Source organism: Arthrobacter sp. MDT1-48-3 (assembly GCF_054511015.1).
This window is the reverse complement of record NZ_JBTNDL010000002.1, coordinates 1-56,967: the sequence shown is the minus strand read 5'-3', so window position 1 is coordinate 56,967 and position 56,967 is coordinate 1. Positions and strand designations below refer to the sequence as shown.

The 56,967-nt window shown below is 70.6% G+C and carries 51 protein-coding genes, 2 tRNA genes, 1 pseudogene and 1 riboswitch (1 of these 55 only partly in view); of the genes and pseudogenes, 40 read left to right on the top strand and 14 right to left on the bottom strand.

The features are described 5' to 3' along the window. The 4 genes from ACX80L_RS05230 to ACX80L_RS05215 form a co-directional block, all read left to right on the top strand. A protein-coding gene (locus ACX80L_RS05230) for an NAD(P)/FAD-dependent oxidoreductase (RefSeq protein WP_459288148.1) crosses the window boundary here: on the top strand, positions 1-908 show its 3' portion. Its footprint begins 190 nt before the window's first position; the window shows 908 of its 1,098 coding nt (coding positions 191-1,098); its start codon lies off the left edge, out of view; it ends in the stop codon at positions 906-908. A gap of 175 nt (positions 909-1,083) precedes the next feature. Continuing rightward, positions 1,084-2,073: a cation diffusion facilitator family transporter gene (locus tag ACX80L_RS05225; protein ID WP_208740732.1), complete on the top strand. Its 990-nt coding sequence runs from the start codon at positions 1,084-1,086 to the stop codon at positions 2,071-2,073. 9 nt (positions 2,074-2,082) lie between these two features. Next, the gene (locus ACX80L_RS05220; RefSeq protein WP_133082134.1) at positions 2,083-2,565 is read left to right on the top strand and encodes a cation:proton antiporter regulatory subunit; all 483 of its coding nucleotides are present in this window, start codon (positions 2,083-2,085) and stop codon (positions 2,563-2,565) included. 7 nt (positions 2,566-2,572) lie between these two features. Continuing rightward, positions 2,573-3,763 carry a cation:proton antiporter gene (locus tag ACX80L_RS05215; RefSeq protein WP_459288145.1) on the top strand — a complete coding sequence of 397 codons (1,191 nt, stop codon included), beginning with the start codon at positions 2,573-2,575 and terminating at the stop codon, positions 3,761-3,763. Between the two features lie 9 nt (positions 3,764-3,772). On the opposite strand, the gene ACX80L_RS05210 is transcribed toward ACX80L_RS05215, so the two are convergent. Together ACX80L_RS05210 and hutH are read right to left on the bottom strand one after the other, a co-directional pair. Continuing rightward, positions 3,773-4,618 (bottom strand): siderophore-interacting protein, encoded by an 846-nt coding sequence (locus tag ACX80L_RS05210; protein WP_459288143.1) that lies wholly within the window; start codon positions 4,616-4,618, stop codon positions 3,773-3,775. Positions 4,619-4,667: 49 nt separating this feature from the next. Next, a complete protein-coding gene (gene hutH / locus ACX80L_RS05205; RefSeq protein WP_459288141.1) occupies positions 4,668-6,251 on the bottom strand; it encodes a histidine ammonia-lyase in 1,584 nt (527 codons plus the stop codon). A gap of 100 nt (positions 6,252-6,351) precedes the next feature. Here hutH and ACX80L_RS05200 point away from each other — a divergent pair, with 100 nt between their 5' ends. The 7 genes from ACX80L_RS05200 (at position 6,352) to ACX80L_RS05170 (ending at position 13,943) form a co-directional block, all read left to right on the top strand. Continuing rightward, the gene (locus ACX80L_RS05200; protein WP_459288139.1) at positions 6,352-7,035 is read left to right on the top strand and encodes an IclR family transcriptional regulator; all 684 of its coding nucleotides are present in this window, start codon (positions 6,352-6,354) and stop codon (positions 7,033-7,035) included. Beyond that, a complete protein-coding gene (gene hutU / locus ACX80L_RS05195) occupies positions 7,032-8,711 on the top strand; it encodes a urocanate hydratase (protein ID WP_459288137.1) in 1,680 nt (559 codons plus the stop codon). Before ACX80L_RS05200 ends, hutU begins: the two co-directional genes overlap by 4 nt. A 33-nt stretch (positions 8,712-8,744) precedes the next feature. Further along, positions 8,745-9,962, top strand: coding sequence for an allantoate amidohydrolase (locus tag ACX80L_RS05190; protein WP_133082140.1), 1,218 nt, complete (start codon positions 8,745-8,747; stop codon positions 9,960-9,962). Between the two features lie 116 nt (positions 9,963-10,078). Further along, positions 10,079-11,443 (top strand): formimidoylglutamate deiminase, encoded by a 1,365-nt coding sequence (locus ACX80L_RS05185; RefSeq protein ID WP_459288135.1) that lies wholly within the window; start codon positions 10,079-10,081, stop codon positions 11,441-11,443. After that, positions 11,443-12,645: an imidazolonepropionase gene (hutI, locus tag ACX80L_RS05180; protein ID WP_459288133.1), complete on the top strand. Its 1,203-nt coding sequence runs from the start codon at positions 11,443-11,445 to the stop codon at positions 12,643-12,645. Before ACX80L_RS05185 ends, hutI begins: the two co-directional genes overlap by 1 nt. Before the next feature lie 60 nt (positions 12,646-12,705). Next, complete coding sequence (locus tag ACX80L_RS05175; protein ID WP_459288131.1) at positions 12,706-13,515, top strand: CPBP family intramembrane glutamic endopeptidase; 810 nt, start codon at positions 12,706-12,708, stop codon at positions 13,513-13,515. A 140-nt stretch (positions 13,516-13,655) separates the two neighbouring features. After that, positions 13,656-13,943, top strand: a complete 288-nt coding sequence (locus ACX80L_RS05170; protein ID WP_133082143.1) for a DUF1540 domain-containing protein — start codon at positions 13,656-13,658, stop codon at positions 13,941-13,943. A 77-nt stretch (positions 13,944-14,020) separates the two neighbouring features. On the opposite strand, the gene ACX80L_RS05165 is transcribed toward ACX80L_RS05170, so the two are convergent. Next, positions 14,021-14,662 carry a VOC family protein gene (locus tag ACX80L_RS05165; protein ID WP_133082144.1) on the bottom strand — a complete coding sequence of 214 codons (642 nt, stop codon included), beginning with the start codon at positions 14,660-14,662 and terminating at the stop codon, positions 14,021-14,023. 143 nt (positions 14,663-14,805) lie between these two features. Next, positions 14,806-14,922: riboswitch (SAM riboswitch) on the top strand. An 81-nt stretch (positions 14,923-15,003) separates the two neighbouring features. Between ACX80L_RS05165 and ACX80L_RS05160 the strand changes: the two genes are divergently transcribed. From ACX80L_RS05160 to ACX80L_RS05150, 3 genes are all read left to right on the top strand, one after another. Then, positions 15,004-16,323 (top strand): bifunctional o-acetylhomoserine/o-acetylserine sulfhydrylase, encoded by a 1,320-nt coding sequence (locus tag ACX80L_RS05160; RefSeq protein WP_459288129.1) that lies wholly within the window; start codon positions 15,004-15,006, stop codon positions 16,321-16,323. Between the two features lie 6 nt (positions 16,324-16,329). After that, positions 16,330-17,472, top strand: coding sequence for a homoserine O-acetyltransferase MetX (gene metX / locus ACX80L_RS05155; protein ID WP_459288127.1), 1,143 nt, complete (start codon positions 16,330-16,332; stop codon positions 17,470-17,472). A 124-nt stretch (positions 17,473-17,596) separates the two neighbouring features. After that, positions 17,597-17,839: a hypothetical protein gene (locus ACX80L_RS05150; protein WP_133082146.1), complete on the top strand. Its 243-nt coding sequence runs from the start codon at positions 17,597-17,599 to the stop codon at positions 17,837-17,839. Positions 17,840-17,884: 45 nt separating this feature from the next. Here ACX80L_RS05150 and ACX80L_RS05145 read toward each other — a convergent pair whose 3' ends face one another. Further along, positions 17,885-18,718, bottom strand: a complete 834-nt coding sequence (locus ACX80L_RS05145) for an SGNH/GDSL hydrolase family protein (protein WP_459288791.1) — start codon at positions 18,716-18,718, stop codon at positions 17,885-17,887. 134 nt (positions 18,719-18,852) lie between these two features. Between ACX80L_RS05145 and ACX80L_RS05140 the strand changes: the two genes are divergently transcribed. Beyond that, positions 18,853-19,533: an alpha/beta hydrolase gene (locus tag ACX80L_RS05140; RefSeq protein ID WP_459288125.1), complete on the top strand. Its 681-nt coding sequence runs from the start codon at positions 18,853-18,855 to the stop codon at positions 19,531-19,533. 38 nt (positions 19,534-19,571) lie between these two features. On the opposite strand, the gene ACX80L_RS05135 is transcribed toward ACX80L_RS05140, so the two are convergent. Beyond that, on the bottom strand, positions 19,572-19,802 hold the full coding sequence (locus ACX80L_RS05135; RefSeq protein ID WP_133082148.1) for an RNA-binding S4 domain-containing protein: 231 nt from the start codon (positions 19,800-19,802) through the stop codon (positions 19,572-19,574). A 39-nt stretch (positions 19,803-19,841) separates the two neighbouring features. Here ACX80L_RS05135 and ACX80L_RS05130 point away from each other — a divergent pair, with 39 nt between their 5' ends. The 3 genes from ACX80L_RS05130 (at position 19,842) to ACX80L_RS05120 (ending at position 23,294) form a co-directional block, all read left to right on the top strand. After that, positions 19,842-20,804 (top strand): DMT family transporter, encoded by a 963-nt coding sequence (locus tag ACX80L_RS05130; RefSeq protein ID WP_208740741.1) that lies wholly within the window; start codon positions 19,842-19,844, stop codon positions 20,802-20,804. 190 nt (positions 20,805-20,994) lie between these two features. After that, positions 20,995-22,383 (top strand): glycine--tRNA ligase, encoded by a 1,389-nt coding sequence (locus tag ACX80L_RS05125; RefSeq protein WP_459288123.1) that lies wholly within the window; start codon positions 20,995-20,997, stop codon positions 22,381-22,383. Then, positions 22,383-23,294: a GNAT family N-acetyltransferase gene (locus tag ACX80L_RS05120; protein ID WP_459288121.1), complete on the top strand. Its 912-nt coding sequence runs from the start codon at positions 22,383-22,385 to the stop codon at positions 23,292-23,294. The genes ACX80L_RS05125 and ACX80L_RS05120 overlap by 1 nt, the downstream gene beginning before the upstream one ends. Positions 23,295-23,399: 105 nt before the next feature. Here ACX80L_RS05120 and ACX80L_RS05115 read toward each other — a convergent pair whose 3' ends face one another. Together ACX80L_RS05115 and ACX80L_RS05110 are read right to left on the bottom strand one after the other, a co-directional pair. Continuing rightward, the gene (locus ACX80L_RS05115; RefSeq protein WP_459288119.1) at positions 23,400-24,215 is read right to left on the bottom strand and encodes a lysophospholipid acyltransferase family protein; all 816 of its coding nucleotides are present in this window, start codon (positions 24,213-24,215) and stop codon (positions 23,400-23,402) included. A 226-nt stretch (positions 24,216-24,441) separates the two neighbouring features. Then, the gene (locus ACX80L_RS05110; protein WP_133082153.1) at positions 24,442-25,173 is read right to left on the bottom strand and encodes an alpha/beta fold hydrolase; all 732 of its coding nucleotides are present in this window, start codon (positions 25,171-25,173) and stop codon (positions 24,442-24,444) included. Between the two features lie 153 nt (positions 25,174-25,326). Here ACX80L_RS05110 and ACX80L_RS05105 point away from each other — a divergent pair, with 153 nt between their 5' ends. From ACX80L_RS05105 to ACX80L_RS05080, 6 genes are all read left to right on the top strand, one after another. Further along, entirely contained in the window at positions 25,327-26,697 is a 1,371-nt protein-coding gene (locus ACX80L_RS05105; protein WP_459288116.1) for a YibE/F family protein, read from the top strand. Positions 26,698-26,783: 86 nt separating this feature from the next. Continuing rightward, positions 26,784-28,025: a tRNA dihydrouridine synthase DusB gene (gene dusB, locus ACX80L_RS05100; RefSeq protein WP_432206126.1), complete on the top strand. Its 1,242-nt coding sequence runs from the start codon at positions 26,784-26,786 to the stop codon at positions 28,023-28,025. Positions 28,026-28,107: 82 nt separating this feature from the next. Beyond that, positions 28,108-29,388 carry a deoxyguanosinetriphosphate triphosphohydrolase gene (locus ACX80L_RS05095; RefSeq protein ID WP_133082154.1) on the top strand — a complete coding sequence of 427 codons (1,281 nt, stop codon included), beginning with the start codon at positions 28,108-28,110 and terminating at the stop codon, positions 29,386-29,388. Between the two features lie 102 nt (positions 29,389-29,490). After that, positions 29,491-31,464, top strand: a complete 1,974-nt coding sequence (gene dnaG / locus ACX80L_RS05090; RefSeq protein ID WP_459269234.1) for a DNA primase — start codon at positions 29,491-29,493, stop codon at positions 31,462-31,464. 54 nt (positions 31,465-31,518) lie between these two features. Further along, positions 31,519-31,591 (top strand) — tRNA-Asn (locus tag ACX80L_RS05085). 158 nt (positions 31,592-31,749) lie between these two features. Further along, complete coding sequence (locus ACX80L_RS05080) at positions 31,750-33,252, top strand: DUF2867 domain-containing protein (protein WP_133082156.1); 1,503 nt, start codon at positions 31,750-31,752, stop codon at positions 33,250-33,252. A 108-nt stretch (positions 33,253-33,360) separates the two neighbouring features. On the opposite strand, the gene ACX80L_RS05075 is transcribed toward ACX80L_RS05080, so the two are convergent. Next, positions 33,361-34,590 carry a multidrug effflux MFS transporter gene (locus ACX80L_RS05075; protein WP_133082157.1) on the bottom strand — a complete coding sequence of 410 codons (1,230 nt, stop codon included), beginning with the start codon at positions 34,588-34,590 and terminating at the stop codon, positions 33,361-33,363. 294 nt (positions 34,591-34,884) lie between these two features. Here ACX80L_RS05075 and ACX80L_RS05070 point away from each other — a divergent pair, with 294 nt between their 5' ends. The 7 genes from ACX80L_RS05070 to ACX80L_RS05040 all read left to right on the top strand — a co-directional run bounded on the left by ACX80L_RS05070 (position 34,885) and on the right by ACX80L_RS05040 (position 41,685). Further along, the gene (locus ACX80L_RS05070; RefSeq protein WP_208740752.1) at positions 34,885-36,318 is read left to right on the top strand and encodes a sugar porter family MFS transporter; all 1,434 of its coding nucleotides are present in this window, start codon (positions 34,885-34,887) and stop codon (positions 36,316-36,318) included. Between the two features lie 140 nt (positions 36,319-36,458). Beyond that, on the top strand, positions 36,459-37,268 hold the full coding sequence (locus ACX80L_RS05065) for a phage holin family protein (protein ID WP_133082159.1): 810 nt from the start codon (positions 36,459-36,461) through the stop codon (positions 37,266-37,268). 112 nt (positions 37,269-37,380) lie between these two features. Next, positions 37,381-38,004: a CDP-alcohol phosphatidyltransferase family protein gene (locus ACX80L_RS05060; protein ID WP_459288789.1), complete on the top strand. Its 624-nt coding sequence runs from the start codon at positions 37,381-37,383 to the stop codon at positions 38,002-38,004. Positions 38,005-38,009: 5 nt separating this feature from the next. Further along, positions 38,010-38,867, top strand: coding sequence for a DMT family transporter (locus ACX80L_RS05055; RefSeq protein WP_459288787.1), 858 nt, complete (start codon positions 38,010-38,012; stop codon positions 38,865-38,867). Positions 38,868-38,915: 48 nt separating this feature from the next. Then, a complete protein-coding gene (locus ACX80L_RS05050) occupies positions 38,916-40,154 on the top strand; it encodes a glycosyltransferase (RefSeq protein ID WP_459288114.1) in 1,239 nt (412 codons plus the stop codon). 64 nt (positions 40,155-40,218) lie between these two features. Then, a tRNA-Ile gene (locus ACX80L_RS05045) sits at positions 40,219-40,292 on the top strand. 202 nt (positions 40,293-40,494) lie between these two features. After that, positions 40,495-41,685, top strand: a complete 1,191-nt coding sequence (locus tag ACX80L_RS05040; RefSeq protein ID WP_208740760.1) for an acyl-CoA dehydrogenase family protein — start codon at positions 40,495-40,497, stop codon at positions 41,683-41,685. Positions 41,686-41,826: 141 nt separating this feature from the next. Here the strand turns inward: ACX80L_RS05040 and ACX80L_RS05035 are convergent. Further along, positions 41,827-42,339 (bottom strand): annotated as a pseudogene (locus tag ACX80L_RS05035) (peptidoglycan DD-metalloendopeptidase family protein); the annotation flags it as partial. A gap of 391 nt (positions 42,340-42,730) precedes the next feature. Between ACX80L_RS05035 and rpsB the strand changes: the two are divergent. From rpsB to ACX80L_RS05005, 6 genes are all read left to right on the top strand, one after another. Continuing rightward, positions 42,731-43,675, top strand: a complete 945-nt coding sequence (rpsB, locus tag ACX80L_RS05030) for a 30S ribosomal protein S2 (RefSeq protein ID WP_133082163.1) — start codon at positions 42,731-42,733, stop codon at positions 43,673-43,675. Positions 43,676-43,810: 135 nt separating this feature from the next. Further along, positions 43,811-44,647, top strand: coding sequence for a translation elongation factor Ts (gene tsf, locus ACX80L_RS05025; RefSeq protein WP_133082164.1), 837 nt, complete (start codon positions 43,811-43,813; stop codon positions 44,645-44,647). Between the two features lie 167 nt (positions 44,648-44,814). Next, positions 44,815-45,555, top strand: a complete 741-nt coding sequence (pyrH, locus tag ACX80L_RS05020) for a UMP kinase (RefSeq protein ID WP_133082165.1) — start codon at positions 44,815-44,817, stop codon at positions 45,553-45,555. Positions 45,556-45,674: 119 nt separating this feature from the next. Then, positions 45,675-46,232, top strand: coding sequence for a ribosome recycling factor (gene frr, locus ACX80L_RS05015; RefSeq protein ID WP_133082166.1), 558 nt, complete (start codon positions 45,675-45,677; stop codon positions 46,230-46,232). Next, on the top strand, positions 46,232-47,266 hold the full coding sequence (locus tag ACX80L_RS05010; protein WP_459269236.1) for a phosphatidate cytidylyltransferase: 1,035 nt from the start codon (positions 46,232-46,234) through the stop codon (positions 47,264-47,266). The genes frr and ACX80L_RS05010 overlap by 1 nt, the downstream gene beginning before the upstream one ends. Positions 47,267-47,361: 95 nt before the next feature. Continuing rightward, positions 47,362-47,937 carry a DivIVA domain-containing protein gene (locus ACX80L_RS05005; RefSeq protein ID WP_133082168.1) on the top strand — a complete coding sequence of 192 codons (576 nt, stop codon included), beginning with the start codon at positions 47,362-47,364 and terminating at the stop codon, positions 47,935-47,937. Positions 47,938-48,004: 67 nt separating this feature from the next. Here the strand turns inward: ACX80L_RS05005 and ACX80L_RS05000 are convergent, their stop codons facing one another. From ACX80L_RS05000 to ACX80L_RS04985, 4 genes are read right to left on the bottom strand one after another with little or no spacing between them, the layout of a single operon-like run. Next, a complete protein-coding gene (locus ACX80L_RS05000) occupies positions 48,005-49,471 on the bottom strand; it encodes a sodium/solute symporter (protein WP_459288785.1) in 1,467 nt (488 codons plus the stop codon). 25 nt (positions 49,472-49,496) lie between these two features. Next, entirely contained in the window at positions 49,497-49,883 is a 387-nt protein-coding gene (locus ACX80L_RS04995; protein WP_459288111.1) for a DUF485 domain-containing protein, read from the bottom strand. A gap of 54 nt (positions 49,884-49,937) precedes the next feature. Then, a complete protein-coding gene (locus tag ACX80L_RS04990; protein ID WP_208740766.1) occupies positions 49,938-50,657 on the bottom strand; it encodes a LytR/AlgR family response regulator transcription factor in 720 nt (239 codons plus the stop codon). Positions 50,658-50,676: 19 nt separating this feature from the next. Beyond that, entirely contained in the window at positions 50,677-51,864 is a 1,188-nt protein-coding gene (locus tag ACX80L_RS04985) for a histidine kinase (protein WP_133082171.1), read from the bottom strand. A gap of 224 nt (positions 51,865-52,088) precedes the next feature. Here ACX80L_RS04985 and ACX80L_RS04980 point away from each other — a divergent pair, with 224 nt between their 5' ends. Together ACX80L_RS04980 and ACX80L_RS04975 are read left to right on the top strand one after the other, a co-directional pair. Further along, complete coding sequence (locus ACX80L_RS04980) at positions 52,089-52,472, top strand: DUF485 domain-containing protein (protein ID WP_133082172.1); 384 nt, start codon at positions 52,089-52,091, stop codon at positions 52,470-52,472. Next, on the top strand, positions 52,469-54,106 hold the full coding sequence (locus tag ACX80L_RS04975) for a solute symporter family protein (protein ID WP_459269240.1): 1,638 nt from the start codon (positions 52,469-52,471) through the stop codon (positions 54,104-54,106). The genes ACX80L_RS04980 and ACX80L_RS04975 overlap by 4 nt, the downstream gene beginning before the upstream one ends. Before the next feature lie 73 nt (positions 54,107-54,179). Here ACX80L_RS04975 and ACX80L_RS04970 read toward each other — a convergent pair whose 3' ends face one another. After that, positions 54,180-54,761 (bottom strand): TetR/AcrR family transcriptional regulator, encoded by a 582-nt coding sequence (locus ACX80L_RS04970; RefSeq protein ID WP_133082174.1) that lies wholly within the window; start codon positions 54,759-54,761, stop codon positions 54,180-54,182. A 108-nt stretch (positions 54,762-54,869) separates the two neighbouring features. On the opposite strand from ACX80L_RS04970, the gene ACX80L_RS04965 reads away from it, so the two are divergent. Beyond that, on the top strand, positions 54,870-56,903 hold the full coding sequence (locus tag ACX80L_RS04965) for a glycoside hydrolase family 3 protein (protein WP_459288108.1): 2,034 nt from the start codon (positions 54,870-54,872) through the stop codon (positions 56,901-56,903). The last annotated feature ends 64 nt before the right edge of the window (positions 56,904-56,967 follow it).

Genomic DNA, 56,967 nt, shown 5'->3' with positions numbered 1-56,967 from the left:
CCCGCCGCACGCTGGACCTGCTGGCCGGCGTGCAGTCCTCCACGGGACTGCCGCTGACCGTCCCGCGGTCCTTCCTTCTCGTTGGATCCGAAGCCGACGTCGCGGCGAAGGTGAACGCATCGATGCGCGGGGTGTCCCACGCGGAAGCGCTCGCGCTGTGCCCCCAGCTCCGTCCTGCGTCGTTCGAGGCCGCCGCGGTCGACACGGACTGCGTCGGCACCGACACCGACCTCCTGCTCGAGTACCACCGGCGGAGCGCCGGCGACGACGGCGTCATCATCCTGACCGGGGCACCCGTGACCTCCGCACGCTACGACGGTGGCGGCTGGAGCGTCCGTGCGGGATACCGGGCCATCCGTGCCGGCGTCGTGGTCGATGCGGCGGGAGCATGGGCCGACGGCGTAGCGGAGCTGTGCGGGGTCGCACCGCAGGGCCTCGTGCCGCTGCGTCGCACCGCCGCGATCGTGGCGGCGGAGAACGCACCGCGGGTCGGAACGCCGATGGTCGCCGCCGCCGACGACTCCTTCTACTACCGGCCCGACGCCGACGGCGTGCTCATCTCGCCCAGCGAGGCGGAACCCGCCGAGCCGGGCGACGCACAACCCCGTCCGGGGGACGTCGAACGGCTCGTCGCGTACCTCGATCGGGTGACGACCCTCGGCATCACGTCGATCCGGCGGTCCTGGACGGGCCTGCGGACACAGCGCGACAGCGGTCTGCCGGTCGTGGGCTTCGATCCCGCCCACCCCGCGTTCTTCTGGCTCGCGGGGCAGGGCGGCTACGGCTTCCAGACGTCGTCGGGCATCGCGGAACTCGCGGCCGTCCTGCTCACCGGAGCCGATCCCGAGGATCTCGGCGCCGATCCCGGACGGGTCGCGGCCGCCGCGGCAGCCCTCCGCCCCGCCTGAGCCCGACGACGGGATCGCCGTCGCCCGCAACGGTCCGTCACCGTGCGGGACGCCCGCCCCTCGCGCGGGGAGAACTCGTAGAGTTGGAGCCGGAGGCTCCGCGGCGCACGTGCCGCGCGGCCTGGTCATCGTCGGAGAGCCGCCCGGAGCCGGGCAGAGGGAACGGAACCCAACCATGTCAGCAGGTGGAGGCAAGAAGGCGATCATCGCGGCCCTCGCAGCGAACCTCACGATCGCCGCGCTCAAATTCGTGGCCTACGCGCTCACGCGCTCGTCGTCCATGCTCGCCGAGGGGATCCACTCGGTGGCGGACTCGGGCAACCAGGTCCTCCTGCTCGTGGGAGGCAAGCGTGCCAAGCGCCAGGCCAGCCCGGAGCACCCCTTCGGCTACGGCCGGGAGCGGTACATCTACGCCTTCATCGTGTCGATCGTCCTGTTCAGCGTCGGCGGTCTCTTCGCCCTCTACGAGGCGTACCACAAGTACCAGGACCCCCATCCCATCGAGGGATCGTTCTGGTGGGTCCCGCTCGCCGTCCTGATCGGGGCCATCATCGCCGAGTCCTTCTCGTTCCGCACCGCCATCAGGGAGTCCAACCACACGCGGGGGAGCATGAGCTGGGTGCGCTTCGTCCGCACCGCCAAGTCGCCCGAGCTGCCGGTCATCCTCCTCGAGGACTTCGGCGCGCTCCTGGGTCTCCTGTTCGCCCTGATCGGCGTCTCCATGACGCTGCTCACCGACAACGGTGTGTGGGACGCGGCAGGGACCGCCATGATCGGCCTCCTCCTCGTCGCGATCGCCGCCGTCCTCGCGGTCGAGACCAAGAGCCTGCTCCTCGGCGAGAGCGCCTCCGCAGACGCCGTCGCGAAGATCGAGGCAGCCATCAGCGACGACGGCACCACACGCATCATCCATCTCAAGACCCTCCACCTGGGTCCCGACGAGCTGCTCGTCGCCGCCAAGATCTCGGTCGAGAGCCAGGACACCGGATCGCAGATCGCCGGTGCGATCAACGACGCGGAGCAGCGCATCCGGGCAGCTGTCCCGATCGCCACCGCCATCTACCTCGAACCCGATCTGTACGCTCCCCGCGCCACTGCCACGCCCTCAGCGAACGGGAGCTCCGCAGCGCCCCGACCGGACAGCGGGTCGTCCGGGCAGGTCTAGGATGGGCGCATGAACGTCATCGAAACGCGCCTCCCGGGCATCGGAGTGCGGCGAGAGATCGTCACGGGCTCCGGCCGGAGGGTGGGGATCGTCGCCCAGCGCGACGGCGACCTCGACCTCATCATCTCCAAGGCCGGCGACCCCGACGCGTGCGTCGCCTCCATCCCGCTGACCCCGGACGAGGCGGCGACCATCGGCAACCTCCTCGGTTCGCGCCAGCTCGTCGCGCAGCTGACGGAGGAGCACCGCGACCTTCCCGGCGTCTCCACGCGCCAGTTCCTGATCGAGCGCGGCTCACCGTTCGACGGCCGCCCCCTCGGGGACACCCGCATGCGGTCACGGTCCGGTGCGTCGCTCGTCGCCGTGCTGCGCTCCGGCCAGGTACAGGCCTCACCCACGCCCGATTTCACGCTCGCCGCCGGCGACCTGCTGGTGGTGGTGGGCACGTCCGAGGGCCTCGACGCCGCAGCGGACATCCTGCGCAACGGCTGAGCCGCCTGTGCACACGACCGCCCTCACCCTGATCGAACTCGGCGCAATCCTCCTGTTCCTCGGGATCCTCGGGCGGCTCGCCGGCCGGATCGGGCTCTCGCCGATCCCGCTCTATCTCATCGGAGGCCTGTTCTTCGGGCAGGGCGGGTTCATCGAACTCGACGGAGTGATCGAGTTCAGCGAGGTCGCCAGCGAGATCGGCGTGGTGCTGCTCCTGCTGATGCTCGGCCTCGAGTACACGGCGAAGGAGCTGGTGACAGGCCTCCGCCAGTCCTGGCTGGCCGGCATCGTGGACTTCGCCCTGAATTTCACGCCGGGCGCGCTCGTCGCCGTCGTCCTGGGCTGGGGTCCCGTCGCCGCGCTCGTGATGGGCGGGGTCACCTACATCTCGTCCTCGGGCATCGCCGCGAAGGTCATCAGCGACCTCGGCAGGCTCGGCAACCGGGAGACGCCCACCGTCCTCGCGATCCTCGTCTTCGAGGACCTCGCCATGGCCATCTACCTCCCCGTCCTGACGGCCGTCCTCGCCGGCCTCAGCTTCGCCGGCGGCCTGGGCACCGTGGGCATCTCGCTGCTCGTGGTCACGCTCGTGCTGGTCATCGCCCTGCGGTGGGGCAACGTCGTCTCGGCCGTCGTGGACAGCACCGACCGGGAGGTGTTCCTCCTGACCCTCATCGGCGCCGCGCTCCTCGTCGCGGGCCTCGCCTCCGCCCTCCAGGTCTCCGCGGCCGTCGGCGCGTTCCTGCTCGGCATCGCCATCTCGGGCGCGACGGCGGAGAACGCCGCGCGCATCCTCGAACCCCTGCGGGACCTGTTCGCCGCCATCTTCTTCGTGGTGTTCGGGCTCAACACGGATCCGTCGTCGATCCCTCCGGTCCTCGCCTTCGCGCTGCTCCTGGCCCTCGTCACGTCGGTCACGAAGATCGCGACCGGCTGGTGGGCCGCGGGACGGCAGGGCATCGGCAGGCTCGGGCGCGCACGCGCCGGCGCAGCGCTCGTGGCGCGCGGCGAGTTCTCCATCGTCATCGCGGGACTCGCGGTGGCGTCCGGGGCCGTCCTTCCCGATCTCGCCGCCCTGGCCACGACCTACGTGCTGCTCATGGCCGTCCTCGGACCCGTCCTGGCACGCCTCGCGGAACCCGCCATGGACCTGCTGGACCGGCGCCCGAGGAGGCGCCCGCAGGAGATGACGGCCTAGGGCGCCGTCCTAGTCGTCGAGTATCTTGCCGATCGGCTCCCGCTTCTCCGCCTGGAAGGTGTCCTCCTCGCGGCCGTAGGCCCAGTACCCGGACAGGGAGACCTGCGAGCGCGCCAGGCCCTTCTCCTTGAACAGGACGTCGCGGAGGGCCTTCATGGCGCCACGCTCGCCGTGCACGAAGGCGTCGACGGTGCCCTCGAGCCACGGCCCGGCGGCGACGGCGTCCGCCAGCAGCGTCGTCGTGCCGGCCGGCCGGCCGGCCCGCTGGAGCCAGTGCAGCTCGAGGCCCGCGGGCGCGGCGAGGGGGAGGATGTCGGCGGCGCTGTCCACCTCGAGATAGGCGTGCCCCAGGGCGTCCGGGTGGAGCGCCTCGATGCCGGCGGCGATCGCCGGAAGGGCGGAGTCGTCCCCGACGAAGAGGTGCCAGTCGGCGTCCTGGTCCGGCGACCACTTGCCGGACGGGCCCATCAGCACGAGGGCGTCCCCCGGGGAGGCCTTCGCCGCCCACGGACCGGCGACGCCCTCGTCGCCGTGGACCACGAAGTCGATGGCGAGCCGCTGCCCGGCGGGGTCGAGCCAGCGGATGGTGTAGGTCCGCTTCACCGGGCGGTCCTCGGCCGGCAGCGCGTCCTTCAGTGCCGCGAGGTCGTAGGGCGGTACCAGCCCGAGTTCCGGCTTCGCGAAGAGCAGCTTGGCGTACTTGTCCGTGGCGTCGCACTCCTGCAGGTCGGCGAAGCCCGGTCCGCCCGCCACCACCCGCACGAGGTGCGGACTCAGCCTCCGGGTCTCCAGGACCGTGAGGACGGCCTGTGGGCGAGGGGGCTTGCGGAACGGTTCGGACACGGGCGAGGACATGGAGCGGCGCTTCTTTCCGGGGAGAGTGGTTAGCCCACCCTAACAAGCTTCACGGGAGGGGTGCTGGGAGCACGGCCGTCGCGGCCGCGAGCAGCGCGCCGTCGTCCACGAGCAGGCGGGCCGCCTCGATCTCCGGAGCGAGGTAGCGGTCCGTGCCGGGACCCTCGACATCGGCGCGCAGCCGGGCCCGCACGGCGGAGATCGGAGCGGAACTGCGCAGGCCACCCTCGGCGCCCGCCCCGCCGTCGCGCATGTCCAGGGCCCGTGCGGCCGTGAGGATCTCGATGGCGAGCACCCGGGTCAGTCCGTCGATCGCCCTGCGCAGCTTCAGGCCCGCGGCCCAGCCCATCGACACGTGGTCCTCCTGCATCGCGGACGAGGGGATGGAATCGACGGAGGCCGGGACGGCGAGCCGCTTCAGCTCGGACACGATACCCGCCTGCGTGTACTGCGCGATCATGTGGCCCGAGTCCACGCCGGGGTCGTGGGCGAGGAACGCATTGAGCCCGTGGCTCCGGGACTTGTCGAGAAACCGGTCCGTGCGTCGTTCGCTCATGGAGGCGACGTCGGCGACGGCGATCGCCAGGAAGTCCAGGACATAGCCCACGGGTGCGCCGTGGAAGTTCCCGTTCGACTCGATGCGCCCGTCCGGGGTGATCACCGGGTTGTCGATGGCGGAGCCCAGTTCGATCGCGGCGACGGATTCGGCGTGGGCCAGGGTGTCGCGCGCGGCGCCGTGCACCTGGGGAGCGCACCGGAGGGAGTAGGCGTCCTGGACGCGCGTGAAGCGGTGCCGCCCGGTCTCCGAGGTCAGCTGCTCGGCGATGAGCGGGGATCCCTCGAGGAGGGCTCGGATGGACGCGGCGGAGGCCACCTGGCCCGGGTGCGGGCGCAGCGCGTGGAGGTCCTCGGCGAAGACCGCATCGGTCCCCAGGAGCCCCTCCACGCTCATCGCCGCGGCGAGGTCCGCGGTCGTGAGGAGGCGGTGCAGGTCGGCCGCGGCGAGGACCAGCATCCCGAGCATGCCGTCCGTCCCGTTGATGAGGGCCAGGCCCTCCTTCTCGCGCAGTTCCACCGGGGCGATGCCTGCAGCGGCGAGGGCCTCGGCGGCGGGGACGAGCTCCCCGGACCGGGTCCGCACGTCGCCCTCACCCATGAGCGCCAGGGCGACGTGGGAGAGCGGGGCGAGATCCCCCGAGCAGCCGAGGGAGCCGTACTCCCCGATGACCGGCGTGATCCCGGCGTTCAGCAGGGCGGCGTAGGTGGACGCCACGACCGGACGCACGCCCGTGCGTCCGGTGGCGAGGGTCGAGAGCCGGCCGAGCATGAGCCCGCGCACCACTTCGCGGTCCACCTCCGCGCCCGAGGACGCCGCGTGGCTGCGGATGAGGCTGCGCTGGAGCTGGCTCCGCTGGTCGAGCGGGATGTGCTTGGTCGCGAGCGCGCCGAATCCGGTGGAGACTCCGTAGTGCGGTGTGCCGTCGTCCACGAGGGACTCGATGACGGCGCGGGACGCGGCCATCGCGGACAGGGCGTCCGCCGCGAGCTCCACCTCTGCGCCACGACGCGCCACTGCGACGACGTCGGCGGGGGACAGCGGGCCGGTCCCGACGATCACGGAGGGGTGCGACATGGTGCCTCGGTTCCTGCGGCTCGCGCCGCTCTTGCCATTGAATGAAAAGGACGTTTCAATAAGTGAAATATACGGCAGGGCTGAATGCAAGGAGGCGACCATGGCAGAATCCTCGACCCGCACCGTCGAGCGGGCGCTCGTGCTCCTCGGGGCCGTCTGCGACGCCGGGTCGCTGACGCTCGCGGACGCCGCGCGGGAGACGGACCTGTCGGCGTCGACGGCCCTGCGCCTGCTGCGCACACTCGAGGGGACGGGATTCGTGCGCCGTGACGCGCTCGGCGCCTACCGGCCCGGACTCCGCGTGGTGCAGCTGGGAGCGCAGGCCCTGGGCCACGAGTCGCTCGTCTCCCTCGCCGAACCCGCACTCGAGCGCCTCGTGGACCGGACGGGCGAGTCGGCCTACCTCAGCGTTCCGTCGCACGACGGCGAGGGCGTGTACCTGGCCATGCGCGAGGGCACCCACTCCGTCCGCCACGCCAGCTGGGTGGGCCGGAGCATCCCGCTCGCCGGGACCGCCGTGGGCGCCGTGCTGACCGGCAGCCCGGCCGCCGACGGGTTCGTCGTCGTCCGCGACGGCGTCGAGGCGGACGTCACGGCCATCGCCGCGCCGGTGTCACCCGGCGCACGGACCGTCGCCGCCCTCAGCGTGGTCGTCCCCAGCTACCGCATCACCGAGGCGGAGGCACACCGTATCGGTGCGCTCGTCGCGCAGGAGGCGGCCACGCTCCTGACGCGGCAGGACGGCGCCGCCCTGACCGAGGACCTGACAGGAGAACCAGCATGACCAGCAGCACGACGACCCCCACGCACGATCCCTCCCGCTCCATCCGAGCGGCCCGCGGCCCGCAGCTGACGGCGAAGAGCTGGCAGACGGAAGCACCGCTGCGCATGCTGATGAACAACCTCGACCCGGAGGTCGCCGAACGGCCCGAGGACCTCGTGGTCTACGGCGGGACGGGCCGCGCGGCCCGCAGCTGGGAGGCCTACGACGCCATCGTCCGTACGCTCGAGACGCTCGACGACGACGAGACGCTCCTCGTCCAGTCCGGCAAGCCCGTGGGCGTGTTCCGCACCAACCCCTGGGCTCCGCGCGTCCTGCTCGCCAACTCCAATCTCGTCGGGGACTGGGCCACCTGGCCCGAGTTCCGTCGCCTCGAGGCCGAGGGCCTGATGATGTACGGGCAGATGACCGCGGGCTCCTGGATCTACATCGGCACGCAGGGCATCCTCCAGGGCACGTACGAGACGTTCGCCGCGATCGCCCGCAAGCGGTTCGGCGGGAGCCTCGCCGGCACGCTGACGCTCACCGGCGGCTGCGGCGGCATGGGCGGCGCCCAGCCGCTCGCCGTCACGCTGAACGGCGGGGCCGTGCTCATCGTCGACGTCAGCGAGGCGCGCCTGCGCCGCCGCGTCGCGAAGCGCTACCTGGACACCGTCGCGGACACGCTCGACGACGCCGTCGCGCAGGTCCTCGCCGCCAAACGCGAGAGGCGCGCGCTGTCCGTCGGCGTCGTCGGCAACGCCGCGACCGTCTTTCCCGAACTGCTGCGGCGCGGACTCGACGTCGACATCGTCACCGACCAGACCTCCGCCCACGATCCGCTGAGCTACCTGCCGGAGGGCATCTCGCCCGACGAGTGGGACCGCGAGGCGACGGCCGACCCCGACGGGTTCACGAAGAAGGCGCAGGTGTCCATGGCCCTCCAGGTCGAGGCGATGGTGGGCTTCCTGGACGCCGGCGCCGAGGTCTTCGACTACGGCAACTCCATTCGGGACGAGGCCCGCACGGGGGGCTACGGGCGGGCCTTCGACTTTCCCGGCTTCGTGCCGGCCTACATCCGGCCCCTGTTCTGCGAGGGACTCGGCCCGTTCCGCTGGGTGGCGCTCTCGGGGGACCCGGCGGACATCGCCGTCACCGACGCCGCCCTCAAGGAGCTGTTCCCCGACAACGCGCACCTGCACCGCTGGCTCGACGCCGCCGCGGAGCACGTCGAGTTCGAGGGCCTGCCGGCGCGCATCTGCTGGCTCGGCTACGGTGACCGCGCGAAGGCCGGCCTGCTGTTCAACCGGCTGGTCGCCGAGGGCAGGGTGTCCGCGCCGATCGTCATCGGCCGCGACCACCTCGACTCCGGGTCCGTCGCCTCCCCCTACCGCGAGACGGAGGCGATGGCCGACGGCTCGGACGCCGTCGCCGACTGGCCCCTCCTGAACGCCCTGCTGACGACGTCGTCGGGCGCCACCTGGGTGTCCATCCACCACGGCGGCGGCGTCGGGATCGGGCGCTCCATCCACGCCGGGCAGGTCTCGGTCGCGGACGGGACCGACCTCGCGGCCCAGAAGCTCGAGCGGCTCCTGACGAACGACCCGGGGATGGGCGTCATCCGCCACGTCGACGCCGGCTACGAACGCGCCCGGGAGGTCGCCGCCGAACGTGGCGTGCGCATCCCCATGCAATCCTGAGAAGTCCCACCCGCCACCACCGGAAGGCATCCCGTGCAGACCGTCTCCTCAGTCCTCGACTCCATCAGCGACGTCGGCCGCGACGCGACCCGCGGCGGGTACTCCCGTGGCGTGTACACGGGTGCCGAGCTCTCCCTGCGCGAGTGGTTCGCCGCCGAGGCGCAAGCCCGCGGGCTGTCCGTGGAGACCGACCGCAACGGCATCCTCTGGGCCTGGTGGGACGCGACGGACAGCCGGGACGGCGCCCTGGTGACCGGCAGCCACCTCGACTCCGTCCCCGGCGGCGGCGCCTTCGACGGGCCGCTCGGCGTCGCCTCGGCGCTCGTCGCCGTCGATCTCCTGCGGGAGCGGGGCGTGCAGCCGAACCGGTCGCTCGCCGTCACGGTCTTCCCCGAGGAGGAGGGCTCACGGTTCGGGGTGTCCTGCCTCGGCTCCCGCCTGCTCACGGGAACGCTCGACCCCGACGCCGTCCGCTCCCTGACCGATACCGACGGCACCACCTTCGCCGAGGCCGCGCGGGCGGCCGGCGTCGATCCGACGCACCTCGGCCGCGACGAGGAGGCCATCCGGCACATCGGCGACTTCGTCGAGCTGCACGTGGAGCAGGGGCGCGGGCTGATCGACCTGGACTCCGCCGTCGCCGTCGGCTCCACCATGCTCGGCCACGGCCGCTGGCGGCTGTCCGTCACCGGACAGGGGAACCATGCGGGGACCACCCTCATGGCCGACCGCGCGGACCCGATGGTCGCCGCCGCCCAGGTGGTCCTCGCCGCCCGGCGGATCGCCGCCGAGCAGGACGGCGCGCGGGCCACGGTGGGGCGCCTCCAGCCGGTACCGGGCGGCACGAACGTCATCGCGTCCCGCGTGGACCTCTGGCTCGACGTGCGCCACGAGGAGGACGCCGTCACCGCGGCCCTGATCGAGCGGATCCACGGGCAGGCGCAGAAGATCTGCGCCTTCGAGGGGTGCCGTGCCACGCTGACCGAAGAATCCCGCAGCACCACGGTGCACTTCGACGGCGCGCTGCAGCGCACGCTGGGCAACGCGCTCGGCCGCTCCTTCCCGGGCGCGCCGACGCTGCCGACGGGGGCCGGTCACGACGCGGGCATCCTCGGCAGCATCGCACCGACGGCGATGCTCTTCGTCCGCAACCCCACGGGCATCAGCCACTCGCCCGAGGAGTTCGTGGAGCGCGACGACGCCGATGCGGGTGCGACCGCCCTCGCGGACGTCCTCGAAGACCTCCTGTGACGCTGCTGAACGGAGGCGCCCGCCCGGAGCGCTGGCACGGGCCGGATCAGACAGCAAGCGGGCGGGATGCGGTCAGTGCCGTGTGGTGCGAGTCCGCCTGGCTGGGAGGCGACGGCGTGGCGGACGCGGTCCGCGTGGAGGTCGACGCCGACGGCACGGTGGTCGGCGTCGCGTCCGGTGTCCCGGCGCAGGCCGGCGACGTCGTCCTGTCCGGTGTGGCCTTCCCCGGTGCCGCGAACGCGCATTCGCACGCGTTCCACCGTGCCCTGAGGGGCCGTACCCACGACCACGGTGGTACCTTCTGGACCTGGCGGGAGAGCATGTACCGCGCGGCGGCGGCCCTGACCCCGGAGCTCTACGAGGAACTGGCCACCGCCGCCTATGCGGAGATGGTCGCGGTGGGCTGGACCAGCGTCGCCGAATTCCACTACGTCCACCACCAGCCCGACGGCACACCCTACGGGCAGGGGGACTCCGGCCCGCACGCCATGGAGCTCGCCCTCGCGCGGGCGGCCGTCCGCGCGGGCATCCGGCTGACCCTGCTGGACACCTGCTACCTCGCCGGGGGCTTCGGGGCTCCCCTCGAGGAGGGGCAGCGCCGGTTCTCGGACGGCACCGCCGCGCAGTGGCTCGACCGGCTCGCGTCCCTCCGTGCCACGGTCGCCGTACTCCACCCGGCCCACCAGGTGTCCGTCGGTGCCGCCATCCACTCCGTGCGCGCCGTCCCCGAGGACCAGCTGGCCGTCATCGCCCAGCACCTGCCGGACGGGCTCCCCCTGCATGTCCACCTCTCCGAGCAGCCCGCGGAGAACGAGGACTGCCTCCGTGCCACCGGCCGCACGCCGACCGCCCTGCTCGACTCCTACGGACTCGTCGGGAGCCGGCTGTCCGCCGTCCACGCGACCCACGTCAGCGAGCGTGACATCGCCGTCCTCGCCGGTGCCGGGGCCGCCGTCGTCCTCTGTCCCACCACCGAGGCGGACCTGGCGGACGGCATCGGCCCGGCCGGCGACCTCCGCGCAGCGGGAGCGACGCTCGCCCTCGGCACCGACCAGCACGCCGTCGTGGACCCATGGCTGGAGATGCGGGCGCTGGAGCACGGGGAGCGCCTGCGCACCGGGCGGCGGGGTCACTTCGGACCGGAGCAGCTGCACGCCATCGCCTCTCTCGGCGGGGCAGCCGCGCAGGCCCGGCCGGGCGCCGGCTTCCGGCCCGGCCGCGCCGCCGACTTCATGGCCGTCGATCCGGGCACCGCGCGCACGGCCGGGTCCTCCCGGGAGCAGCTCGCCTACACCGCGACCGGCCAGGACGTCACGGGCGTCGTCGTCGGGGGAGTCCTCGTGGCGCGCGACGGCGTCCACACCACGCTGGGGAGGCCCGCCGACCTGCTGGTCACGGCCATCGCCCGGCTGGACGAGGCGGCGCAGAGGGAGCACGAGCCTGGCAGGAGCCCGGCGGGCCACAGCCGGGAGCAGCACTGATGTCCGTCCTGATCACGAACATCGGTGAGCTCCTCACCTCGGACCCCGACGGCACCACCCTGCCGGACGCTGCCGTGGTGTTCGAGGGCGAGCGCATCAGCTGGATCGGCGCGTCCGCGCACGCCCCTGCCGCCGACGAGAGCCACGACGCCGGTGGCCGTGCAGGCCTCCCGGGCTGGGTCGACAGCCACACGCACCTCGTGTTCGCCGGCGACCGGACGGCCGAGTTCGAGGCCCGCATGGCGGGGGAGTCATACGCCGCGGGTGGTATCGCCGTCACCGTCGACGCGACACGTGCCGCCGGCGACTACGACCTCACGCGACTCCTGCTGGCCCGGGTCGCCGAGGCCGCGGCGGGCGGGACCACCTACCTGGAGACGAAGACGGGCTACGGGCTCGACGTCGAGCAGGAGGCGCGCAGTGCGCGCATCGCGGCAGGCGTCGTCGACGAGGTCACGTTCCTCGGTGCGCACCTCGTGCCGCGCGGGGAGGACGCGGACCACTACACCGATCTGGTGTGCGGGCCCATGCTCGACGCCGTCCGCCCCTACGTCCGCTGGGCCGACGTCTTCTGCGAGACGGGAGCCTTCACCGCCGAGCAGTCACGCCGCGTGCTCTCCGCCTCCGCCGCAGCCGGCCTCGGCCTGCGCGTGCACGGCAACCAGCTGGGACCGGGCGACGGCGTCGCGCTCGCCGTCGAGTTCGGCGCCGCCAGCGTGGACCACGTCAACCACCTGACCGACGACGACGTCGAGGCGCTCGCCGGTACCTGGGCCGGCTTCGCTGCGCGGGGCGAACCCGGCACGGTGGCCACCTGCCTGCCCGCCTGCGACCTCTCCACGCGCCAGCCGTTCCCGCCCGCCCGGAGGCTCCTCGACGCCGGCGTGCAACTCGCGATCGCCAGCAACTGCAACCCCGGTACGTCGTTCACGAGCTCGATGGCCTTCTGCGTGGCCACCGCCGTCCTCCAGATGGGCCTCACCGTGCAGGAGGCGGTCCGCGCCGCGACCTTCGGCGGAGCGCTCGCGCTCCGGCGCCACACGGGCGACGACGAGGACGGCCGGCGCGCGGTCGGCTCCCTGGCCGTCGGGCACCGTGCAGACCTGCAACTGCTGAACGCGCCCTCGGCCACGCATCTCGCATACCGGCCGGGCATGCCGCTCGTCCATGCCGTCTGGCGGGCCGGGAGCCGCGTGCGGTAGGGGAGGCAGGCGGATGTCCGCGGACTGGGAATCACCAGCCGCCGCTGGAAGGATAGCGCCATGACTGCCGAGTCCTCCCCGTCCGCTCCAGCAGCACCGGGCGGTGCCGTCCACCCGGAGCCACCCGTCCCGAGGCGCCGCATCACCGCCGAGCTGCTCATCGTCTTCGGCCTGTCCCTCGGACAGTCCGGTGTGTACGCGATCGTGAGCCTGGCCGAGAAGCTGACGCGCGGCCCCCTCGCCGCGCAGACCACCACGCTGAACCCGGTGCTCGACGACCGGCAGTACTTCGACCTCACCTACCAGCTGCTGGGAATCTTCTTCGCCCTGGTGCCGGTGGCCCTGGTCCTGTTCCTGCTCAGTGGCCACGGGGTCTCGGCGTTCCGGCGCCTCGGCCTCACGTTCGAGAGGCCCCTGCGGACCATGGGGTTCGGGATCGGCCTGGCGGCGGTCATCGGTATCGGCACGCTCGGGGTCTATGCCGGCGGCCGCGCGCTCGGCATCACCACCGCGCTGGTGCCCGCCGCGCTCGACACCTACTGGTGGACGATCCCCGTGCTCATCCTCTCGGCGGTCCGGCACGCCGTGCTCGAGGAGGTCATCGTGGTGGGGTACCTGTTCCTCCGGCTGCGGGAGCTCGGCTGGTCGACCCCGGCCATCGTCCTCACGAGCGCCCTCGTGAGGGGCAGCTACCACCTGTACCAGGGGTTCGGGCCCTTCCTCGGCAACGTGCTCATGGGCCTGCTGTTCGCCTGGTTCTACACGCGCAGCCGTCGGGTGATGCCGCTCGTCCTGGCACACGCGCTCATCGACATCACGGGTTTCGTCGGATTCACCCTGCTCGGTCCCGCCATCGGGATCGGCGGGTGACCGCCTGAGCGAAGCCTTACCTTCGGTCATTGCGCACGCCGATCATGACTAAATTATCCGGTGGACGCGGTGTTACCGTGAGTCCGTTCAGCGAAGCGGCGGCCCCGATCGGGGCCTCACCGGACCAGCCAGGAGGAATCATGAGCGTCGTCACCAGTGTCTCTGAATGCAGCGTCCACAACTGCTCCTTCAACCACGACGGCTGCACCGCCGTCGCCATCACCGTGTCGGGCAGCGAGGAACACGCGTCCTGCGCCACGTTCATCGACACGTCCATCAGCGGCGGACTGCCCAAGATGCTCGCGCACGTCGGAGCGTGCCAGCGATCCGAGTGCAGCTACAACCACGACCTGCTGTGCAGCGCCCCGGCCGTCAAGGTGGGCCCCGGCGCCGAGGCCGCGGACTGCCTGACCTACACCCACGCCTGATCACTCCTCACCACAGCAGCGACACAGCAGAAGGGACCGGACATCATGTCCGGTCCCTTCTGCGTCCGCGGCGGAGGTCAGATCTCGATGCGGCCGTCGGCGGTCTCGAAGGTCACGGACATGATGCCCGGGGTGCCGTTGGGTGCGATCCACTGGACCTGGACGCCGTCGAGGGTCTCCTCGACCTCCGTGCCGAGCCATTCCGTGACGCGCTCGGACGAGCCGGCGATCGTGAGGCAGTCCAGCTTGACCGTCGCAGGACGGGCCTTCGACGGGTGCAGGGACTCGGTGCCCTCGTCCCAGCGGAGCAGATAGGGCACCTGCGGATCCGCGATGAGGCCCTTGATGCCGATCTGCTGCCAGGTCAGCTCCTGGCCGTCCGGGAACTTGCGGTTGCCGGGAACCGCACCGCGGCCGAGCCGCTCCTCGAAGGGTCCCAGGTCGTCGACGGCGACGCACCAGCCCATCCAGCCTCCACCGGCCTCGGAACGCGCCCGCACGGCCTGGCCGAACGGCGCCTTGTCCGACGCGGGGTGGTTGAGGACCTCGACGACCTCCAGGTACTGGCCGTTGACCAGCGGGAAGATCATGTTGCGGGTGCCGAAGCGGGGGTGCACACCGCCCTTCACCGGTTCCATGCCGAGCCTGGCCGAGATCCGGTCGGCGGTCGCAGCAAGTCCATCGGGTTCGCAGGCATAAGAGACGTGGTCCAGGCGCATGCCGATATTTTGGCACTAAGTGATCTGCGTCTCGACTAAGGCTTGCCTTACCCGTTCGACCGACCGCCGAAGGGGGTGAGCCGCTCCTTCACGGAGGGTCACACGGGTTGCCGGATACGCCCCGATGGGCTTTCATGAATGCAGGTCATGAGTGCCAGCACGAAGCCCCGGCTTGCTGGCCGGCAACCCTCCAACCGCGGTGGGGTGCCCCGGGTGAAGACCAGGTTCGGCGCCACACCGGCGTCGTGCAAGCGCGGGCTCCTGCGGGCCCGGTCTCCTGGAACGGCGTCCACCGACGGGAGCATCGGAACCCGGCGGAGCCCCTTCCTACAGGGAGCACCATGTCCGACGATTGGTCCTTCGAGACACGCCAGATCCACGCCGGCCAGGTGCCGGACACCGCCACGGGAGCGCGTGCGCTGCCCATCTACCAAACGTCGTCATTCGTCTTCCCGAGTGCCGAGAGCGCCGCGAACCGGTTCTCACTGACGGAACTCGCGCCCATCTACACGCGCATCGGCAATCCCACGCAGGAAGCGGTGGAGACGCGGATCGCGAGCCTCGAGGGCGGCGTCGGCGCGCTGCTCCTGGCCTCCGGCCAGGCGGCGGAGACCTTCGCGGTGCTGAACATCGCCGAGGCGGGTGACCACATCGTGGCGAGCCCGAGCCTCTACGGCGGCACGTACAACCTCTTCAAGCACACGCTGAAGAGGTTCGGTATCGAGACGACCTTCGTCGAGGACCCTGACGACCTCGAGCAGTGGCGCGACGCCGTCCGGCCGAACACCAAGCTCTTCTTCGGGGAAGTCGTGTCCAACCCCCGGCAGGACGTCCTCGACATCGAGGGCATCAGCGCGGTCGCGCACGAGAGCGGGATCCCCCTGATCGTGGACAACACGCTGTCCACGCCGTACCTGATCCGGCCCATCGAGTGGGGTGCGGACATCGTGGTGCACTCCGCGACGAAGTACCTCGGGGGGCATGGCAATGCCATCGCCGGCGTCATCGTCGATTCGGGGAACTTCGACTTCGCCCAGTACCCCGAGCGCTTCCCGGGCTTCAACACCCCGGACGAGAGCTACCACGGACTCGTCTACGCACGGGACCTCGGTGTCGGCAGCGCCCTCGGCGCCAACCTCGCCTACATCCTCAAGGCCCGCGTCCAGTTGCTGCGCGACCTCGGCTCGTCCGTGTCGCCGTTCAACGCCTTCCTCATCGCGCAGGGTCTGGAGACCCTCAGCCTGCGCGTGGAGCGCCACGTGCAGAACGCCCAGGCCGTCGCCGAGTGGCTCGAGGGGCACGACGACGTCGAGCGCGTCTCCTATGCGGGCCTCGCCTCGAGTCCCTGGTACGAGCGCGGCAGGAAGTACGGGCGGAACAACGGCACGGGCGCGATCGTCAGCTTCGACATCGTCGGGGGACTCGAGGCCGGCAAGCGCTTCGTCGACGGGCTGGAACTCCACTCGCACGTCGCGAACGTGGGCGATGTGCGCTCGCTCGTGATCCACCCGGCGTCCACGACCCACAGCCAGCTGGGGGCGGAGGCGCAGCTGACCGCCGGAGTGCGCCCGGGCCTCGTGCGCCTCTCCGTGGGCCTCGAGAACATCACCGACATCCTCGCCGACCTCGACGCGGGCTTCCGCGCCGCCAAAGGAGCCTAGCCCTTCGTGACGACCTACCCTCCTGCTCCGCTGCACCCCGGGATCGACGGCGCACGCCCTCCGGGGGACGGGCTCCTGCGCATCGCGCCGATCGGTCCGCTGGCCCTGGAGACGGGCGGCACGCTGCCGGACGTGCAGCTCGCCTTCGAGACCTGGGGCCGGCTGAACCGGGACGGGTCGAACGCCGTGCTCGTGCAGCATGCCCTGACCGGCAGCTCGCACGCGGCACGCGGCGACTCGGAGGAGGAGGGCTGGTGGGATTCGCTCGTGGGTCCCGGCCGCACGGTGGACACCGACCGGTACTTCGTGGTGTCGATCAACATGCTGGGAGGCTGCTACGGCTCGACGGGGCCGGCCAGCCTCGCGCCCGACGGGACGCCGTGGGGCTCGCGCTTCCCCCTGATCACCATCCGGGACTCCGTCCGGGCCGAGGCCCTGCTGGCCGACCGGCTCGGCATCGGCCGGTGGCACTCGGTCCTCGGCGGCTCGATGGGCGGGGCGCGCGCCCTCGAATGGGCACTCATGTATCCGCAGCGCGTTCAGCGGTGCGCCGTCATCGCCTGCACCGCCGCCAGTTCGGCCGAACAGATAGCGTTCGCCCAGGCCCAGGTGCAGGCGATCCGGCTCGATCCCGCCTACCGCCGCGGCGACTACTACGACGGTGCCCGTCCGGAGGCGGGCCTCGGCATCGCCCGGCGGATCGCGCACATCACCTACCGCTCGGAACACGAGCTGGAAGCGCGCTTCGGTCGCGCGGAGCAGGACACCGAACAGCCGTTCGGCGCCGTCCTGCCCGCCGACCGCGGTCGCTACCAGGTGGAGAGCTACCTCGACCACCAGGCGGACAAGCTCGTGGGCCGGTTCGACGCCAACAGCTACGTGATCCTGACCGAGGCGCTGATGAGCCACGACGCGGCGCGCGACCGCGGTACGCTCGACGACGCCCTGGGGACCGCGACGGCGGAGTTCTTCGTCGCGGCCGTGGACTCGGACCGGCTGTACTACCCCGTGCAGTCGAGGCGCCTGGCCGCCGGGCTGCCGGGCGAGGTGCCCGTCCACATGATCTCCTCACCGGTGGGCCACGACGCCTTCCTGACGCAGATCCACCAGCTCGACGCGGACCTCCGGGCCGCCTTCTACACCCGGTAGCAGATACCGGTTGGGTTTCCACGGACCGGCACCTAGTCTTGGAGGTAAGCCTGCTTAGGAATTCGCGGCAGGCAGGTCCCGGGTCGAAGTCCCGGGACCACCGACGTCGAAAGAGGAGCTGTTCATGGAACTGAGCACCATTGGCTGGAACCAGGAAGCACGCGACAAGATCCTGCTGGACGCGGACCGCGCGCTGCAGGGGGCGGTCCGCGAGGCCGTGGAGACGATGGACGGCAAGTCCCGCGACGAGGTCTACGAATTCCTCTTCCAGAAGCTGCAGCCGCAGTTCGTCGATTTCAAGCCGGGGCCGGACCTCAGCGCGTGCGCCGACGCCGTGGCCAACGGTGAGGTCTCCCTCGACAGCTAGGAACGACGGGCTGCGCCGCCGGGGGGACTGACCGCCCGGCGGCGGTCAGTCTCCAGCACCCGGCGGCATGCCCGGCCCGAAGATCGGTGCGACGTCCGGCCGCTTCGCGAGGACGCCGTCGCCCGACGACCGGTGCCGGAGCCTGCGCAGGACCCACGGCACGAAGTACTCCCGGGCCCACACGAAGTCCTCCGCCCGCGCTGCCCGCCACGTGCGGGCCGGGAGCTCCTTCGGATGCAGCGGCTCGAGGGTATGCCGTACGGCGAGGGTGTCCAGGACCATCGCGGCGATGGTGTGGTGCCCGAGCGGCGAGAAGTGCAGGCGGTCGGAGGACCACATCTGGGTGTTCAGCAGTTGCCGCAGCGCCCACATGTCCGCGATCACCGCTTCGTGGCGGGCGGCGACGGTCCGCAGGTTCTCGTTGTAGATGGCCGTCTTCGACCGGATGCTGCCGAGGACGGTCTCCCGGACGTCGGGTCCGGTGAACAGGACGACGGTCGCGCCGGACGCCGAGAGCGTGGCGACGACGGCGTCGAGCCGCTCGGCCAGCTCATCCGGATCGCCGCCGGGACGCAGCAGGTCGTTGCCGCCGGCCGAGATGGTGACCAGATCCGGCCGCAGCGCGAGGGCGGGCTCCACCTGCTGGTCGACGATCTGCTGCAGCAGGCGGCCGCGCACAGCCAGGTTGGCGTAGGCGAAATCGGCCTGTCCCCGGGCCAGTTCCTCGGCCACGCGGTCGGCCCAGCCACGATTGCCCCCGACACTGTCGGGATTGGGGTCGCCGATCCCCTCGGTGAAGGAGTCCCCGAGGGCCACGTAGCGGTGCCAGGGGTGGGGCTCGGGGTTCAGGCTCGGATCGATCCCGGCCCCGTTGGGAATGGAATCGGTCCCGGGGGAGTCGGGGACTGCAGCAGGTGTAGGGCTCACCGGGACATTCTCCAACTGTCGGGGAGCCGGCGCCAACGCCGATCGTCCGGCCGGTGGCCCGGGCGGACCGTGCCAAAATAGGAGCCATGACTGAACCAGCCCCCGGCACGACTGCGCCCTCCACGAGCTCCTGGGATCCGGTGGTCCTCTGGTCGAAGCCCGAGTCCGAGCGGGAAGGCACGCCGCTGCTCGTCCTGTTCCATGGCTACATGGCCAACGAGGAGGACCTGATGGGGCTGACGGACCACCTTCCGGCCGATTTCACCGTGGCGTCCGTCCGAGCCCCGCAGGCTGAAGGGCCGGGCTTCTCGTGGTTCCCGCTGTCTCGCGGGGCCGACTACTCGGTCGACCGCGTGGTGGAGAGCGTCACCGCCGTGGCCCGGTGGCTCGACACCGTCCGGGTTTCCCACTCCAGCGTCAGCCTCCTGGGCTTCTCCCAGGGCATGGCCGTCGCGACGTCGCTCCTGCGCCACCGGCCCGGCGGCTTCGCCTGCGTCGTCGGACTCTCGGGGTTCATCGTGCCGTCCGAGGGCCACGCGTTCTTCCGCGACGACGACGCGGCCGCCGCGCCCGTGCAGTTCTTCTGGGGCCGGGACCAGGAGGACCAGGTCATCACGCCGGAGATGGTCGACCTCACGCACGCCTGGCTGACCACGCACACGAAACTGACGAAGATCCTCTACTCGAACATGTTCCACAGCATCAATCTGCAGGAGCTCGCCCACGTCCGCGAGTTCCTGAGCATGACGGTCCTCGGGCGCCGCTGAGCCCGCGCGGTGCTCCGCAAGCAGGCCGGCCGGCGGTACTAGGACTTCGTCAGGCGCACCGTCTCGCCGTTGACGCTCACGGTGTCACCGGGATGGAGCTGGCGGCCCCGGCGCTCCTCGATCTCGCCGTTGACCTGCACCAGCCCGTTGTCGATCAGGGCCTTCGCCTCCACGCCGTCCTCGGCGAGCGAGGCGAGCTTGAGCAGCTGTCCGAGCCGGATCATGTCGTCGCGGATGGACAGTTCGGTGGTGGCTGCGTTCTCGGTCATGCATCCATGATGCCCGACGGCGGCTACTAGGCTGTACGGGTGTCAGATGCGCGTGTGCTTCCCCCAGCCGTCGGTTTCCCCCTCGCCCTCGCGGCAGGACTCGCCATCCCCGTCCAGGGCAGGATCAACGGAGCGCTCGGCACCGTGCTCGACGACGGCATCGCCGCCGCGCTGATCAGCTTCGGCACGGGCCTCGTGGTGATGGTGGTCCTCACGCTGGTGCTCCCGAGCGCACGGGCCGGAGCCCGCCAGATCCTCCCGTCGGTGCGCGAGCGCCGCTTCCCGCCCTACTACGTGGCCGCCGGTGCGATCGGCGCCTTCTTCGTCTTCTCCCAGTCGTTGACCATCGGGATCCTCGGCGTCGCCCTGTTCACCGTCGCTGCCGTCATGGGCCAGTCACTGAGCGGCCTCCTCGTCGACCGGGCGGGGATCGGACCCGGCGGCAAGCGCGCCGCTACGCCCATGCGGGTGATCGGCGTGGTGCTGACGGTCCTGTCCGTCGTCTGGGCCGTCTCCCCGCGCTTCGGTGCCGCCGGAGAGATGACGGAGTGGCTCGTCCCCGTCCTGCTCCCTGTCGCCGCCGGCGTCCTGATGAGCTTCCAGCAGGCCATGAACGGCACGGCGGCCCTCCACTACGGCACGCCGCTCGCGGCCACCCTGATGAACTTCATCGCCGGCACCGCCGTGCTGCTGACGGCCTGGCTCATCAAGGTCGCCGTCGCGGGCCCGGGCAACCCCCTGCCGTCCGAGTGGTGGTACTACCTCGGCGGGCCCATGGGCTGCATCTTCATCGCGCTCGGTGCGCTGCTCGTACGCAGCCTCGGCGTCCTGCTCACGGGCCTGTGCATGATCGGCGGGCAGCTCGTCGGCTCACTGCTGCTGGACCTGGTGTTCCCGGCTCCCGGCACCATCATCGTGTTCGCCACGATCGCCGGGACGCTGCTGACCCTCGGCGCGATCATCCTCACCACCCTGCCCTGGCCGCGGCGGACACGACCCTGACGACCGGTCCGTCCGGCCGGCGGGCAGGCAGGGGCCGGCCGGGACCGGCCGGGACGGGCCGGTGCGGAGCAGGACGGACCCGGTAGGCTTGCGGGGTGGCTTTCCGGCCCCCGCAGGGGTGGACGGCCCGTGCACGCGACCCCCACCTGCGACCGCACCCAGCGGCCTGCACAGAACTGGAGAGAATCCCATGGCAGCAGCCAAGTCAGCACTCGACCCCATCATCTCGCTCGCCAAGCGGCGCGGCTTCGTGTTCCAGTCGGGGGAGATCTACGGCGGTTCCCGCTCTGCCTGGGATTACGGGCCCCTCGGTGCCGAGTTCAAGGAGAACATCAAGCGTCAGTGGTGGCAGACCATGGTGCGCGGACGCGAGGACGTCGTCGGGCTCGATTCCGCCGTGATCCTTCCCCGCCAGGTCTGGGAGGCCTCCGGGCACGTCGAGGTCTTCAGCGATCCGCTCGTGGAGTGCCTGTCCTGCCACAAGCGCTACCGCGCGGACCACCTCGAGGAGGAGTACGAGGAGAAGAAGGGCCGCGCACCGGAGAACGGCCTGAAGGACGTCACCTGCGCCAACTGCGGCACCAAGGGCCAGTGGACCGAACCCCAGGAATTCTCGGGACTGCTCAAGACGTTCCTCGGCCCGGTCGCCTCCGAGGAGGGCATGCACTACCTGCGCCCGGAGACCGCGCAGGGCATCTTCGTGAACTTCAACAACGTCCTCACCACCGCGCGCAAGAAGCCGCCGTTCGGCATCGGCCAGATCGGCAAGAGCTTCCGCAACGAGATCACGCCGGGCAACTTCATCTTCCGCACGCGCGAGTTCGAGCAGATGGAGATGGAGTTCTTCGTCGAGCCGGGCACCGACGAGGAATGGCACCGGTACTGGATCGACCAGCGCTTCTCCTGGTACACGGACCTCGGGATCAAGGCCGACAACCTGCGCCTCTTCGAGCACCCGCTCGAGAAGCTCAGCCACTACTCCAAGGGCACCACGGACATCGAGTACCGCTTCGGCTTCTCCGGCTCCGAGTGGGGCGAGCTCGAGGGCATCGCCAACCGTACCGACTTCGACCTCTCCACGCACTCGAAGCACTCCGGTACCGACCTCGGGTACTTCAACCAGGCGACCAACGAACGCTTCACGCCGTACGTGATCGAGCCCGCGGCCGGCCTGACCCGATCCTTCATGGCGTTCCTCGTGGACTCCTACACCGAGGACGAGGCACCCAACGCCAAGGGTGGCGTGGACAAGCGCACCGTCCTGAAGCTGGACCCGCGCCTCGCGCCGGTCAAGGCCGCCGTGCTGCCGCTCAGCCGCAACGAGGACCTCTCCCCGAAGGCGAAGGACCTCGCGGCCCAGCTGCGCAAGGCCTGGAACATCGACTTCGACGACGCCGGGGCGATCGGCCGCCGCTACCGCCGCCAGGACGAGATCGGCACGCCGTTCTGCATCACGGTGGACTTCGACACGCTCGAGGACCAGGCCGTGACCATCCGCGAACGCGACACCATGACCCAGGAGCGCGTGTCGCTCGACCAGGTGCAGGGATACCTCGCCGCCCGCCTGATCGGAGCCTGATGGCCGTCGAATACCGCGCCTGGCAGGAGGGGGACGACCTCGAGCTCATCCAGCTCTGGGGTGGCCCGGAGTCGGCTGCGGCCGAGCAGTTCCGCGGGTCCTTCCGCACGCCGTCGGACAGTCCATGGAACCGGTGCATCACCGTGGTCGACCAGGGCATCCCCGTCGCCGCCGGCTGCGTGTACGGGGCGGCACTCCACCCGGACCGCCTCTGGTGCTACATCGAGGTCGCCGCGGACCATCGACGCGCCGGCATCGGGTCGACGCTCCTCACCATGCTCCAGCACGAAGCGGCCGCCTCGCCGTCGGGCGTCACGGCGCTGCGCTCGAAGGTGACGCCCGGGACCACGGGCGCCGCCTTCGCCCGGGCGACCGGCTTCGGCACCCTCCAGCGTTCCCGGCTCGTCGTCGTCGGGCCGGGGGCGCTCGCTGCCCCGTCCTTCGACGACGCCGCCGGCCCGCAGCTCGAGGAGGCGGCCACTGGATCCGTGGAACTGACGCGGGCGCTCGCGACCTTCTACGAGTCCGTGCACGCGTGGGACCGCGCGGACATCAGCCTGGGCCGCGCGCAGCAGCTGTTCCTGGGCGATGTGAGCGGAGCAGGCGGAGCGATCGTGCTGCGTGACCGGCCGAAGGCCGACGGCGGGGCCATCGCGGCCTTCGCGGTCAGCTACACGCAGGCCCGGACCGACGACCCGGCGGACGTCCTGCTCGGCTACGACACGACGCTCACGCCGCAGGAGCAGCAGGCGGCCGTCGCCACCATGATCGCCATGCTCGTGCACCAGTACCCCATCCAGCTCGAGGTCGACGACTCCATGGAGGCGCTGGTCGCCGTCGTCGAACCGCTGCTGGCGACGGGCGCGGCCCGGCTCGCCGGACCGGAGACACTGGTGGTCGCGACGGCCTGAGCGCCGGAAGCGGCCGGACACCACGGGTGCCACGCGACCGTCCGACGACACGGAGGGCCGCTCCCGGTCCGGCGACCAGGAGCGGCCCTCCGTCGTCCCGCTGCGTCAGCCGCGGTCGTGCCGGCCGGCCTTCCTGTCCGCGATGTCGGCCGCCTCGCGCTCGGCGTCGGTCAGGGCGCTGCCGCCGAGGTGCGCAGGCATCCACCAGGCACCCGGCCCGGGGGTCAGCGGGAAGTCGGCGATGCACGTCGTGATGCCGTCCTGCAGCTCCTGGCGCAGCTTCTCCGTCTCCTCGGCGACGTCGAGCCCGGGCGCATGGTGGATGGCAGGGCCGATGTGGACGCGGACGGGGGACTTCCAGGCCCGACGGACGGAGAAGCCGTGGCCGCGCGTCAGCAGCCTGTGCGCTCCCCACACGGAGATGGGGATGACCGGGACGCCGGCTTCGGCGGCGAGCCGTACGGGGCCGGTCTTGAGCTCGCGGACGGTGTAGCTGCGGGACACACCGGCCTCCGGCAGGACCGCGACGTACTCGCCGGCGCGCAGCTTCGCGAGGGCGTCGTCGTATGCCTGGGCACCCGCCTTCCGGTCCGTGACCACGTGGCCGAGGCCGAACACGAAGGGGCTGACGAACCAGTGGTCCGCCGCACGCTTGGAGATCAGGTACCGCGCCTGGATGCGTGCATGGTTCCACAGGACCAGTTCGGCGAAGGCGAAGTCGAGGTACCCGAAGTGGGTGATCGCGACGACGGCGCCGTGCCCGGGCACCGCCTGACGCGAACGCCCGTCGAGGGGATCGGAGCCCGGCAGGTTCTCGGTGCCGGTGACCCGGACCTGCAGGCGGAGGGCCGCGAAGACGGTCTTACCCGCGTACACCACGAACCGGTACATGCGGTCGCTCTGCCGCGGCTTCCATCCCATGGTCCGTTCCCTCTTCCGGTCGTCGGAGCGAGCGGAAGGGCCCGCTCGTACCGTGTCTGTACCCTTTGTACCCCGCCCGGCCGGACCTACGCCCGCCGGACCGTGCTTTTCCTGGGCGGGGGGCCGGCACCCGGGTCCACGGTCCGCACCCGGACCCGCACCCGGACCCGCGACGGGACCGGTACCGCACCCGGACCCGCGACCGGACCGGTACCGGGCGCGGGACTCAGGCGGTGATGCCGAGCGGATCGGGAGCACGGTAGAGCCGGGCGGATGCCTCGAGCCGGCGAGCATCGACGGCGGCACCTGTGTCGTCGGCGAAGTGGCTGAGGAGGAACGACGTACTCAGGCCGTGCCACACGGGGACGCTGCGCACCATGAAATGGCCTGCTCCGAGCATGCGCACGTAGTGGACGTCCCGGGCCACGCCCTGGGCGCGGCGGGCGAAGGACAGGGACGCCGTCGGACTCGTCCACCGGTCCTGGTCACCGTGCAGGATGAGGACGCTGCGGTCCCGCAGGGGTTCGACGGCGCTGGTCGGTCCGAGCCACGGGGCGAGCGCCGCCACGGCCCGGACCTGCGGATGGCCGGCGGCGGCGATGGCCGTCCGCCCTCCCATCGAGTGGCCGAGCAGGTAGACCGGCACCGACGGATGCGCTGCGGCGATGCGGTCCAGAGCCCAGCGGGCGTCCCCCAGCGCCGACTCGTCCGCGCCGTTCCACCCCCGGACCCGGTTGCGCAGGGCCCAGACGGCCAGGCCATGGACGGATCCCGCCGCTGCGAGCCGTGCCGCGAACGGACGCATCCGCAGGGGGCTGAGGTGCCGGGGCCGTACCGCCTCGAAACTGTCCGCCCGTCCGCCGTGCAGCACCAGCGCGACACCGCGGACGCCGTCGGACGCGCCGCTCACGGTGACGACGGGGTCGGAATCCTCCGCCCGTCCCGCACTCCGTGCCATCCGCCGTGCCATCCGCCGTCCCCTCCGCCCGCAGGCCGTCCGTGCCCCGGCACGTAGAATCCAAGGGCGTGCGCGGCGAGCGCGGCATCCGCCTGCACGCCACCAGCAGGAACCAAGCTACCCGTTCGAACCGATTCCAGCCGAGGGACATCCGTGGGCTCCAGCCACCTCCATACCACCGGGAATGCCGAGCCGTCGGCCTCCGCGATCGCCACGCGGCGGCGGGCGACCCTGCTGCTCTCGGCTCTCCTCGTACCGCTCGGGGTGATCACCCTCATCGCGATGGTGCTGCTCTGGCCGAGCGGAGACCGCACGTCCCTGTCGGTCGCGAACCCGTATGCCACGGCGGAGGGGGTCAGTTTCGACCGCGGGACCGTCCTGGCCGTCCGCGAAGGGGACTGTCCCTCCTCCCGGCCCACCGTGGACGCGGGCGGCACCGCGCAGATCTGCACCATCGCCGACACGCAGCCCGCGCTCGGCGGCGACCTCGTCCCCGTCGAGGTGACGCCGGAGCTGGCGAGGGCCGATGCGGTCGAGGCGGGCGACGAAATCCGCTACCTGAACCTCGCGAACGTCCTCCAGGGCGGAGCCGCACCGTACGTGTTCGTCGACTTCGTCCGCTCGGTGCCGATCGTCGCGCTCGCCGTCGGGTACGCCGTCGTCGTGGTCGCGGTGGCACGCTGGCGCGGCCTGCGAGCCATGATCGGCCTCGTCGGTGCGCTCGTGATCCTCGCGCAGTTCGTCCTGCCCGGGCTCGTCGAGGGCAAGCCGCCCCTGCTGCTCGGGCTCGTGGGATCCGTGGTGATCATGTACGGCGTGCTCTACTTCGCGCACGGCGTCTCCGCCCGGACCTCCACGGCGCTGCTCGGGACGGTCTTCGGCCTCGGTGTCACCGCGGCCCTCGCCGCCTGGACCACGGACGCCGCCCACCTGACGGGTGTGGGGGACGAGAACGCGTACACGCTCGTCAACGCGTCCGACGAGCTGTCCATCTCCTCGATCATCCTGTGCGGCCTGATCATCTCGGGCCTCGGAGTGCTCAACGACGTCACCATCACGCAGTCCTCCTCCGTGTGGGAGCTCCACGAGCTCGCGCCGAACACCTCCGGGCGCCGCCTCTTCGCCTCCGCCATGAGGATCGGACGCGACCACATCGCCTCGACGGTCTACACGATCGCGTTCGCCTACGCCGGGGCGGCGCTGCCCGTTCTGATCCTCGTCTCCCTCTACGACCGTGCCCTCCTCGACACCCTCACCAGTGGCGAACTGGCGGAAGAAGTGGCGCGCACCCTGGTGGGCTCGATCGGTCTCGTCCTCGCCATCCCGCTCACCACCGCGATCGCGGTGCTGGTGGTGAAGGCGGTCGGGCCGAGGACGGCGGGTGGTGGATCGGGCGACGGCCCGGCCGGGAGCGGGACGACGCCGGCGGTCCTCGCGGCGGGAGCGGGGACGCTGCCGCCGGGCGGGCGCCTCGTGGGGCTCGGCGAGCGGAGTGCCCGCCGGGCGGCGGAGCAGGACGCATGACGAACGCCTGGCGGAAGGCCGCCCGGGAGCGCAGGCGCACAGCGGACACCGCCACCGGATTTGCGGCGCCTTGCGACAATGGAGGGGTGACCGCAGTAACCACCCTCCCCGTCCCCTCCGGCGATCCCGGCTACGGCGACCCCGCGGCTGCGCTGCCCGAGGCAGCCGACGGCGCCCTGAAGCTCGACCTGCCCCCGCTCGCCCTGGGCGGCATCACCGTGGACACGCCGGTGATCCTCGCCCCGATGGCAGGCATCACCAACAAGGCGTTCCGCCGGCTGTGCCGCGAGTACGGCGGCGGGCTCTACGTGTCCGAGATGGTGACCTCCCGCGCGCTCGTGGAGCGCAGCCCGGAGTCGATGCGCATCATCTCGCACGACGACGACGAGAAGGTGCGCTCGGTGCAGCTGTACGGCGTCGACCCGAAGACCGTGGGGGCCGCGGTGCGACTCCTGGTCGAGGAGGACCGCGCCGACCACATCGACCTCAACTTCGGCTGCCCCGTCCCGAAGGTCACCCGCAAGGGCGGGGGAGCGGCCCTGCCCTGGAAGCTCGACCTCTTCACGGGCATCGTGCAGACCGCCGTGCGGGAGGCGTCGAAGGGGAACGTGCCCCTCACCATCAAGATGCGCAAGGGCATCGACGAGGACCACCTGACGTTCCGCGAGGCCGGCAGGATCGCCCGGGACAGCGGCGTCGCCGCCGTCGCCCTGCATGGGCGCACCGCGTCCCAGTTCTACTCGGGCAAGGCCGACTGGAACGCGATCGCCGAGCTGCGCGAGGCCCTGCCGGACATCCCCGTCCTCGGCAACGGGGACATCTGGAGTGCCGAGGACGCCGTGCGCATGGTGCGGCAGACCGGCGTCGACGGCGTCGTCATCGGACGCGGCTGCCAGGGCCGTCCGTGGCTCTTCGGCGACCTCCGCCACGCCTTCGAGGGCAGCGCGGACCGGTACCGGCCGGGGCTGGGGCAGGTCGCGGACACCGTCTACCGGCACGCGGAGCTCCTCGTGGAGACCTTCGGCAGCGAGATGATGGGGCTGCGGGACATCCGCAAGCACATGGCCTGGTACTTCAAGGGCTACGTCGTGGGTGGGGAACTGCGCGCCAAGCTGGCCACGGTGCCCACCCTCGAGGTCCTGCGCGGACTGCTCGACGAGCTCGACAAGGATTCGCCGTACCCGGGCCCGGACGCCGAGGGGCCCCGCGGCCGCGCAGGGTCCCCGAAGAGGACCGCGCTGCCCGAGCACTGGCTCGACGGCCGCGTCCTGGACGCAGCACAGCAGGCCGACATCGCCGCCGCCGAGGTGGACGTCTCCGGCGGCTGATCCGGGCTCCCGCCCGCCCCGCCCGATCCACAACGGCGCACGCCCGCGGGCCACTTCCCGATCGTTGCGCTAGAAAGGCATCATGAGCTTCCCCGAACAGCACGCCACCGGCTACGCCGTCGCCGACACCGCGCGGTGGGTGGAGGAGCCGCCCAAGAGCTCGCACCGGACCGACTTCGAACGGGACCGTGCCCGCGTGCTGCACTCCTCGGCGCTGCGCCGCCTCGGTGCCAAGACACAGGTGGTCGCTCCGGACACCGACGACTTCGTGCGCACGCGCCTGACCCATTCCCTCGAGGTCGCGCAGGTCGGCCGCGAGCTCGGCAGGACCCTGGGGTGCGACCCCGACATCGTGGACACCGCGTGCCTGGCCCACGATCTCGGGCACCCGCCCTTCGGCCACAACGGGGAGTCCGCCCTCAACGACATCGCCCACGGCATCGGCGGGTTCGAGGGCAACGCCCAGACCCTGCGCCTCCTCACACGCCTCGAGCCGAAGGTCCTCGCGCCCGACGGTGGCCCGGCGGGCCTCAACCTGACCCGGGCCAGCCTGGACGCCTCCTGCAAGTACCCGTGGGCCGCCTCGTCGGCACCCGTGATCGGGGGCCAGCGCACCACCAAGTTCGGTGCGTACGACGACGACCTGCCGGTCTTCGAGTGGCTGCGCCACGGTGCCCCCGAGGGCCGGTCGTGCCTCGAGGCGCAGGTCATGGACCTCGCCGACGACATCTCCTACTCCGTGCACGACGTCGAGGACGCGATCGTCGCCGGGCACCTGCAGCTGAAGTGGATGGACAGCGCGGACGCCCGCGCCCGCGTGGTGGGCTACACCCAGCAGTGGTACCTCCCCGGCAGTGACCCGGCGGCCGTCGACGCGGCGCTGGCACGCCTGGAACGGACGCCCGTCTGGGTCCGCGAGGCGGACGGCACACGGCGGTCGATGGCTGCCCTGAAGAACATGACCAGCCAGTTGATCGGCCGCTTCTGCCAGAGCGCCATGCAGTCCACGCGCTCCATCTACGGACCGGATCCGCTGACCCGCTACAACGCGGAGATGGTGGTGCCGGAGGAGACCATCATGGAGATCGCCGTGATGAAGGGCCTCGCGACGACCTACGTCATGACCACCGACCACCGCCAGCCGCTGTACGAGCGCCAGCGGGAGATCCTCGCGTCCCTCGTCGCGCAGATCCACGCCGACGGCGACCGCTCCCTCGAGCCGATGTTCGCGGCCGACTGGCGCGGTGCACCGGACGACGACGCCCGCCTGCGCGTCGTCATCGACCAGGTGGCCTCCCTGACGGACGCCTCGGCGCTCGGCCTGCACGAGCGCATCGTCGGCCCGGTCCCGGCCCTCTGGTAGGCGGGGCAGGGGCCGCGCTGCGACCGGGACGCGGCGAGGCGTTGCGCACGTCCCCTCCCGTGCCGGTCAGGGTGTCGGTGGGGCGGGCCTAAACTGGGTTCCATGGCCGGACTCATCAAGCGGGAAGACATCGATGAGGTACGCCAGCGCACCGACATCAAGGAAGTGGTCGACGCCTACGTCACCCTGAAGTCCGCGGGGATCGGCTCGTGGAAGGGGCTGTGTCCCTTCCACGACGAGCGGTCCCCGTCCTTCCACGTCCGTCCGCAGATGGGTTCCTACCACTGCTTCGGCTGTGGTGAGGGCGGCGACGTCATCTCCTTCGTGCAGAAGCTGGACCACACGTCCTTCAGCGAGACCGTCGAGAAGCTCGCCGCACGCATCGGCTTCGAACTGCACTACGAGGACGGCGGCACCGGGCCCCGCCGCGAGGATGTGGGCAGGCGGCAGCGACTGCTCGACGCCCATAAGATCGCGGCGGAGTTCTACCGCGACCAGCTCCTCACCCCGGCGGCCGCCACGGCCCGGCAGTTCCTGCAGGAGCGCGGTTTCGACCGCGCTGCCGCGGAGCAGTTCGGCGTCGGCTACGCGCCGCAGGGGTGGGACACGCTCCTGAACCACCTCACCGGGCGGGGCTTCACCCTCGACGAGCTGAAGCTGACCGGCATGTTCAGCGCTTCCTCGAGCAATCCCGGCCGGTTCTACGACCGCTTCCGCGGACGCCTCATCTGGCCGATCCGCGACATCACCGGTGACACCGTCGGGTTCGGGGCGCGGAAGCTCTACGAGGACGACCAGGGGCCGAAGTACCTCAACACCCCCGAGACCTCCCTCTACAAGAAGTCCCAGGTGCTGTACGGCATCGACCTCGCCAAGCGGGAGATCGCCAAGAACCGGCAGCTCGTCGTCGTCGAGGGGTACACCGACGTCATGGCATGCCACCTGGCCGGGGTCGCCACCGCCGTCGCGACCTGCGGCACGGCCTTCGGCACCGACCACATCAAGATCGCCCGCAGGCTCCTGTCCGACGACGGCACCGGGGGCGAGGTGATCTTCACCTTCGACGGCGATGCGGCGGGCCAGAAGGCCGCGCTGCGTGCGTTCGAGGAGGACCAGCGGTTCAACTCCCAGACCTACGTCGCCGTGGAGGCGTCCGGAGCCGACCCGTGCGAGCTGCGGCAGACCCGCGGCGACGACGCCGTGCGCGCCCTCATCGCCGACCGCCGTCCCCTGTTCGAGTTCGCCATCAAGGCGTCCTTCGGGAACTTCGACCTCTCCTCGGGCGAGGGCCAGGTGAAGGCCCTGCGCCATGCCGCCCCGATCGTCGCCCAGATCCGCGACGTGTCGCTGCGGTCCACGTACACCCGTGAGCTCTCGCGCTGGCTCGGCATGCAGTACGTCGGCGAGGACCAGGTGGCCCGTGCTGTGGCCGCCGCGGCGCGCCGCGAGGGCAGCTCCGGGCACACGTCCAACGGCCGTCAGCAGGGCCAGCAGGGGAACCCCGGGCAGCAGGGCGGTGCGGGGTCCGGGCCGACGGACCCCGCCGGCGCCGCGTCGGGGTCCCCCGCGTCCGTGGCGTCCGCCACCCCGGGCGAGCCGTACTTCGAGCGGCCCGATCCGCGGGATCCCATCGCCCGGATGGAGCGGGAGGCGCTCGAGGTGGTGCTCCAGCAACCCACCCTCCTCACTGCGGCGCAGTGGGAGAGCTTCTCCACGTCCCGCTTCACCGTCCCGGTCTACGAGGCGCTGCACAACGCGGTCCTCGCGGCGGGGGCGGCGGGTGCGGAGCTGTCGCGATGGGTGGAATCCGTGCGGGAGGGCGTCCCGGACGTCCTGCGTCCCCTCGTCAGCGAGCTGGCCGTCCGGCCCCTGCCGGCGAAGGACGCCGACGCCATGGTGATGTACTGCCGCGACATCCTGAACCGGCTGACCGAGCTGCGGATCACGCAGCAGAAGGCCGAGAAGCTCGGGCAGCTCCAGCGCATGGATCCCGCGGCCGACCCGGCCCTCTACAACCAGCTGCAACGCGATCTGATGGAGCTCGAGATGCAGCGGCGGCAGCTCCGCGAGGAGTGAGCCGGCCCCGATTTCACTTCCCCCCGGAAGCTATGTAAAGTAGTACTCGCGCTTTCCTCCGTAGCTCAATTGGCAGAGCATTCGACTGTTAATCGAAGGGTTACTGGTTCAAGTCCAGTCGGAGGAGCAAATATGCCCCTGACCTGTGGAAACACGGGTCAGGGGCATTCTTCTTGCCCGCCCGCCCGTGGCGCGCGGACACGACCTGTCGCAGAGGCGGCCGGGCGTGGACCCCTACGGGCTACCGGCCAGGAGGCTGTCAGGGGGCGAGCGTAGGCTGTGCCCATGGACAACGCGGGCAAGCTCATCCTGGTCACCGGAGCAACGGGATACATCGGCGGGCGGCTCGTCACCAAACTCGTCGCCGAGGGGCGCCGCGTGCGCGTGATCGTCCGGTCGCCACAGAAGCTCAAGGACGTCCCCTGGGCCGGCTCCGTGGACATCGTGCAGGGCGACCTGCAGGACGTCGACACCATGCGGCAGGCGAGCCAGGGCGTGGACACCCTCTACTACCTGGTCCACTCGATGGGCTCGGGGCGGAACTTCGACCGGCGTGAGGCCGACATCGCGGCCACGGTCGCCCGAGCGGCCACCGAGGCCGGTGTCCGTCGCATCGTCTACCTCGGCGGCCTGCACCCCGACGGCGTCGAGCTGTCCACCCACATGCGCTCGCGCACCCAGGTGGGCAGGATCCTCCTCGAGTCCGGCACACCGACCGTCGCCTTCCAGGCCGGTGTCGTCATCGGGTCCGGCTCGGCGTCCTTCGAGATGATCCGCCACCTCTCCGACGTCCTGCCCGTGATGCCCGCGCCGAAGTGGGTCCTGAACCACATCGAGCCGATCGCGGTCCGCGACGTCATCCACTACCTCGTCGGCGCACTCGACCTCGCCGAGGACCTGAACCGGACGTTCGACATCGGGTCACGGGAGGTCCTGACCTACGCCGAGATGATGAACCAGTACGCGGAGGCCGCAGGACTGCCGCGCCGGAAGATCCTGGCCCTGCCGGTCCTCACGCCGCGCCTCGCCGGACACTGGGTGAACCTCGTCACGCCCATCCCGCGCGCCATGGCCATGCCGCTCATCGAGTCGCTGCAGCACGACGCCGTCACCGCCGAACACGACATCGACCGGTACATCGGCGTCCCCGAGGGCGGTCTGACCGGGTACCGCCGGTCGGTGGACCTCGCGCTCGGCAAGATGCGCGGGGGAGAGGTGGAGACGAGCTGGGCCGGCGCCTCGCAGATCGACACCGAGGCGGACCCCCTGCCCTCGGACCCCCAGTGGGCAGGCCACACGGTCTTCACGGATGTCCAGACCTACAGCTCCACGGCCTCCCCGCAGCAGCTGTGGAGCGTCGTCGAGGGTATCGGCGGTGAGAACGGCTGGTACTCCTGGCCGGTCGGCTGGGCGGCGCGCGGCTGGATGGACAAGCTCGCCGGCGGCGTGGGCCTGCGGCGTGGCCGACGCGACGCGAAGGAACTCCTCACCGGGGAGGCGCTCGACTTCTGGCGGGTGGAGGAACTCGTCCGGGGCGAGCGGCTCCGGCTCCGCGCCGAGATGAAGGTCCCCGGCCGTGCCTGGCTGGAGTTCCGGGTGGCGCCGGACGGTTCCGGCAGTTCCTACTACCAGCGGGCGGTCTTCTTCCCGCAGGGCCTCTCGGGCAGGCTCTACTGGCTCGCGGTACTGCCGTTCCACGGCTTCATCTTCACGGCGATGGCCCGGAACATCGCCAAGGCGGCAGAGGCACTGCCTGCGGACGCGGAACCGGAGTCCGCAGCGGCCTGACCGCCTCCTCCCGCCCTGTGCGCAGGCTGCAGGAGGGCGGCGGCGTTCCGTGCCCTGCAGGCGTCCTCCGCACGATGCGGGCGCCACAGCGCGACGCATCGGCCGGCGTCACTGCAGGGCCGGCACCGTCCTCGGGCGGACGACGACCCAGAGGAACGTCACGGCGAGGGCGATGCAGGCGGCCATGACCAGCGCCATCGGCGTGGCCGACTCGATGCCCTCGCCCAGCAGGCCGACGAGGGGGGAGATGACGCCCGCCGTCCCGAAGGTCACCGCGCCGAGCAGCGAGGCGGCCGTCCCGGCCTGGGCCCCGTTGTTGATGAGTGCGAGGACCTGGACGCAGGGGAAGATGAAGCCCGTCGCCATGATGTAGAACCAGAGCGGGAGCGCCGTGCCCCAGAACCCGAGGCCCAACTGGTCGAAGGCGATGATGAGCAGCGCCATGACCAGCTGAACCACGGTGGCCATGGCGATGACCCACTGCGGACCGACGCGCCTGAGGACGCGCGAGCTGATCTGGACGCCCGCCACGATACCCAGGGAGTTGATCGCGAACAGCAGGCCGTACTGCTGCTCGTTCAGCCCGTACGGCCCCTGGAAGAGGAACGGCGACGCGGACAGGTAGGAGAAGAGCCCGGAGAAGTTCATGCCGCCGACCAGCAGGATGCCGATGAAGATCCGGTCGCCGAGCACCGCGCGGTAGCGCTGCACGACCGTGAGCCCGGACCGCCGGCGGTTCTCCCGGGGCAGGGTCTCGATGATGAACAGCGACACCGCGAGGATCACGAGCACGCCGTAGCACGCGAGGAACCAGAAGATGCCGGGCCAGGGGAACAGCAGGAGAAGCTGCGAGCCGATCACCGGGGCGAAGATGGGAGCCATCCCGTTGACGAGTGCCATGTAGGAAAGCATCCGCACCAGGGTGTAGCCGCCGAAGAGGTCCCGCACCATGGCCATCGCCACCACGCCGCCGCCTGCCGCGCCGATGCCCTGCAGCACGCGGAACACCATCAGCATGGTGATGTCCTCGGAGGACGCCGCACCGATGGAGGCTCCGACGTGGAGCGTGGTCGCGAGGATGAGCGGGAGGCGCCGGCCGATCTTGTCGCTGAGGGGGCCCACGAGGAGCTGGCCGCCGGCGAAACCGATGATCGTCCCGGTGAGGGTCAGCTGGACCGCGGCCTCGGAGACGCCGAGGTCGGACCGCAGCGCGGGGAAGGCGGGGAGGTAGAGGTCGATCGTGAAGGGGCCGAGGGCCGTCAGGGTGCCGAGGATGAAGACGTAGATGATCTTCTCGCGGCGGGAGAGGGTGTCGCCGGGGTGGGAAATGGTGCTCAAGATGCTGCCTAACGGAACGGGACGTGCTGCCGGGTGACGAGGACGTGATGGTGCGGGGACGGCATCGACCGCGGCGGCGGCCCGGCGACGACGGCGGAGCGGCCCTGCTGTGCGACCAGCCTCCCGGAAGGGGAGTATTTGGTTGCTGCGGCGAATCAATGACCCTGCCATCCTATGCCGCCCGTCAACCCTCCGGGCAGGAGGCGGGCCCGTACGAGCGCTGGCGAATCGCTGCTAAGCACGCTTCGGATTGACGTAGGGTGAGGAGGACGGAACGAGCAGGGAGAACGGAACATGAGCGCGAACGACACCGGCCAGGACACAGGGCAGTCACCACGGCACCTCGCACGGGTCATCGGGATCACGGTCGCGGCCGCCGTCGGAGGGCTCCTGTTCGGCTTCGACACGGCCGTCATCAACGGTGCGGTGGACTCCATCCAGGCCGACTTCGACCTGAGCGCCAGTGTCCTCGGCTTCACGGTGGCCATCACGCTGCTCGGCTGCGCTGCCGGCGCCTGGTTCGCCGGAGGCCTCGCCGACCGGTGGGGCCGGAAGAAGGTCATGGTCGCGGCGGCCATCCTCTTCGCGGTCAACTCCGCCGGTTCGGCCTACGCCTTCTCCGAATGGGACCTCATGGCCTGGCGCCTCGTCGGCGGCCTCGCGATCGGCATCGCCTCGGTGATCGTCCCCGGCTACATCGCGGAGATCGCACCCTCCAAGTGGCGGGGCGGACTGGCATCGGTGCAGCAGCTGGCCATCACGATCGGCATCTTCGCGGCCCTGCTGTCCGACGCCTCGCTCGCGAACGCTGCCGGAGGCGCGGGTGGCGAACTCTGGTGGGGACTGTCCGCCTGGCGCTGGATGCTGCTGGTCGGCGTCGTACCGGCGGTCGTCTACGGGGTCCTGGCACTGATCATCCCCGAATCCCCCCAGTTCCTCATCCGGGCCGGTCGGGACGAGGAGGCCGCGCGCATCCTGTCGCGGGTCTCCGGAGTCGGGGACACCACCGGCAAGATCCGGCAGATCAGGGAGAGCTTCGAGCGCGAGGACCGGGCGAGCTACCGCGACCTCCGCGGGCCGGCCTTCGGCCTGCAGCCCATCCTGTGGATCGGCATGGCCATCGCGGCACTGCAGCAGCTGGTGGGCATCAACGCGATCTTCTACTACTCGACGACGCTCTGGAAGTCGGTCGGCTTCAGCGAGGGCGACTCCTTCACGACGTCCGTGATCACCTCGATCATCAACGTCGCCATGACCTTCGTCGCGATCTTCTTCGTCGACCGCGTCGGACGGCGGAGACTGCTCCTCATCGGTTCGGTCGGCATGGCCGTCGGGCTCCTCGCCGCGACTCTCGCCTTTTTGCAGGCCGACGGATCCGGCGAGGACATCACGCTCCCCGGCGCCTGGGGGCCCATCGCGCTCGTCGGCGCGAACCTCTTCGTCATCTTCTTCGCGGCCACGTGGGGCCCGGTCATGTGGGTCACCCTCGGCGAGATGTTCCCGAACCGCATCCGGTCGATCGCGCTGGGCGTCGCCACGATGGTCAACTGGGTCTTCAACTTCATCGTCACCCTGACCTTCCCGTGGGTCAGCGAGAACCTCGGCCTCTGGACGATGTACGCGGCGTTCACGGTCTTCGCAATCCTCTCCTTCGTCTTCGTCCGGACCAGGCTCCCCGAGTTCGCCGGCAAGGACCTCGAGGACAACGCGGAGCTGACGTCCGCCTGACGGCGCCGGCACTAGCGCACCGGGAGCCCTGCGGTCCCGCATCAGCAGGGCCGCCGGGTGGCGGAACCCGGGCAGCCGCCCGGTGGTAATTTTGGTTCAGCGAATTTCCAGCAAGATCCACACGAATGGAGGCAGGGCCTATGAACAGCTCGGCTAGTACGCGCGGCAAGCGGTCCACGGGCTCGCTCTCGCTGTTTGGACTCCTCAGGCTCCTGGCACGCCTGACGCCGCGACAGGTCAGCGACGAGTTCTCGATCGCACTCGAGCAAATGAAGCAGAAGGGGATCAAGGCGGGAATCGCCGCCGCGTTCCTCGTGGTCGCACTCGTCCTCGTCCTGTTCTTCGCCGTCGCACTCGTCGTCGCCGCCATCATGGGCCTCGCGGAGATCATGCCGGCCTGGCTGGCCGCCCTGCTGGTGGCCCTGCTGTTCCTCGTGCTCGCCGGCATCCTCGCCCTGATCGGTGTGTCGCGCCTGAAGAAGCAGCTCCCGCTGGTGCCGCAGGACGCCATCCGCGGCATCCGCTACGATCTCGGCGTGCTGAAGGAGGGCCGCAGCTTCGACCCCGCGACCCTGGACGTCAAGAAGCCGAAGGACGACACGTCGGGCAAGGACGATGTCGCCAAGGACACCAAGCCCAAGGAGCCGACGCCGTCGTACGAGGAACTGCGCGGCCGCTCGGGCGAGCGCCGCACCCACATCGCCGAGGCGCGGGATTCCCTCGGCGCCCGCGTGGACATCGCGTCACGTTTCGGCAAGGGCAGGCACCGCTCGCCCCAGAGCGGTGCGGCATCGGACGGCTCGAAGGGCGACGGAGCGGTCGCCGCCGTCGCGGTGCGCCGCGACGTGCCCCACAACACGAGCCTCGCCGACCGCTGGAAGCCGCTGAGCGTCCTCGCCGCCTCCGTCGCGGCCCTGCTCGTGCTGCTGCGCAGGCTCCTCAGCAGGTAGTACCAGGCAGATCCGACGGCGGCCGCCCGCCCGTGATCCGACCCGCAGCACGCGGGGAGAGTCGCAGGAGAGCGGCCGCCGGCCTGCATAATGGGGTGGGGAGGCACGGGTGATGCGATTGATCGGGGCCGGGACACGGCCCGGCAGCGAGGGGACTGTTCTCTCGACGGCATGGACCCTGCCCAACATCATCACGCTCGTCCGGTTCCTCGGCGTCCCGCTGTTCGTCCTCCTCATCACCCAGCAGCGCTACGGGGCGGCCGTCCTCACCCTCGTGGTCGTCGGCTCCACCGACTGGGTGGACGGCTACGTCGCCCGGCGCTTCAACCAGGTGTCGACCGTCGGCAAGTGGCTCGACCCGGTGGCGGACCGCACCGCACTGATCGTCATTGCGGTCACCTTCGTGGTGGACGGCATCGCCCCCGCGTGGCTCGTCTGGACCATCGTCATCCCCGACGTCATCCTCATCATCAACGCACTGGTGCTGTTCCGCGGCCCCCTGCATCTGCCCGTGGCCACCGTCGGAAAGGTCCGCACGGCGCTGCTCCTCGTCGGAGCCCCCCTGCTCCTGCTGCACCGCGTCGAGGGATTCGGGCACGCCTGGATCCTCGCCGTGGCGCAGGGGCTGCTCGCGGCCGGGTGCGTGCTGCACCTCGTCGCGTTCGTCGCCTACTTCCGGGCCGCCCATCGAAAGTACCGGCTGGAGCGGGCCGAGCAGCAGTCGTGCCCGTCCTAGCGATCATGCTCGCGCTGCTCGGCGCGGTCTTCCTCGCGTTCGGAGCGCAGCGGCAGGGCAGCGCCGTCCGGGCGAACACGGGCGGCCTGTCCCTCAGCTCGTCCGGACTCGCGAGGCTCCTCGCCAACCCGCGCTGGCTGCTCGGCCTCTTCCTGCTGGGGACGGGCACGGCCCTGAACGTCGTCGCCCTGTCCCTGGCGAGCCTGACGGTGGTCCAGCCGATCGGAGCGATAGCGCTCGTGATCACCACGATCGTCAACTCCCGGGACCAGGGCATCCGCATCAACCGGCCGACGGTCGCCGCGATCAGCGCGTGCGTCGCAGGCAGTGCGCTGTTCGTGCTGCTCGCCGTGAACGTCACGCGGGCGAACCATGCCATCGATCCCGCGCAGGAACTCTCCGTGGTGCTGCTGCTCGGAGCCGCCGTCGTGATCTTCGGCTCCCTCGCGGTGTTCGGCAGGCACCGCCTCAATGCCTTCGCCTACATCCTGGGAGCCGGCGTGCTGTTCGGGTTCGTGGCCGTCCTGACCAAGATCGTCGCGAGTCATCTGCTCGACCCGAACGGCCGTTTCCTGCTCAACGTCCCGGTCCTGACCGTCGTGGCGCTCGTCGCGGCAGCGGCCCTCGGATCGTGGTTCGTGCAGAGCGCCTACGCCACGGGTCCGCCCGACCTGGTGATCGCGGGACTCACGGTGATCGACCCGATCGTCGGGATCGCCGTCGGCATCACCATCCTCGACGAACTCCAGCCGGACGTGCAGACGGTGACCGCGCTGGGCATGGGCGCGGCGGCCCTCGTTGCTATTGTGGGGGTCATCGCGCTGTCCCGCCATCATCCCGATGTCGTGAAGCGACAGCGCTGACAGACCCGTTGCAGTTCCGTCCAGCACACCGACGTAGGGGATCCACGCGTGAGTTACCCGGCTGATTACAAGCCCCTGACCATCCTGATCGCGGCGGACACGTACCCGCCCAACGTGAACGGCGCAGCCCAGTTCGGCTACCGGCTGGCGAAGGGCATGACGGGGCGTGGACACGACGTGCACGTCCTCGCGCCCCGGGACTCCAACGGCCGCAGCTTCACCGAACCGGGCGGGGACTGGACGGTGCACCGCCTCCGCTCGCACAGCGTCCCCACGCACGACTACTGGCGCATCTGCTACCCGTGGGAAATCAAGCGTGACATCAGCCTGCTCTTCGACCAGGTCCAGCCCGACGTCGTGCACATCCAGTGCCACTACATGGTGGGGGAGTACACCCTCTACGAAGCCGTGAAGCGGGGCATCCGCGTGGTGGCCACCAACCACTTCATGCCGGAGAACCTGAATCCCTTCCTGCCGTTCCCCGGGTGGCTGAAGAGGGTCATCGCGAAGAACTCCTGGAAGGACATGGGCAAGGTCATGGGCAAGGCGGCCGCCGTCACGACGCCCACGCCCCTGGCGGCCAAGGCCATGCACGACCACGCGTTCCTGACCGAGGTGCTCCCCGTGTCCAACGGGATCGACTCGTCGGCATACGAGCTCCAGCCGGGCGAGAGCATCGAGCCGCACGACCATCCCACGGTCCTCTTCGTGGGGCGCCTCGCGGAGGAGAAGCACGTCGACGTGCTGATCGACGCCGTCGCCAGGACCCCGGAACACCTGCAAGTCCACCTCGAGATCGTCGGCGGGGGCGAGGTGAAGCCCGCGCTGCAGGCGCAGGCGGCCCGGCTGGGCATCAGCGACCGCGTGACCTTCCGGGGGCTCGTCGACGACGACGAACTGCGCAAGAGCTATATCCGTGCGTCGCTGTTCTGCCAGCCGGGTACCGCCGAGCTGCAGTCGCTCGTGACGCTCGAGGCGATGTCCGCATCCACCCCGGTCCTGCTTGCCGACGCCATGGCGCTCCCGCACCTGGTGTCCGACGGCGAGAACGGATTCCTGTTCGCGCCCGGCGACTCGGCGGACCTGGGCCGGCGCATCACGGAGATCCTCGAGATGTCCCGCGAGGACCAGCAGAAGATGGGGGCGGCGAGCCGCGCCCTGGTGGGCAAGCACGACATCGACGTCACGCTGGCCACCTTCGAGGGACTGTATTACGGGACCCTTCCCGCAGGGGATCTCCCCGGCGGCTCCGCGGACACCGGGGTCGATGCGGTCCGCCTACAATGAGACCTGCGTCCGGTGCCCGGGTATCAGTTCCGGGAACCGGCGTTGCGGGAGCAGTGTGCTCCTGGGGGCTGTAGCTCAGCTGGTTAGAGCAGCGGACTCATAATCCGTTTGTCCTGGGTTCAAGCCCCAGCAGCCCTACCCTCGGGTCGATGACGACCGATGCGATGCGTCACCTCCTTCCGGGCGGTGGCGCATCCGTCGTTCGGTGCCCGTCCGCTCCGGTCGGACTCACTGGCGCACTAAGTTACTCACGGGTAACATAGGGTGCAGAGCGTGCCGCGTGCGCGCCACCGTCAGCGTGGAGCGTGCTGGTCACCGACGACCAGAGTGAGGGGATCCGATGAGCAAGACGTCGATCGATGTCAACAACCTGCCGTACCCGGGCGGCGACTTCTACGCCTTCGAGGACCTGCTGTCCGACAAGGAGCGTTCCCGGCTGGCCGAGATCCGCGCCTGGCTCACCCGCGAGGTCCGCCCCCACGCCGTCGGGTGGTGGAACCAGGGCGCGTTCCCCAAGGAGCTCATCCCCCGGATCGCCGAGCTGGACCCGGTGAGCCCCGTCCACCGGCAGGGCTACTCGAATCTTTTCGCCGGTATCACCCATGCCGAGTTCACCCGGGCGGACACGTCGTTCGCGACCTTCCTGGGGGTCCACGACGGCCTGTTCACCGGATCCATCGAAGCCCTCGCCTCCCCGGAGCAGCAGCGGGAATGGCTCCCGGACATCTACGCCCTGAAGAAGATCGGCGCCTTCGGCCTGACGGAGCCGCTCGGTGGCTCCGACGTTGCAGGCGGGACGCGCACCACGGCCCGCCGCGACGGCGGCTCGTGGGTCCTGAACGGCGCCAAGCGCTGGATCGGCAACGCGACCTTCTCCGACTGGGTGGTCGTCTACGCGCGGGACCTCGCCGACAACCAGGTCAAGGGCTTCCTGGTGGACACCACCACCCCCGGATTCACCTCGACGAAGATCGAGAACAAGATCGCGCTGCGCACCGTCGAGAACGCCGACATCGTGCTCGACGACGTGGTCGTCTCCGACGACTACCACCTCAAGGGTGCGAACAGCTTCCGGGACACCAACAAGGTCCTGAAGGTCACGAGGCTCGCCGTCGGGTGGCAGGCCGTGGGCCAGCAGCTCGCCGCCTTCGACGTGGCGCGCCGCTATGCCGTGGAGCGCGAGCAGTTCGGCCGGCCCATCGCCAGCTTCCAGCTCATCCAGCAGCAGCTCGTCCAGATCCTCGGCAACGCGATGAGCTCCATGGGGATGATGGTCCGCCTGTCCCAGCTCGAGGACGCGGGCAAGGCCAAGGACGAGCAGTCCGCCCTCGCCAAGGCCTTCACCACGGCCCGGATGCGCGAGAGCGTCGCGGCCGGGCGCAACATCCTCGGCGGGAACGGCATCGTCGCGGACTACGAGATGGCGAAGATCTTCTCCGACGCGGAAGCCATCTACTCCTACGAGGGCACCCAGGAGATCAACACGCTCGTCGCGGGCCGGGCGATCACGGGCATGGCCGCCTTCGTCTAGTCCGTCCTCGGCCCGCGCCCGCGCCGCCCGACGGTGCAGCGGGAGGAGCACGGAGGGGCGCCGGTCCGTCACGAAGGCCAGCGGGTCCACGTAGTCGCCGTGGACGCGGACGCCCCAGTGCAGGCAGGGGGCGCCGCAGTGCCCGGCCGCCGGTCCGCCGACCCCGGATCCGGACAGGGTGCCCACGGTGTCGCCACTGCGCACCCGCTCACCCTTTCCCAGGCCGGTGGTGACGGGCTCGAAGCTGCTGACCCTGCCGTCGCCGTGGTCGATCGACAGCACGCCCCGGTCCACCACCGTCCCGGCGAAGGACACGACGCCGTCCGCCGGGCTCACGATGGTGGTGCCGGCACCGCCGGCGACGAGGTCGACGCCGCGGTGGCCGCGCTTCCACTTCTGCGGAGGTTCCTCGAACGGGCGCCGGACCTCCGGGGGCGGCTCCAGTGGCCAGACCCACTCCGGCACGAACGGTGCGCCAGTGGCGCGGTCCGTCGACGGGGCGGCGGGAAGACCGGAGCCGCCCACCGACAGGGTCGCCAGCAGCAGGGCCAGGAGCGCGAGCCGCGACCGGCCGGCCCGACGGGACCGGCGTCCACGCCTGCCCGGCAGTGATCCGGCGGAAGACGCGGCCGGGGGCGGGGGATGGCTGTCCATGCCCCGACCCTGCCGGAGCGCCGGTCCGCGCGGACCGGCCCGGGGGTCTATGTGGACGACCGGTCGCCCGTCCGGCCGTCCGCGCGAGCCGGATCCGGCCCTGCGCCTGTAGTACACTTGCATCAGCAGTCTGCTGCTCCCACTCCCTTCGTGCCCCCGGCACCGTCGCGGCATGGGACCGCCAGGCTGACTACGCGTGCCTGCGATTCAGTGCCCATCGAGGGCGCCGAAGTTCCCGCCCTGCGGTCCGGTCCAGTCCGGTGGAGGAGGGGACGTCCACGACGACGGACAGGCACCAGGATGTATCGGCCACCCCGGCCGGTACTGAGACAACCGTCAACAAGCTGCCGGCAGCGCACTGCGCCTGAGCCGGAGCTGAAGAAAGGCAGACATGCCAGTTGTAACCATGCGCCAGCTGCTCGACAGCGGCGTCCACTTCGGTCACCAGACCCGCCGTTGGAACCCGAAGATGAAGCGGTTCATCTTCACCGAGCGCAACGGCATCTACATCATCGATCTCCAGCAGTCGCTGGGCTACATCGACCGCGCGCACGAGTTCGTCAAGGCCACCGTCGCCCACGGCGGAACCGTCCTCTTCGTCGGCACGAAGAAGCAGGCCCAGGAAGCGATCGCCGACCAGGCGACCCGCGTCGGCCAGCCCTACGTCAACCAGCGCTGGCTCGGTGGCATGCTCACCAACTTCCAGACGGTCTCCAAGCGCATCCAGCGCATGAAGGAACTCGAAGAGATCGACTTCGACGACGTCGCCGGTTCGGGCCACACCAAGAAGGAGCTCCTGCTCCTCAAGCGTGAGCTGACCAAGCTGCAGAGCAACCTCGGTGGTATCCGCAACCTGACCAAGGCTCCCTCGGTCGTCTGGGTTGTCGACACCAAGAAGGAACACCTCGCGATCGACGAGGCCAAGAAGCTCAACATCCCCGTCGTCGCGATCCTCGACACCAACTGCGATCCCGACGAGGTCGACTTCCCGATCCCGGGCAACGACGACGCCATCCGCGCCGTCAACCTGCTCACCCGGGTCATCGCGGACGCCGTGGCCGAGGGCCTCATCGCCCGCAACAACCGTGCCAACGGCACCGAAGCCGCCGCGGCCGAAGAGCCGATGGCCGAGTGGGAGCGCGAACTGCTCCAGGGCAACGCCGACGCCGCGACCGCTCCCGAGGCGGACGCAGCACCCGAGGCCGGGACCGCCGCGCCCGAGGCAGCAGCCCCCGCCGCCGACGAAGCCCCTGCAGGCCTGCAGGCGCCGATCGCCGAGGAAGTCCCCGAAGCAGTGGCTCCGGTCACCGAAGCCGCGGCAGACGACACCAAGTAGTTCCCGGTGCGTAAGGGGTGTGGGTGAAACCACGCCCCTTACGCATGTTCCGCGGATGTTCGTCGCGGAACGTCCGTACCCCGGGCCGAGGCCCGCGGAAGCTCTTCGTAGATCCACATCAACTTAGGAGTTCATATGGCAAATTTCACTGCCGCTGACATCAAGGCCCTGCGCGAGCGCACGGGCGCCGGCATGATGGACGTCAAGAAGGCGCTCGACGAAGCCAACGGCGACGCCGACAAGGCCCTGGAACTGATCCGCATCAAGGGCCTGAAGGGCGCGACGAAGCGCGAGGGCCGCTCGACCGCCGAGGGCCTCGTCGCCGCTCGCGTCGACGGCACCGTCGGCGTCATGGTCGAGGTCAACTGCGAGACCGACTTCGTCGCGAAGGCCGGCCCGTTCATCGACTTCTCGAACAAGGTGCTCGCCGCCGCGATCGAATCCGGTGCAACCGACGTCGCGACGCTCCTGGCGTTCGAGCTCGAGGGCAAGCCCGTCTCCGAGCACGTCATCGAAGCGGGTGCGCTCCTCGGCGAGAAGGTCGACGTCCGTCGCATCGCCCGCGTCGAGGGCCAGATCGTCGACGCCTACCTGCACAAGACGTCCAAGGACCTCCCCGCCCAGGTCGGCGTGCTCTTCGCCGTCGAGGGTTCCGGGGACGGGGCCGTCGAGGCCGCGCACGACGTCGCGGTGCACATCGCTGCGTACTCGCCCACCTACCTGACCCGTGAGGACGTTCCCGCCGAGCTCGTCGAGTCGGAGCGCCGCATCGCCGACGAGACCGCACGCGCCGAGGGCAAGCCCGAGCAGGCCCTGGCGAAGATCGTCGAAGGACGCCTCACCGGCTTCTTCAAGGAGGGTGTGCTGGTCGACCAGGCATTCGCCAAGGACGCGAAGAAGTCCGTCGCCACGGTCCTCGCGGACGCCGGCGCCAAGGCCACGGCCTTCGCGCGGTTCCGCGTCGGAGCCTAGCCCTTCGGCCCCAGCACGGTGAAAGGGCGGCCGCCTCCAGGTGGCCGCCCTTTCCTGCGCCCGGGAGGCGCACCGTATCCTGTAACGGGTCCGGCAACATCCCACACCCCGCACCAGCGGCCGTCCGGTCAGGCACGGCCCCCAGTACTACGCCCGGGAGGCACTTCATGGACACCATTTCCACTGCACGGACGGGTGGCACCGGGGGCCGGCGCCGCGTCCTGCTGAAACTGTCGGGCGAGGTCTTCGGCGGTGGCAAGCTGGGCGTGGACCCCGAGACCGTGCGGTCGGTGTCGAAGCAGATCGCGGCGACCGTCGGCGACGTCGAGGTCGCGATCGTCGTCGGGGGCGGCAACTTCTTCCGCGGCGCGGAGCTCTCCCAGAGCGGCATGGACCGCTCGCGCGCCGACTACATGGGGATGCTCGGCACCGTGATGAACTGCCTCGCGCTGCAGGACTTCCTGGAGCAGGCGGGCGTCGAGACGCGGGTCCAGAGCGCCATCACCATGGGCCAGGTCGCCGAGGCGTACATCCCGCGCCGCGCCATCCGCCACCTCGAGAAGGGCCGCGTGGTCATCTTCGGTGCCGGCGCCGGCCTGCCCTATTTCTCCACCGACACCGTGGCGGCGCAGCGCGCACTCGAGGTGCATGCCGACGAGGTCCTGATGGCGAAGAGCGGGGTGGACGGCGTCTACACCGCGGATCCGCACAAGGACCCGACGGCGGAGAAGCTCGACACCCTCTCCTACGACGAGGCCCTGCGACGGGACATCCGGGTGATGGACCAGACCGCGATGACCATGTGCAAGGACAACAACCTGACCATGGTGGTGTTCGGCATGGAGGGCGAGGGCAACGTGACCCGGGCCATCCGCGGCGAGAAGCTCGGCACCATCGTCACCGCCTAGCGGCTCGGTGCGGACGGGGCAACGGCGCCCTGCCCGCGCCGGGGCATCGCACCCCCGTGAACTAGGATGAACCACTGGAACGGTTGCCGTGCAGCCGACTGCAGAGCGAAGGAGACATTGTGATCGAAGAGACCTTGCTGGAAGCCACCGACAAGATGGACAAGGCCGTGGAGGTTGCAAAGGACGATTTCGCGACGGTCCGCACCGGCCGCGCCAATGCGTCGCTGTTCTCAAAGGTGGTGGTGATGTACTACGGCGCGCCCACCCCCCTGCAGCAGCTGGCGTCCTTCCAGAACCCGGAAGCCCGCACCCTGCTCATCACACCCTTCGACCGCACGGCCCTCAACGACATCGAGCGGGCTCTGCGCGACTCCGACCTCGGCGCGAACCCCTCCAACGACGGCAACGTGATCCGCGTGGTCCTGCCCGAGCTGACGCAGGAGCGCCGCAAGGAATACGTGAAGCTGGTGAAGACGAAGGCCGAGGATGCCAAGATCTCCATCCGCAACATCCGGCGCAAGGCGAAGGACGGCATCGACAAGGCGGTCAAGGACGGCGACTCCGGCGAGGACGAGGGCTCGCGTGCGGAGAAGGAACTCGACGCGCTGACGAAGTCCCGCGTCGATCTCGTCGACGAGCTGCTGAAGCGCAAGGAAGCCGAGCTGCTCGAGGTCTGATGGCAGCCCTCGATCGTCCCGGCGCGGGCAACGGGCACACACCAGCACCCGCCGCCGGGACAGATGACACCCGCGCCGTCGTCGTCGCGACCGGCGCCGCGCCGACGGACGCGGAGGTCCCGGCGCGTTCCACCGCCGGAACCCGTGCGGCGCGACGGGACCGGCGGTCGACGGGCGGCCTGTTCCGCCGCCGCCGGCCGATCAGGGAGCCGGGGCAGCCGTCGCGTGCGGGCCGCAACCTGCCCGCCGCGATCGGTGTGGGCGCCGGCCTCCTGGTCCCCGTCCTGGCGGGTCTGTTCTTCTTCCCGATTGTGTTCGTGGGCATCGTGACCCTGTTCGGAGCGGTCGGGGTGTGGGAGATCTGCCGAGCGCTCGAACTCCGGCGCATCCGCGTCCCCCTGGTGCCCACCCTGGCCGGCGCCCTGGTCCTTCCGTTCTCGGCCTACTTCGGCGGGGCGGAGGGACTGGCCGTGGCCGCCGTCTTCTCCGTGCTCGGACTCTTCCTGTGGCGGGCACTCGATCCGGCGCCCGATGCCGCGAAGAGCCTCATGGCCGGGACCTTCACGGTGCTGTGGGTGCCGTTCATGCTCAGCTTCGCGATGCTGCTGATGCGGGCCGAGGGCGGCTTCCTCGTCATCGCCACCCTGCTGCTGCTCGTGGTCGCGAACGACACGTTCGGCTACCTGATCGGCGCGTTCTTCGGCAAGCACGCCATGGCGCCGAAGATCAGCCCCAAGAAGTCCTGGGAGGGCTTCGGCGGGTCCATCGGCGGGGCGTTCGTCGTCGGCGGCCTCTGCGCCGTCTTCCTGCTCGGTCAGCCGCTGTGGATCGGGCTGGCCCTCGCCGTCGCGATCGTGGCATCGGCCACCGCGGGCGACCTGGCCGAATCGATGATCAAGCGTGAACTCGGCGTCAAGGACATGGGCACCATCCTGCCCGGGCACGGAGGCGTGATGGACCGCCTCGACTCGATCGTCTTCGCGTCCCCGGTGGCGTACCTGCTGTCCGCTACATTGGTACCGGGATTGCTGTAACCGCGGGCCGGAGGGCGGATCCTGGAGCCGTCGGCTCCACGGCGTCCCAGGTGGGCCACGGGCCCCGGCAGGTTCCAGGAGAAGGACAACACAGCATGGTCGTGGCTCGCCCGGGTAGCTCCCCGTTCGCACGCGTGGGACGCCGGGAGATCGGCTACGACACCGCTCAGGTGGACCGCTTCCTGGCCACGGTGCGCCGGCAGTACACCGCGGACGAGCCCGATGGCGGCCTCACCAGCAGGGACATCCGCACCATGGCCTTCGACCCCGCGCGGGGCGGGTACGAGCCCCGGGCCGTGGACGCGGCACTGGACCGGTTCGAGGACTCCCTCGCGCAGCGGGAACGTGACGCGCTGATCGCGGCGCAGGGCGAGGACGCGTGGCTCCGCCGGATCGGACGGACCGCCGCGGTACTCCGCAGGCGCCTGCACCGCCCGGCGGGGGAACGCTTCCGCCGGCCGACGAAGGCGAGGAGCGCGAGCTACGCCGTCGAGGACGTCGACCGCCTCTGCGACGAGCTCCTCCGGTACCTCGAGCACGATCTGCCCCTGAGCGTCGACGTCGTCCGCCGTGCCGTGTTCCGTGAGGCCAGGGGAGCGGACGGCTACGAGGAGAACCAGGTGGACGTGTTCCTCGACCGGGTCGTGGAACTCATGGCGGCCATCGACTGACGGACGCGCCGGGACGCTGACGCAGGAAGCCGGCGGACCGCCCGCCGCGGGGGATCGCCCTGGTGTCCTACCGCGGCTCCGGAGTATGCAGCCGGGCCAGCACGCGCGACGTCGACGCCGGGCGCCGCCCCGCCGTCGCCCGGGACACCAGCACCATGGTGACGAACGCCGTCGGGACCGTCCAGAGCGCGGGCTGGCTCAGCGCCACCCACAGCCCACCCGTCCCCGGGCCGAGGAGCGCCGAGGCCATGATCGCCCCGCCGCAGAGGACGGCGCCCGCGAGCATCCCGGCGATCGCCCCGGCATCGGTCAGGCCCCGCCACCAGATCCCCAGCAGCAGCAGGGGACACAGGGTTGACGCGGTGAAGGCGAAGACGGACCCGACGCTGCCGGCCAGGGCGAGGCTGTCCGTCATCAGGGCAACCACGAGCGGGACGAGGGCGGACAGCAGGGCGGCGCGCCGGAAACCCCGGACGCTGCCCTGGAAGAACTCCTGGCTGACCACTCCGGCGAGCGAGACCACGAGCCCGCTCGTCGTCGACAGGAACGCCGCGAAGGCTCCCGCGGTCACGAGGGCCGAGAGGAGGTCACCCGTGGCGCCGTCGACGATGCGGCCGGGCAGCAGGAGGACGGTGGCGTCCGCCGCGCCCCCTGCCGCGAGTTCCGGGGTGTGGATCCTGCCGAGGATCCCGTACACGGTGGGGAAGAGGTAGAACACGGAGAGCAGGCCGAGGACGATCAGGGTGGTCCTGCGCGCCGACGCCCCGTCCGGGTTCGTGTAGAAGCGGACGAGCACGTGCGGCAGCCCGAGCGTCCCGAACAGGAGGGCGATGACGAGCGAGATGGTGCCGTAGAGCGATGCGTCCGCCGTCGTGTCGAGGTCCGCCGTGAAGGCACGCCCACCGTCCGTGATCGGCAGGCCCTCCGAGCCGAGGTGCACGAGGACGAACACGACCGGCACGGCGAGGGCCGTCAGCTTCAGCCAGTACTGGAAGGCCTGCACGAAGGTGATCGAGCGCATCCCGCCGGTCACGACGCTGAGGCACACCACCACGACGACGGCCAGCGGCCCCACCCAAGCGGGCAGGCCCGTGGTGATGCTCACCGTCAGGGCGGCGCCGTGCAGCTGCGGCACGATGTAGAGCCAGCCGACGACGACCACGAGCAGGCTGGTCACGCGGCGCACGAGCAGCGAGTCCAGGCGCGCCTGGGCGAAGTCCGGGATGGTGTAGGCGCCGGACCGGCGCAGGGGAGCGGCGACGAACAGCAGGAGCATGAGGTACCCGGCGGTGTACCCGATGGGGAACCACAGGGCATCCACCCCCGAGACCAGGATCAGGCCGGCGATGCCGAGGAAGCTCGCCGCGGAGAGGTACTCGCCGCCGATCGCCGAGGCGTTCCACCACGGGCGGACGGTTCGCGACGCGACGTAGAAGTCCCCGGTGGTGCGCGAGATCCGCAGGCCGTAGATGCCGATCAGCAGGGTGCTGAGCGCCACGAGGACGAGCGCCGTGTAGCCGATGGCCGGGCTCAGCTGCAGGGCCCCGCCGTCCAGTGCCTCACTCATCGTCGACGAGATCCTGGAAACGTCGCTCGTTCCGCGACGCGCTGCGCACGTAGAGGACGGCGCAGCCGATCACGAGGGGATAGACACCGAGGCCCAGGAGCAGCCACGGGACGGGGACGGTCAGGACCCTCATCCCGTCGATGTCGGGGAACACCGCGAGCAGCACCGGGATGCCGATGAGGATCACCAGGAACCCTCCGGCCACCACGAGGGCGAGGCGCAGCTGGGACCGGATCAGGGACGCGACGAACAGCTGGCCCACCTCGGACTGCTCGGCCATCTCGCGGGAGACCGGGAAGGAGGCGCCCGTGGCGCGCGCCGCCGTCCGGGGGGCGGTGACGCGGACCCGACGGGACTTCTCGTGCCGCTCCTCGGTCACGGGGCCGTCCCGGGCAGGGCGGCAGGGGGCGTACGCGGGTCCATGCAGCGCCCGTCAGTGGCTCGGCCGCAGCCGGGTGGCTTCGAGCTTCTCCCGCACATCGGGCAGGTGCCGGCGGCTCACGGGCAGCTCGGCGTCCCCCACGAACAGGCTCGCCCGCCCAGCGCCGATCCGCACCTTCCGCACCTGGTCCATCGCCACGAGGTAGGAGCGGTGCGTGCGGAGGAACCCCGCCTCGGCCCACTGCCGCTCGAGATCGTTGAGCGGGATGCGGATGAGGTAGCTCGCCTCGGAGGTGTGCAGGCGCGCGTAGTCGCCCTGCGCCTGGACGTACCGCACGTCGTCGCGCCGGATCATCCGGCTCACGCCGCCCTGGTCGACCGTGATGACCTCGGGCGCCGCCGTCGCCCCCTCCATGAGTTCGCACACGCGGCGCACGGACTCCGCGAGCCGTTCGGTCCGGACGGGCTTCAGGAGGTAGTCGACGGCACGCAGCTCGAACGCCTCGAGGGCGCGGTCCTCGTCGGCGGTGACGAAGACGACGGCGGGCGGCCGGCTGAAGCGGGAGATCACGCGGGCGATGTCGAGACCGGACAGCGACGGCATGTGGATGTCGAGGAACAGGGCGTCCACGCTGTGCTGCTCGAGGGCCCTCAGGGCCTCTGCTCCGCTCGACGCGCGGTGGATCGTCCCGATCCGGGCGTCCTTGCCGAGCAGGAATGCCAGTTCCTCGACGGCGGGGAGCTCATCGTCGGCGATGATGACATTGACCATGGATCCTAGGTTACGCGTCTCACGCCTGGTGATCGGGCTGCGACTTGGGCACGCGCATCGTGATGAGGGTGCCTGCGCCGGGCGCGGTGTCGATGATCAGGCCGTGGTCGTCGCCGTACACCTGGCGCAGGCGGGAATCGACGTTGCGCAGGCCCACGTGGACGCCCTCGGTGTGGCCGGCGAGGACGGACCGGAGGTGCTCCGGCTCGATCCCGACGCCGTCGTCCTCGATGGTCACCTCGGCGAACGGGCCGACGTCGTGCGCGGTGATCGTGATGTTCCCGACGCCGTCGCGGGAGTCCAGCCCGTGGCGCACCGCGTTCTCGACCAGCGGCTGGAGGCTGAGGAACGGGATAACGGTGCTGAGGACCTCGGGACCGATCTCCAGGGTGACATTGAGCCGGTCCCCGAAGCGGGCACGTTCGAGCAGGAGGTAGCGGTCGATGCTGCGCAGCTCCTCCGCCACGGTGGTGAAGTCGCCGTGGCGGCGGAAGGAGTAGCGCGTGAAGTCGGCGAACTCGACCACGAGCTCCCGGGCCCGCTGCGGGTCCGTGGTGATGAAGGACGCGATGGCGTTGAGCGAGTTGTAGATGAAGTGCGGGCTGATCTGGGCCCGGAGGGCGCGTACCTCCGCTTCGGCCAGGAGCCGCCGGGACGAGTCCAGTTCCGCGAGTTCCACCTGCGTGGAGACCCATCCGGCCAGCTCGTTGGTGGCCCGCACGAGACCCGCGTCGACGTCGCCCGCGAAGGCGCCGACCGTGCCCACCACGCGGTCGTCCACGCGCACCGGCGAGAGGACGAGTTCGCCGAGGTCCGTCAGGCCCGCGGCATCGAGCCGCTGGCGCCGCACGATCTGCGTCCGGCCGCTCTCGAGGACCTGCCGGACCAGCGGCATGACATCGGGCGGGGTACCGCGACCGCCGTCCCAGGCGAGCACGCCGGCGTCGTCGCTGATCATCAGGACGTCGCAGCGGAGGAGGCCGTGCAGGTGGCGCCCGGCCTTCGAGGCGCCCGACGGCGTCAGTCCCTCACGCAGGTGCTCGGAGGCCAGGGCCGCCGAATGCAGGGTCGCGTACGTGGCGCGGTCGGCGTCGGATCCGAGGTCCCGATAGGAGCGCGAGAGGCGGAAGCCGAGAAAGGCCACGACCGCGAGGGTGATGACGGCCACGGCGCACACCAGGGCGGTGTCGACGGCGGCACTGAACATGGCTCCAGAGTATCGCCCGCCGTCCGGCCTGCCGGGCCGGGCCGTTCGTCGCGCCCGGCGACCGTTCGGCGCATCCGGCTGCGCGCTCACCGACGGAGGCCGGTGCGGTGCTGGTGATGGGCGTCGCCGTGCAGCACAGTGATGGGAGTCACACCGCCGTGCCTTCCTGCGCGGCGATCCTGCCGCCCGGCGGCCGGGGTGACGTCCCGACCGAAGGAGAAACAATGGGCTCGCACCCGACAGAGCCGGCCGCCGGCTCCGGTGCTGCCGTCGACTTCACAGAAGTCCAGCAGACCGAGCAGTTCAAGGAACTGCGCAAGCGCCACCGCAGCTTCGTCTTCCCCATGGCAGTGTTCTTCCTGCTCTGGTACTTCGCCTACGTGCTGCTCGCCGACTACGCGCACGAGTTCATGGCGACGCCGGTGATCGGCAACGTCAACATCGGCATCATCCTCGGGCTGCTGCAGTTCGTCAGCACGTTCGCCATCACCATGTGGTACGTCAGCTACGCCAACAAGCGCCTCGACCCGATCGCCGCGAACCTGCGGCACGAGCTCGAGGAAGCAGCCCCCGAAGTATTCATCGACCCCGCAGGCGGAAAGAAATGATCTCCATTCCCAGCGCGGGCGTCCGCCTGCCGCTCCAGACGGTCGAGGCGACCACCGTCGGTTCCCCGGCCCTCAACATCACGATCTTCGGCCTGTTCGTGGCGATCACCCTCGTGATCGTGCTCCGCGCCAGTCGCAACAACAAGACCGCGGCGGACTACTACGCCGCGGGCCGCTCGTTCACCGGCGGCCAGAACGGCACCGCGATCGCGGGGGACTACCTCTCGGCGGCCTCCTTCCTCGGCATCGTGGGCGCCATCGCCATCAACGGGTACGACGGCTTCCTGTACTCGATCGGGTTCCTCGTCGCCTGGCTCGTGGCACTGCTCCTGGTCGCCGAACTGCTCCGCAACACGGGCAAGTTCACCATGGCGGACGTGCTGTCCTTCCGGCTGAAGCAGCGTCCCGTGCGCATCGCGGCGGCCATCACCACGCTGGCGGTCTGCTTCTTCTACCTGCTCGCGCAGATGGCGGGAGCAGGCGGACTCGTCTCGCTCCTGCTCGGCATCAACGACCGGCTCGGCCAGTCCGTGGTCATCACGGTGGTCGGCGTACTCATGATCATGTACGTGCTGATCGGCGGCATGAAGGGCACCACCTGGGTGCAGATCATCAAGGCCTGCCTGCTGATCGCCGGCGCGTTCATCATGACCGTCTGGGTCCTCGCGCTGCACGGCTTCAACCTCTCCACGCTGCTGGGTGCCGCGATCGAGACCTCCGGCAACGCCGCCATCACGAGCCCGGGCCTGCAGTACGGGCTGACCTCCGTCACGCGCCTGGACTTCCTGTCGCTCGCGCTCGCGCTGGTCCTCGGCACCGCCGCACTGCCGCACGTCCTCATGCGCTTCTACACCGTCCCGACCGCGAAGGAGGCCCGCCGCTCGGTGGTCTGGGCCATCTGGCTGATCGGCGCGTTCTACCTCTTCACGCTCGTGCTCGGCTACGGCGCCAGCGCCCTCATCGGATCGGAGCGCATCCTGGCCGCACCGGGAGGCGTCAACTCGGCTGCGCCGCTGCTGGCCTTCGAGCTCGGCGGATCCATCCTCCTCGGACTCATCTCCGCCGTCGCGTTCGCCACGATCCTCGCGGTCGTCGCAGGACTCACCATCACGGCTGCGGCCTCGTTCGCCCATGACATCTACGCGAGCGTCATCCGCAAGGGCAAGGTCGACCCGGACGGGGAGGTGAAGGTCGCGCGTCGCACGGTCGTCGTCATCGGCCTGCTGTCGATCCTCGGCGGCATCGGCGCGCAGGGCCAGAACGTCGCGTTCCTCGTGGCCCTCGCCTTCGCCGTGGCGGCCAGTGCCAACCTGCCGACCATCCTCTACTCGCTGTTCTGGCGGAAGTTCAACACGCAGGGCGCCATCTGGAGCATGTACGGAGGGCTCGGCTCCGCCATCCTGCTGATCGCCCTCTCGCCCGTCGTCTCCGGCGGCGAGAAGTCGATGATCCAGGGCGCCGACTTCTCGGTGTTCCCGCTCAGCAACCCGGGCATCGTCTCGATCCCGCTGGCGTTCTTCCTCGGCTGGCTGGGCACCACGCTCTCCCGCACCACGGAGGACCCCATGAAGCAGGCCGAGATGGAGGTGCGCTCCCTCACCGGCGTCGGTGCCGAGAAGGCCACCGACCACTGAGGCAGCTCCCGAGCAGCACCACGGAGGCCGTCCCACCGCGAGGTGGGGCGGCCTCCGCCGTTTTCGGGGAGGATCAGCCCTGCGGCGCGAGGAGCCTGAGGACGCTGGACAGTGCTGCCGGCATGCTCGTGGCCGGGTCGTAGAGCCACTGCAGCTGGATGCCGTCGAAGACACCGACGATGAGGCGCGCGGCGTCCTCGGGCGCGATGTCCGTGCGGATCTCGCCGCGGGCCTGGGCGCCGGCGATGTCCCGCTCCACCGTGCCGAGGAGCCACGAGTAGCGGGTACGGAAGTAGTCGTGGGCGGCGTGGTCCGGGCGCGTCGCGGTCGCGGACGCCACGGCGAAGAGAGCGGTCAGTCCGGGATGCCGTTCGTTGTGCTCCGCGATGCCCGGGAAATCCGCGAGGGAGGTCACCGATCCGCCGTGCTGCGCACTGTTCTGTTCGTCGCGGTCGGCGAGCACCGCGGTCAGCAGGTCCTGCTTGCCGCTGAAGTAGTGGAAGAGCGTCGCTTCCTTGATGCCCGCGCGTTCCGCCACGAGCTTGAGGGTGGTGCCCTCGAAGCCCTCGGCGGCAAAGACCTCCGCGGCGATCCTCAGCAGCTCGCGCCGTCGCTCGATGCCTTTGGCGTAGGTGCCCTGCGCCTTCGTACCCATGGATCGAGTGTAGGGGGTGGGAACAGGCCGAAATAAAAACCCAGTGCCGCTCGGTTTTGTATAGCCTGAGTTCCACCTACCACCCACCGTCATTACGAAGGAGTAATCATGGGCAAGTATTCGGACGCGCGCCGGGATCCGACGGCGGCACCGGGGAACAATGCAGCGGCCCGACGGCGTGGCCTGCGGCCCGTCGCCACCCTCACCGCGGGCGCCCTACTGGTGACGATCCTGGCAGCCGGGTCGGCGGCGAGCGCGGCGCCTCCCCAGAAGGTCCGGCAGCCCGCGCTGGACAGCCGGTCGGCGGAGATCATCCGTGTCGACGGGCGGTCCTTCCGCGACCTCGACGGGGACGGCGCGCTGACGCCGTACGAGGACTGGCGCCTCGCGCCGGAGGAACGCGCCGTGGACCTCGTCGCCCGCCTCTCCCTCGAGGAGAAGTCCGGCCAGCTGATGCACGCATCCCTGTCGGGGCAGGCCACCTACGACCGCACGGCGTTCACCCGGCTCCTGGCGGAGCGCCACATCACCACCTTCATCTCCCGGCTCGGCGCCGGGGCGGGCACCCTGGCGCGAGAGCACAACGATCTCCAGGCGCTCGCCGAGGAGCAGCCCTTCGGCATCCCCCTGAAGATCAGCACGGACCCCCGGAACGGCTTCACGGTCACGGAGGGCCAGACGGTCTCCAACGGCGACTTCACCGCCTTCCCGGACCCGATCGGCATGGGGGCCGTCGGCGACCCGGAGGCGACGAGGGCCATGGCCGACATCATCCGCAAGGAATACCGCGCCGTGGGCATCCACGAGGCGCTGTCACCCCAGGCCGACCTGGCGACCGAGCCCCGGTGGACCCGCGTCAACGGGACCTTCGGTTCGACGGGCGAGACGGTGGGCGAGCACGTCCAGGCGTACGTCGAGGGCATGCAGGGCGGCCCGGACGGGCTCACCCCGGACGGCGTCGCGACGGTGGTGAAACACTGGGTGGGCTACGGCGCGCAGGTCGACGGCTACGACAGCCACTACTACTACGGCCGGTACGCGGCCTTCCCCGGCAACAACTTCGAGGAGCACCTGACCCCCTACGAGGGCGCCTTCGCCGCGGGAGCCTCGGGCATCATGCCCACCTACTCGATCCTGCAGGACCTGCAGCGCGACGGGACGGCCGTGGAGCAGGTGGGCGCGAACCACAACGAGTACCTCCTGCAGGACGTGCTGCGCGGGGAGTACGGGTTCGACGGCGTCATCACCTCCGACTGGGGCATCGCCAACGACTGCCCCGCGTCCTGCCTGGCGCTCCGCCCGCCGCTCTCCTTCGTGGGAGCGCACGGAGCCGGCATGCCCTGGGGCGTCGAGGACCTCACGCTCCCCGAGCGCTACGCGAGTGCGGTGAACGCCGGCGTGGACATCATCGGCGGCAGCGACAAGCCGCAGTACATCATCGAGGCCGTACGCGAGGGGCTGCTCGGCGAGGACCGCGTGGACGAGGCCGCCCGGCGTGTCCTCCAGCAGAAGTTCGAACTGGGGCTCTTCGAGGACCCCTACGTCGACGTGCGCGCCGCCGAGCGCACCGTCGGCAGCACGAGATCGGAGCGGGCGGGCGACGCCGCGCAGGAAGCATCGCTGACGCTGCTCGCCAACGACGGCGGCATCCTGCCGGTGTCGCGGCGGGATGTCCGGACGGTCTTCCTGCAGGGCATCGACCCCGCGGCCGCCCGGGATGCGGGTTTCATCCCGGTGGCGACGCCGGCCGAGGCGGATCTCGCCGTGGTCCGGCTGGCGGATCCGCGCGGGGGAGCGGACCTTACGGACCTGGGGTTCACCGGGGACGAGGCGGACTACCAGGCGCTCCTCGCGGCATCGGCGGCAGGCGTCCCGACCATCGCCGTGCCGAACCTGGCGCGGCCCCTGATCCTGGGCGACGTCCTCGCGCATGCGGATGCCGTCCTGGCCGACTACGGTGTCTCCGACCGCGTGCTGCTGGAGGTGCTGCGTGGCAAGGGACAGCCGGGCGGTCGCCTGCCGTTCGAGCTGCCGTCCTCGATGGCCGAGGTCGAGGCCCAGCTGCCCGACGTGCCGGACGACACCGCCACCCCGCTGTTCCCGGCCGGATTCGGCCTGTCCTACACACGAAGCGGCCGATGACCGGTGCGGGGTCCTCACCCGCGGTTCGGCACACAACCCCCAGCTTAACCCTAAAAAAAGGTTT

Coding starts and splice junctions, on each gene's coding strand:
- ACX80L_RS05225 (WP_208740732.1), top strand. CDS start 1,084: ATGTCAGCAGGTGGAGGCAAGAAGGCGATCATCGCGGCCCTCGCAGCG.
- ACX80L_RS05220 (WP_133082134.1), top strand. CDS start 2,083: ATGAACGTCATCGAAACGCGCCTCCCGGGCATCGGAGTGCGGCGAGAG.
- ACX80L_RS05210 (WP_459288143.1), bottom strand. CDS start 4,618: ATGTCCTCGCCCGTGTCCGAACCGTTCCGCAAGCCCCCTCGCCCACAG.
- hutH (WP_459288141.1), bottom strand. CDS start 6,251: ATGTCGCACCCCTCCGTGATCGTCGGGACCGGCCCGCTGTCCCCCGCC.
- ACX80L_RS05200 (WP_459288139.1), top strand. CDS start 6,352: ATGGCAGAATCCTCGACCCGCACCGTCGAGCGGGCGCTCGTGCTCCTC.
- hutU (WP_459288137.1), top strand. CDS start 7,032: ATGACCAGCAGCACGACGACCCCCACGCACGATCCCTCCCGCTCCATC.
- hutI (WP_459288133.1), top strand. CDS start 11,443: ATGTCCGTCCTGATCACGAACATCGGTGAGCTCCTCACCTCGGACCCC.
- ACX80L_RS05175 (WP_459288131.1), top strand. CDS start 12,706: ATGACTGCCGAGTCCTCCCCGTCCGCTCCAGCAGCACCGGGCGGTGCC.
- ACX80L_RS05170 (WP_133082143.1), top strand. CDS start 13,656: ATGAGCGTCGTCACCAGTGTCTCTGAATGCAGCGTCCACAACTGCTCC.
- ACX80L_RS05165 (WP_133082144.1), bottom strand. CDS start 14,662: ATGCGCCTGGACCACGTCTCTTATGCCTGCGAACCCGATGGACTTGCT.
- ACX80L_RS05160 (WP_459288129.1), top strand. CDS start 15,004: ATGTCCGACGATTGGTCCTTCGAGACACGCCAGATCCACGCCGGCCAG.
- ACX80L_RS05150 (WP_133082146.1), top strand. CDS start 17,597: ATGGAACTGAGCACCATTGGCTGGAACCAGGAAGCACGCGACAAGATC.
- ACX80L_RS05140 (WP_459288125.1), top strand. CDS start 18,853: ATGACTGAACCAGCCCCCGGCACGACTGCGCCCTCCACGAGCTCCTGG.
- ACX80L_RS05135 (WP_133082148.1), bottom strand. CDS start 19,802: ATGACCGAGAACGCAGCCACCACCGAACTGTCCATCCGCGACGACATG.
- ACX80L_RS05125 (WP_459288123.1), top strand. CDS start 20,995: ATGGCAGCAGCCAAGTCAGCACTCGACCCCATCATCTCGCTCGCCAAG.
- ACX80L_RS05120 (WP_459288121.1), top strand. CDS start 22,383: ATGGCCGTCGAATACCGCGCCTGGCAGGAGGGGGACGACCTCGAGCTC.
- ACX80L_RS05115 (WP_459288119.1), bottom strand. CDS start 24,215: ATGGGATGGAAGCCGCGGCAGAGCGACCGCATGTACCGGTTCGTGGTG.
- ACX80L_RS05110 (WP_133082153.1), bottom strand. CDS start 25,173: ATGGCACGGAGTGCGGGACGGGCGGAGGATTCCGACCCCGTCGTCACC.
- ACX80L_RS05095 (WP_133082154.1), top strand. CDS start 28,108: ATGAGCTTCCCCGAACAGCACGCCACCGGCTACGCCGTCGCCGACACC.
- dnaG (WP_459269234.1), top strand. CDS start 29,491: ATGGCCGGACTCATCAAGCGGGAAGACATCGATGAGGTACGCCAGCGC.
- ACX80L_RS05080 (WP_133082156.1), top strand. CDS start 31,750: ATGGACAACGCGGGCAAGCTCATCCTGGTCACCGGAGCAACGGGATAC.
- ACX80L_RS05070 (WP_208740752.1), top strand. CDS start 34,885: ATGAGCGCGAACGACACCGGCCAGGACACAGGGCAGTCACCACGGCAC.
- ACX80L_RS05065 (WP_133082159.1), top strand. CDS start 36,459: ATGAACAGCTCGGCTAGTACGCGCGGCAAGCGGTCCACGGGCTCGCTC.
- ACX80L_RS05060 (WP_459288789.1), top strand. CDS start 37,381: ATGCGATTGATCGGGGCCGGGACACGGCCCGGCAGCGAGGGGACTGTT.
- ACX80L_RS05055 (WP_459288787.1), top strand. CDS start 38,010: ATGCTCGCGCTGCTCGGCGCGGTCTTCCTCGCGTTCGGAGCGCAGCGG.
- ACX80L_RS05040 (WP_208740760.1), top strand. CDS start 40,495: ATGAGCAAGACGTCGATCGATGTCAACAACCTGCCGTACCCGGGCGGC.
- rpsB (WP_133082163.1), top strand. CDS start 42,731: ATGCCAGTTGTAACCATGCGCCAGCTGCTCGACAGCGGCGTCCACTTC.
- tsf (WP_133082164.1), top strand. CDS start 43,811: ATGGCAAATTTCACTGCCGCTGACATCAAGGCCCTGCGCGAGCGCACG.
- pyrH (WP_133082165.1), top strand. CDS start 44,815: ATGGACACCATTTCCACTGCACGGACGGGTGGCACCGGGGGCCGGCGC.
- ACX80L_RS05010 (WP_459269236.1), top strand. CDS start 46,232: ATGGCAGCCCTCGATCGTCCCGGCGCGGGCAACGGGCACACACCAGCA.
- ACX80L_RS05005 (WP_133082168.1), top strand. CDS start 47,362: ATGGTCGTGGCTCGCCCGGGTAGCTCCCCGTTCGCACGCGTGGGACGC.
- ACX80L_RS04990 (WP_208740766.1), bottom strand. CDS start 50,657: ATGGTCAATGTCATCATCGCCGACGATGAGCTCCCCGCCGTCGAGGAA.
- ACX80L_RS04985 (WP_133082171.1), bottom strand. CDS start 51,864: ATGTTCAGTGCCGCCGTCGACACCGCCCTGGTGTGCGCCGTGGCCGTC.
- ACX80L_RS04980 (WP_133082172.1), top strand. CDS start 52,089: ATGGGCTCGCACCCGACAGAGCCGGCCGCCGGCTCCGGTGCTGCCGTC.
- ACX80L_RS04975 (WP_459269240.1), top strand. CDS start 52,469: ATGATCTCCATTCCCAGCGCGGGCGTCCGCCTGCCGCTCCAGACGGTC.
- ACX80L_RS04970 (WP_133082174.1), bottom strand. CDS start 54,761: ATGGGTACGAAGGCGCAGGGCACCTACGCCAAAGGCATCGAGCGACGG.
- ACX80L_RS04965 (WP_459288108.1), top strand. CDS start 54,870: ATGGGCAAGTATTCGGACGCGCGCCGGGATCCGACGGCGGCACCGGGG.